We start from the raw sequence: 55940 nt of genomic DNA, 5'->3' as shown, positions 1-55940 counted from the left end.
CTGGGGCAATTAGCACCGTTGCAAAGTTATGGTGGTTATGAGGTCACCCCCATTGTTGGCTTGCTGCCTGCCAATATTCAATATCAAGCAAACCCTAGTGAAGTCGCCTCTATCTTTGAAGTTCCACTTTTTGATGCACTGTCATTGCGACAACATAAATATGTGGATATCAAACGCTCAGGCCGTGAAAATAGAATTTTTTTCTATTGGTATAACGGCCATCTCGTTTGGGGTTTAACTGCATCCATTCTTCATCAATTAGCATTGCAACTAGATTAACTCTTGCAATATAAACCACTGAATAAAATTAATTTTTCAAACAAAAATTTTACATTGACTTTTATCTGCTTCCCTATCATTCCTAATTTTTTTAATGTGGCTGTATAAATTTAAAGCAAAACACAAGCAGATTGTGCTATTTACAATCAATTATTCCTAAGCAACTACCTTATTTCAAAAAATACTTTAAACTTACTGGTTAACACTACTAAATAACAGTAAAGTAGCGCCTTTTAAAATAAAGCACTCTATTTTCAACTTTTTTTAAGGAGTCCTGCGTGATAAGCGTTTTCGACATGTTTAAAGTGGGCATTGGCCCGTCAAGCTCTCATACCGTTGGTCCAATGAAAGCTGGTAAAGAATTTGTCGATGATTTAGTGAGCAAGAATCTATTACCTAACGTCACCCGTATCTCTGTTGACGTCTATGGGTCATTATCGCTTACTGGTAAAGGGCACCATACTGATATCGCCATTATTATGGGGCTGGCAGGTAACTTACCTGCCACCGTTGACATTGAATCTATCCCAACTTTTATCAAAACGGTAGAAGACACCGAAAAACTGCCTTTAGCGAATGGAGCTAAATCAGTTGATTTCCCACGTGAAGGTGGCATGAATTTCCGTCAGGATAACCTAGAGCTACACGAAAATGGCATGACTATTCATGCATTTGCAGGAAATGACGAAATTTATACTAAAACCTATTATTCAATTGGTGGCGGCTTTATCGTTGATGAAGAACACTTCGGTGAATCAACGGTTGATAGCAAGCCAGTATCCTATCCATTTAATTCAGCAAATGAATTGTTGCTAAATTGCAAAAAATCAGGTTTATCAATTTCCAGCCTGATGATGAAAAATGAACTCGACCTTCACTCAAAAGAAGAGATTGACGACTATTTCGCAGATGTATGGCATACCATGCAAGCATGTATTGAACGGGGCTTAAATACAGAAGGTGTGTTACCTGGCCCATTACGCGTACCGCGTCGTGCGCCTGCATTAAACCGTGTGGTCACATCATCAAGCAAGTTATCGAATGACCCAATGAATGTCATTGACCTCATTAATATGTATGCCCTCGCAGTAAATGAGGAAAATGCGGCGGGTGGACGTGTCGTTACTGCCCCAACTAACGGAGCATGTGGGATTGTTCCTGCTGTTTTGGCTTACTACAACCACTGTATTGAGCCAGTTACACCTGAACTTTATCTACGTTATTTCTTAGCGTCTGGCGCTATTGGTATTCTCTATAAAATGAATGCGTCTATTTCAGGTGCAGAAGTGGGTTGCCAAGGTGAAGTTGGTGTTGCTTGTTCGATGGCCGCTGCTGGCCTAGCAGAATTACTCGGCGGTAGCCCAGAGCAAGTGTGTATCGCCGCTGAAATTGGCATGGAACACAACTTAGGTCTTACTTGTGATCCTGTTGCAGGTCAAGTTCAAGTCCCTTGCATCGAACGCAATGCAATAGCCTCCGTTAAAGCAGTCAATGCAGCAAGAATGGCTATCCGTAGAACCAGTGAGCCTCGAGTCTCATTGGATAAAGTGATTGAAACCATGTATGAAACAGGCAAGGACATGAACGCAAAATACCGTGAAACCTCTCGCGGTGGTTTAGCTATCAAAGTGCAATGTGACTGATTAAGCCTGTTTATTCCTACAAAGCGCCCTTTTTTTCATTCGAAGGGCGTTTTTTCTTCCTCTCCCATACAATATTATTCACTTTTATTCACTAAGCCCCCGCATTATCAACAAATTTTTTTAATCAATTCACCATACTAGCCCAACGATTTTCACCTTATTCCATTCAATTTCGACTATGTGTTCAATCTCAAATCAAGACTATTTTATTCTAAAAACCAATTTTGTTAGTTCTCTCTGATTAATATTTATCATACAAAACAGTCTATTTTTTACTCAAAAAATCAATACCAAACACTTTTATATTCGCCTTTTGTTACCGATAACAATAATTTACTCTGAAAAATAATTATTACTCAGAGCCAATACATAACAAAAAACAAATAAAAAGATAATAATCGCAAATTATTAAGTGCTTTTAGGTATATTCTTATTTTTCTGACGCGAAACAAGTTTTTAGGTTAAAACAAAATGATATGCTACAAATGTACTTCATACTAATAATTCAAATAGCTGACTCGTGACCGCCATAAGTAAATTGTCATTATTCAGCTAATATTATGATACAGGGGAAATTGATAAAAAGGAGTCTAACTTTAGTGTCCGATTTATCTACAGATAATATTTCGTTTTTATCTATCAATGAGGGAAAAATAGTGAGTATAGCTATTATGATTGGTACCCACGGAGTCGCCGCTGAGCAGCTTCTCCGAACCACCGAAATGTTAATTGGCGAGCAAGACAATGTCTCGTTTATTGACTTTATCCCTGGGGAAAACGCAGACACCCTGTTTGAAAAGTACACTCAAAAGTTAACGGATTTAGATACCTCAAAAGGGGTGCTATTCCTTGTCGATACTTGGGGAGGTAGCCCATTCAACGCTGCTAGCCGTATTGTGAATGAAGATGATAATTACGATATTATCACAGGTGTGAATGTCCCAATGCTGGTTGAAACCTTCATGTGCCGCGATGATGACCCATCTTTGGATGAGCTTATCACTGTTGCATTAGAAACAGGTCGTGGCGGAGTTCGTTCATTCAAATTTAAAGAAGTTGAAGCACAACCTGCACCTGCTGCTGCAAGTACCCCACCTCCGGCTCCTGCCAGAAAAGCGGGACCTGGCGAACATATGGTGATCGCCCTTGCTCGCGTCGATGACCGTTTAATTCATGGCCAAGTTGCAACGCGCTGGACAAAAGAGACCCAAGTCAAACGTATTATCGTCGTTAGTGATGAAGTCGCCAAAGACCAAGTCCGTTCAACACTGTTAAAACAAGTTGCGCCTCCAGGTGTCACTGCTCACGTTGTTGACGTTGCAAAATGTGTCCGCGTCTATAACAACCCGAAATATGCGGGTGAGCGTGTAATGTTATTATTTACTAACCCGACTGACGTAAAACGTATTGTTGAGGAAGGCGTAGAAGTTAAATCCGTCAATATTGGTGGTATGGCCTATCATGAAGGTAAAACCATGGTAACCAATGCCGTTTCTATCAACCAAACTGACATTGATGCCTTTAATTATTTGAATGACAAAAATATTGAGTTAGAAGTTCGTAAAGTTTCATCTGACAGTAAAGTCTTCATGATGGACTTAATCAATAAGCTCAAAAAATAATGTGTTATCAAACTTTTAATTTTGCTTTTTAAACCATTACTCAAACAGATTTTAAAACTTGTTGGTTACAGGAGATTAAACAATGGAACTTACCGTTGTTCAAATAGTACTGGTTTTCATCGTAGCATGTATCGCTGGTATGGGGTCAATTCTCGATGAATTCCAGTTTCACCGCCCTCTCGTTGCCTGTACGCTTATCGGTATCGTTCTGGGAGATATGAAAACGGGTATCATCATCGGTGGTACGCTAGAGATGATCGCGTTAGGTTGGATGAATATCGGTGCGGCTGTTGCCCCTGATGCGGCTTTAGCCTCCATCATCTCAACTATCTTAGTTATCGCAGGTGGTCAAAGCATTGGTGCAGGTATTGCCTTAGCAATTCCACTGGCCGCTGCGGGACAAGTATTAACTATCATCGTTCGTACTATCACCGTTGCTTTCCAGCACGCGGCTGACCGCGCTGCAATCAGTGGCAACCTAACATCACTAAGCATTATCCACGTCAGCGCATTAGTGCTGCAAGCGATGCGTGTTGCAATCCCTGCGCTGATTGTTGCTGTTTCCGTTGGTACGTCTGAGGTTCAACACTTATTAAGCTCCATTCCTGAAGTTGTGACCAGCGGTTTGAACATTGCAGGTGGTATGATCGTCGTGGTCGGTTATGCAATGGTTATCAATATGATGCGTGCTGGCTACTTAATGCCATTCTTCTATTTAGGCTTTGTCACTGCCGCATTTACAAACTTCAACCTTGTTGCCCTTGGGGTTATCGGTGTGGTTATGGCTGTTCTGTATATCCAGCTCAGTCCAAAATACAACAAATCGCAAGTTGTTGTCACACAAGGCAATAGCAACAATAACCTTGATAACGAATTAGACTAGGAGGAGCACAAACATGGTTGATACAACTCAGTCTACAGAGAAGAAACTGACACAGAGCGATATTCGCGGCGTGTTCCTGCGTTCCAACTTATTCCAAGGTTCTTGGAACTTTGAACGGATGCAAGCCCTTGGTTTTTGTTTCTCAATGGTGCCTGTTATCCGTCGTCTTTATCCAGAAAATAATGACGATAGAAAACAAGCGATTAAACGTCACCTTGAGTTCTTTAATACCCACCCATATGTTGCTGCTCCTGTTCTTGGTGTGACCATGGCGATGGAAGAGCAACGTGCCAATGGTGCTGATATTGATGATGGTGCAATAAACGGTATCAAAGTTGGTTTGATGGGGCCTTTAGCGGGTGTTGGTGACCCTATATTCTGGGGAACTGTTCGCCCTGTGTTCGCAGCATTAGGTGCGGGTATCGCGATGACAGGTAGCTTACTTGGCCCTGTCCTATTCTTCGTTTTGTTTAACCTAGTTCGTTTATTAACTCGTTACTATGGTGTTGCATACGGATATAAGAAAGGGATTGATATCGTTCAAGATATGGGTGGTGGCTTCCTGCAAAAACTGACGGAGGGAGCATCGATACTCGGTTTATTCGTTATGGGGGCCCTTGTGAACAAATGGACCCATGTGAATATCCCGCTCGAGGTTTCGCGCATTAAAAACCAAACCACGGGTGTTGAAGATATTACAACCGTCCAGATGATCCTTGACCAATTAATGCCAGGCTTAGTCCCTCTTCTGCTTACATTTGGGTGTATGTGGTTATTACGCCGTAAAGTCAATGCGCTGTGGATTATTATTGGCTTCTTCGGTTTGGGTATTTTAGGTGCTTGGCTGAAATTCTTGGCGCCATAATTTTCTCATAATATTTTACTCGGGAGGTTGCGGCCTCCCTTTTTTAATTTTAAGCTTTGCCATATGTTTACTTAGTCAAGGGCGCACCAATGACTTTAAATGATGTTATTCTCGCCATTATCATTTTGATCATGCTTGTATATGCTATTTATGATGAATTTATTCAGCATTTGCTAAAAGGGAAAACGCTATTAAAAATTAACTTAAAACGAAAACATCGCGTTGATGCCATTATTTTTATTGTCTTAATCTGTATTGTAATTTATACAAATATTGTTCGACATGGTAATTTATTAACCACTTATTTATTAATGATTACTATATTTATGTCAATCTACTTGGCGTTTATTAGAACACCTAAGCTATTCTTTAAACAAACTGGTTTTTATTTTGCCAATACCTTTATTTCCTACGATAGAATAAAAGCAATGAACTTATCTGAAGATGGTATTCTTATAATAGGTTTAGAGCAAAAGAAAATTCACATTCAAGTTTCACATCTTGATGATTTACAAAGAATTTATGAATTCCTTATAAATCATAAGTAATCATTATATATATTCATAAGAATACTAAGGTTAATTAAAAATATAATTAACCTTTTTTTTCTTATTAACTCAATTGATAATAATTCTCACTACCGTTTAATATCCACAATTAATTAAGTGTTGCCTTTAAAATAAAATGTGGTATCTTTCTTTCCACGTCATTGGGGAGTAGCCTGTTCTGGATATATATATTCCAGAAAGTCCGTATCAACATACTCGTTTGATTTCAAACGTGGTGCGGACACCATAATCTGGTTGGCAAGACCATAGACACATAAATACACCTTAGGTTGGGGGTAGTTTATGTGTATATGGAAACACCCAACCGAGGTTATGTTATGAGTTTTTACGCTACCCTTGTCTTAGCCCTCGCGCTATCAATGGACGCATTTGCAGTTGCTATTTGCAAAGGTGCCGTCCTGCATAAACCCCGTTTTAGAGAGATCCTCCGTACTGGTTTCATTTTTGGCTTCATAGAAGCTATCACTCCTATCATTGGTTGGGGAATTGGTATTCTTGCTAGCCAGTACGTTATCCGCTGGGATCACTGGATTGCATTCGCGTTATTATTTGTTTTAGGTGCTCGCATGATTTGGCAGAGTCTTAAAATAAAAGATGAAGAATGCTGTTCAAAACCTTCAAGCCACAGCTCTACTAGCCTTATTTTTTCAGCGATTGCAACGAGCTTAGATGCCATGGCAATCGGCTTAGGCTTAGCTTTCTTGCAGGTAGATATTGTCCACACTGCGATGACCATTGGCTTAATGACCATGATTATGGCAACTATCGGTATGATGATTGGCCGTTATGTAGGTCCATTATTAGGAAAAAAAGCAGAGATTATCGGCGGGTTAGTGTTAATTGGGATCGGGTTCAATATCTTATTTGAACACCTCGAATTATTTATGTACGCACCATAATAATTTATTGCCCCCTACACTTCTCTTAGGGGGCTTTACCAACATTAGTTCGCTTGGTATTGATACACTCGAATTAAAAAGTCTGCTGTATAATCTTTCAATTTCGCTTGCTTCAGATGTTGCTTCACTTCTTCAGATGCTCGCCACGCAAACGGTGTCATCGCTAACAGCTCATAAGCTTCGCTACCAGTCAGCACCATTTTATAATTTAATTGGCTCTCATCCAGTAATTTAAAATTCGGCAAATTTTCGTCTTTAGCGGGGTGCAATTTAACTTCATCGTAGATAAGGGCTTTTAATTCTTGCAGATGTTCCGCTGCTGGCGTGACAGTGACTAAAATACCATTATCGATTAATACTCGACTTAATTCTTCCGCTTTACAAGGCGCATAAATACGGACAACCGCTCCTAAGCTTGACTCAGGAAAAGGTAAACGGTGGCTAGTGCCTACACAGAAATTAACTAATTTATAGCGTTTGGCCGCATAACGAATTGCTACCTTTGATACATCCAACCCAAAAACTTGGGTGCTCCCAAATTTATTTTGCAGTATTTGCCCAAAATAGTCAGTGTAATACCCTTCACCACAGCCGATATCCAATACCGATAAATGACTTGAAGGTAAATATTGGACCAGTTTCTTAGCCACTTGATCTCGCATTGGCTGATAATGCCCTGCATCAAGGAATTGACGCCGCGCTTGCATCATTTCTGCGCTATCACCTGGATCTTTCGAGCGCTTATGTTGCACAGGTAGTAAATTAACATACCCTTCTTTAGCACAATCAAATTGGTGATTGGCTTCGCAACGATAACTATTGTGAGTTTGTAAGAGAGGCGTAAAACAAAGTGGGCATTGATAATTCATAAAGGTCACTGATCGCAAAATAATAGCCAGTATACCATATAAGCAACGATGCAGCGCCATGGAAAATATCCCATGGCACCGTGACGTTAGCGAATTTTATAACTGATTATTTCGCTGATTTGCTTTTTTCAGCACGCTTTTCTTTAACAACTTGCTTCTCAGCTTTCGCGTTCAAATGAGACGATTTAGCCACTTGATGTGATTGCGCAATAGGTGAAACAGGCTCAGATTTGACGGTTGTGTTTGCTAATGCTGCACCAGAAATAGCAAATGATAATCCAGTTGCGATTGCGACTAATTTTTTCATTTTTTCTACCTTTAAATTTGATCTAGGACTTACGTTAAAATACAAAGATATTTGTCACAGCTTATTGGTTCTATATTGCTTTGCTGGTTTCTTCAGTTTTACTTTTATCCTCTTTTTTCTCGGCTTTTAATTTATTAGCATGGTGGGTTTTCGCAGTATGCTGAACTTTAGCAGCATGAGTAACAGGCTCAGTTTTTACTGCCGTATTCGTATTCGCCAGTGCGGCACCAGAAACAGCAATAGACATAACCGTTGCAATTGCTAATAACGTTTTCATTTTTGTACCTTAGAATTTTAAAGCAAGGATGTTCTTGCAACACTAATAAATCACAAATGAACATTCCCCCACAATAGGACAAATTTAAAGATTTATAAATTTTTTATAGGTTATTTTGGTAAGTAAATATTTTCAGTTTGTTGATTGTTTATTTACTTTATTTTTAGCTGATTACCATTATTTAAAATAAAAAACACAAATAAAAACAATCAATTAAAAAAACCTCTTATTTGATTTCAATTTTTTTATTTAAATAATCCATTTAAAATCAATTAATTTGTTGTCCTCTTTTTTTATTTTTTAGCTTAATTTTAACTGTTAATACTTTATAACTTGCTTTCCCCCTTTTTTTTTGGTTTTAATCAAATGATGTGTAATGACATTATTTAGGTAAAAAAATGCAAATTCGATTAGCAACACCAAAAGAAGCCAAACGGTTATGGTTTATTCATAATCAAGCCATTCGCCATGGCTGTAAAACAAGCTATGAAACACAAACGATTTACAATTGGACACCTGATGAAATGCCACTAAGCTACATAAAAATGGTTGAGAACAATCCCTTTTTTGTTGCTGTAAATGAACACGATGACGCTGTATCAACTGGCTTTTTAAATTTAGAATCAAATAGTATTGATGCGATATTCACGCTGCCAGAGTATATGGGATATGGTGCAGCAGGCTTAATATTGGATGCAATAAAGGCCGAAGCGAAAAAACGAAAAATAAAAACCCTAACCTTAGACTCATCACCGAATGCAGAGCGTTTTTACCAAAAACACGGTTTTACGTCTATTTGCCATGATAATTATTATTCTGCACTCGCTCAGGTTAATTTAGCCTGTATACGAATGAAAATAGAGTTATAAGATAAAAGAAAAAGCCGTTAGCGTGTTAACGGCTTTATTCATTGCAAGTTATCTGATTAGTTCACTAAAAATCTGCAAATTCAGGGATTGGCTTACGTCCATGGGATTCAAGAAAATCCAACACTCGACGGGGAGTCACATTTAAAATTTGTGATTGAGGGAAATCAATCGATTCCAACATTTCCACTACGCGATCAAAACGCCCTAAATAGCCTGCAAAATGGGAATCAGAACCCAATGCAACCCACCCCCCTGCTTCTTTCACTGCTTTTGCAATCTCGAGACAATTTTGTTGACTGCCCGCTCTCGAGTGCAAAAAAGATGAATTATTCATTTCTAGCGCAACATTACACTCTTTAGCTGCTTGGGCAACGGCTTTGATATCAATAGGATATTTGGGATTACCGGGATGTGTAATAATGTGTACTTTTCCACTGCGAATAGTGGCAATCATTGCTTCGGTATTATCTGCAAGACTTTGTGGTTCAAGAACAGGTTCATGAAAACCTGCTAAAATAATGTCTAAGTGGCGAGCAATTTTTTCATTACAGTCTGTTTCACCTAGCTTATTTTTAATATTGGCCTCAATGCCATACAGTAAGCCAACGCCATCAACAATCCGCGGTAAAATGGGCATATTACCAAAATGCCATTCGTGCGGTGCATCCTGCATTTCAGGGCCATGATCGGTGATTGCAAATAGCTTTACACCACGGCTCGCCGCCTCAGCAAAATATTCATTAACGGTACTGTATGCGTGGGTGCTGGCAATGGTATGGGCGTGTAAATCAACTTGATACATAAATAATATCCTTCTCATTCTACTATTCGCCTTCTGAGTCTATCCGCTCAGAAAAGGTTCAACCAAGCTAACATATCAACGTAAAGGTTTCGATAGTCATTCACTTAAACAGCACTTTATCAACACATTGTAATATATTGCATATAATCCGAAATTATTTTTAGGATAAAAAACCCGCAATCAATGCGGGTTAAAATATGTTGAATAAAAAATTAATTTAATCCACTAAGACGCGTTTATTGGTAGCCCCCCAAAGGATGGACATTTCTGTAAATAGTGCACCGCTGATGTCTTCAACTTCTTCAGCCGTAACTTCTTCATTACCTTGTTTACCAAAGAAAACCACTTCATCACCTGGGCGGACTTGTTTTATATCAGTCACATCTACCATCACAGTATTCATTGAAGTTTTTCCTAATACGGGTACTTTCTGGCCATTGATAAGCACATGCCCTGTATTACTAAATACACGACGATAACCATCTGCATAACCAACAGGAATATTCGCTAAAATAGAATCACGTTTCAGTGTAAAGGTACGGTCATATCCAACCGTATTGCCTTTCGGATAATGATTTACTGAAGCAATGTTTGATTTCAATGTCATCACACGTTTGTAGTCGTTGGTTGCAACGGTATCACCATAAAAAATACCACCAACACGCACCATATCTAACCATGATTCAGGCACAGTAATTGTTGCATAAGTATTCGCAACATGCAGTGTGACATCTTCGCGTTTTAACCCCGTTATATTCAATACTTGCTGAGATTCTTTATTAAATTTAGCGAGATCTTTACGAATTTGTGCCTCATCTTCTTCTGGGTAATGGGACATAATGCCGACAATTTTTAAATTTGGTAATTGTGAAATTAGCTTCGCTTCATTAAGGCCCGAGGGTGTACTCACCTCTAACCCGTTACGCGACATACCTGCAGAGTTTAACGCAAGATGGATGGGGATGACTTTATTTTGGTGTTTCGCAATAGCATTTAAGCGCTGCGCCATTTCTAAATTACCGACCAACTCTTCCGTTTGATACTGTGTTGCTTGCTCCATTTCTTTTTCAGTTGCGCTTCTAACGCGCATTAAACGGCCTTTGAAACCAAGGTCTCTCACGGTTTTTAATTCTTGGTTATTAGTCACGCCAATACATTGCACATTATTGGCAATCATCACTGGCGTCACTAATGATAAATCATGGCCATAAGCATCCCCTTTGAGAACGGCGCACATGGCGGATTTATCCCCTAATAACGCTTGAACTTTTTTGATATTAAAATCCAATGCACTTTGTGAAATTTCAATCCATGAATTATTTACAACAACAGGCTGCACATGCGCAGCTGGCATTGCAATAGACGTGTTATTTGGATTAGTAGGCTGCTGACAAGCGGTTGCTGCAACAAAAAGAGGGAGTAATGCCAGATATTTTAAACGAAATGCCACAAGATTTTCCTTAACTGTTGTCATGTTACCCCAACTCATTATTTTGATGATTGTGGGATATAAAAATATACATGAAATGTATAACTTCTTTGGATGATAGCAATTTAAGGAAATTGAACAAGTAATAATTCACTTTAATTGCATAAAAAACCAAATTATCTTGCGGGATCATTTCGTATTGATAATATAAAGGCATCCATTAAATATCAGATGCCTAAACACTGTTATTCCCTGATTAATCCCTATTTAGGCATTAATCCCCTTCATACCCTCAACAGAATATCGGGATCCCACTGGTTGAAAATGCTCAAGGACTTGTTTAATTTGATGTAAATCCTCTGAGGTTAAACAAATATCAACTGCGCCAAAGTTGTCTTCAAGATGTTTTACTTTATTAGTCCCCGGTATTGGCACAATGTTATCTCCTTGAGCCAGTAACCACGCCAGTGAAATCTGTGCAGGAGAACATGATTTTTGCTCCGCCATCTGAATAATAAAATCAGATAATGTGCTGTTAGCTTTGAGGTTTTCAGATGTAAAACGTGGTAATCCCTTTCGAAAATCGCCACTTTCAAACGAACTCTGATCATTAAAACGACCCGTTAAGAAACCACGCCCTAAAGGGGAATACGGCACAAAACCAATACCCAGTTCTTTGCAAGTTGGCAAAATTTCAGCTTCAACATCACGCGTCCAAAGGGAATATTCTGTTTGGACTGCGCTAACGGGAAACACAGCATGAGCCTGTTTAAGCGTAGCCGCGCTCACTTCTGATAACCCTATATGGGCTATTTTCCCCTCAGCAACCAATTCAGCCAATGTTTCCATTGTCGTTTCTATTGATGCCTTTGGATCTAAGCGATGAATATAATACAAATCAATACAATCGACACCTAATCGGCGTAGTGAACTTTCACAAGCACTACGAATATATTGGGCACTATTATCGATTCTACGCTCATATTCCCCTGAGCGGCGTACGATGCCACACTTTGTTGCAACCTTGATATCTACATCCGTCTGTTTAAGAAAATCCCCAATCAATTCTTCGTTATGAAAATTGCCATATGTATCGGCAGTATCTAGCATTGTGCAACCAAGTTCAGCCGCCTTATGTAGTACATCCATCGCCGCTTGGTCATCTTGAGGTCCATAGAACTCACTCATTCCCATGCAACCTAGCCCAATTGCCGAAACTTCGAGCCCATTTCCTAAAATACGTTTATTCATCATCTGCCCCTTGGTTTATTTAGCGTATTTCAGTATATTTTCCTAAAATAACGATTCATATGAGCAATATTAACAATCAATTTTCCAAAAATGGAAAATGGATGAGAAAAAATAGATGAACTGGGATGATGCCAAAATATTTTTAGCTATTGCACGAGAAGGCACACTAAGTGCTGCATCCAAGGTATTAAAACTGGGTATTGCAACGACATCACGGCGCTTAGAACGACTCGAAGAAGCATTAGGCGTTCGATTATTCACCCGCGATCAGCTTGGTTATAAGCTTACGGATGAAGGAAGTGCGTTAATTCCACAGGCAGAGGCTTTAGAGCAAGCAGGCTTCGCGTTTAGCTATGCTGCGCACAAAAAGAGTGAAAGCGTTATGGGGCATGTTTGCTTAGCAACCGCACAAGGCTTAGCTGACCACCTTATTATCCCTGCTCTACCATCGCTAACTGACGTTAACCCTAATCTAACCCTCGAAATTGTCACAAGCGTTTCAACCGTTAATTTGCATAGACGAGATGCCGATATTGCTCTACGTATGGTTAGACCTGAGAGTGGAAATTTGCGGATCCGCAAATTAGGTATCCTTGGCTTCGGTCTTTATGCCTCAGAAAGCTATTTACAACGCAGGCAAAACCCAGATAGGTCTAACACCTTAGAACATGATGATTTTATAGGTTGGTCTGAAACACAACAGCACCTTAATTCCGCGCAGTGGCTAGAAAGAACGCTCAGAGGAAGACCTTGCCGGTTGACTACGACCACAATGTCAGCTCAATTTAGTGCTGTAAAAACTGGTCTCGGACTTGCGGTTTTACCGCATTTTATTGCAAGAAAAATGGGTTTAATTTGCCTACAGGATGATATTGGCTGCGACCAATCAATTTGGTTAGCCATTCATTCTGACCTCGCCCATTCACGACGAGTACGTGTTGTCGCCGATTTCTTGACCGCATTAGTTTCTGATAATCAAGAAAAATTGATGTCATAAAAAAGCCCACTTTTACATGGGCTTAAGTCGTTATTTTGCTAGTCAGTGCCAGCTGATTCTTATTGGGGGATTATTCCCACTCAATTATTTACACAGAGCACAACTTATTGATTTATATAAAACAGAATTAACCTTGTAGGTTATGATACCGTCATCAATACCGTCACAATGAAAAGTGAACAATATTTGTACAATAATCTATCGGTACGATTCGAGTAATTTTTCTTTTGCTGCTAAGTCGGTAATGCATAAATTAAGAGCCCTTGTGTTTTCATCGGCACGATTAGACTCACGCCCATAGACTTCAAGTGTGATTCGTAGTTGTCGAGAAAGTTCACTGGCCTTTGCTCTCTCAGCTCTGCAGGTATTGGCGTTATCGGTACCATCAGTTTTTGTTTCCGTGGAACTGGTTTCGAGCTGCACGCTGTCAAAGTGATTAAGAACACGCTTAAGCAAATCGTCTGTGCGCATCGTAGCACGTTCTTTCTGTTCATTGTATATCACCACCCTATTTTGTTGTTCTGCATCTGCCTGTTTGCGTTGATCGATGTTAAACGCTAGGTCTTTCTCATCTTCCTGTTTACCAGCAATTTGTTTTGTCATCTGCTGGTTATCAGAAAAAATGCCGCTAGTCATAAAACCAGCGGCAAATGAGACAGCCAGCGCAAATAATGCAATGGCTATTTTTTTCATTAGCGAACTCCGTTGTGTTCCAATGAGTAGTGGTTACCATCATTAAAGCGACCGCCCCAGCTGCCACCAATCGACTCCCAGTATTCACCAAGCGGCTTATGATCACTGGAATCGGTTAGGTATTTACCATCTTTAAATAAATTAAAATCAACCGCTAGGCGCTCTGTATGCAGGCTTTTACTAATACCTTTACCTGCCTTTTCATTTAATGCCGCCTGCTCTTTCGTGCGGAATGCTTCACCAAAAGTTAACTGGTAGCCATTCGCCTGAGCAAAGATAATTAACTTAGCCACCATTCCAGTAAATCTATTTTGTTTATCTACCATGGACATTAAGATCACCCCACTTTTTTAATTAACTGCATGACATTGCCGCGCTTAGCAAACAGCGCAGCACAAAGAAATAAATTAGGAATTAAGTTTTGAATACCTGCTTGATAGCTAGGATCGAGATAGGAATAGACAGGTACAGATATTGAGTACCCTAGAAATGCATAAGCTAGCCAACCACCAAGCTTGCTATAGCCTTTGCCATCTCTCACAAAATAAAGGCCACGTAAGAACATAACTAAACAAACAAAGGCATTAGTGATAAGCATTAATTTATCGTACGTCATGGCCGTTACCTCCTTTCGGAATATCAGCTTTCTTGTACAGTTTGATACTTAGTTTTACAGATAATAACGAGGCTACGAACGCCCCGAGAGCATCCAAGCTATCGATGTTATATGCATCAGGTTTGACGCCGATTAGGCCAGTCATTGAAACAAAGATGGTGGCGAAAGGACTGAAAAATAATAAGCCAGCCGCTAAGCTGAGTAATGCTAATACTGAACGAGTTGCTAAAGAAAATTCTGTTGCTGCTGTAGTGAAATAAATAGCGCCAAGGATAGCCCCCATTACAACCTCTGGGGGCAAACCTGAAAAGTAACTTAGAAATGACGTAAGTCCTAAGCCTGTAACTGCCGCCTCATTTTCATTCATGTGTAGCACCATGGTTGAGAAATAACCATGATACTACAGCATAAAAAGATAAACAAAAAACCATATAAAGTTATGCACTGTTATTTCACCACTATATTACCAAGCCAAGTTTTAGCTAAACCAAATACCTTTTAGTAACACTATCATCTATTGTCACTGACGGCTGAGCTGGGCTCATAGAGATGTTAACGTATTGACCAAATGAACTAGATTCATTATTGAATATAATATCTTCAGTCGTAGATGAGCTAGCCCTGACCATGTGCAACTTGAACCTTGTAATCTTGTTTCTTACTAAGTTGAATGTGTTAGGAACTGGAATTCCTATTACTTCAACTCCGTCGACAAAAACTGAATTATCATAGAATTTTGAATAACCAATGTATTTATTTAGGTTATTTCCAAACTCAGCAATAGTGTTCTCAGTAAAGTGCATTTTGTTTCTATGCCAATCCACAGATCCTGTGTTTGTTAGTCGCATAATATCGCTGCTCTTTGTAGCGTACACATCACATTCACTGATGCTAACATTGCGATTCAAATTCCAATCACTCATAAATCCTTCAAGCTTAACTATGCTTGAGTTCGTTACGTTATAGTTGCCCCTCGCTTGTAACGCCAAGGAAACACCTTCGTTGACATTAGATCTTGCACTGTCAATTACTGACTCAACTTGAACTGACGAAGTTGCACGTATGTAAAGCTCGCTAAATATACATTGCTTTAAGTTCACTGCGATTTTAGACTCGGTTGTTACTTCCATAGCAAGAAGCGACAATCGACTATCCGTGGATGCATCTGTTAAATTAAATACTTTTGGTGGGGTAAGGCTTGGGTTACTGAATGCACTCCATAGCCTAAAGTCTTTGTCTTTGTAACCATCAGCTATTGTTAAGTTTGTTATATTAACTTCATTAAACATACTTAAACTTAAAGGCGACCCAGCTGGCAATTCTTTAACGTTGTTTGTGCTGCTTGAACTAATAAGCCCTCTGTTTGCAGCATTAGAATAATAAAAACCCTCCACAGTGACATTTTTTGCGTATAAATTACCGTCACAAAACCCACCCGCATCATCTCTTCCACGAATAAACCCTGAGTTGTTATACGCATCTCTCTGTATAAACTTAACATTATCTAAATAAACATCACCCATGCAGCTTAATAGCAAACCCCAGTTACCAATGTTTGTATTGCTTATTTTTAAATATTCCATGGACGGATTGTGAAAATCTATTCTTGATAACGAGCTATTATTGAATGATGAGCGCCTTACTTCGTTTGCTCCAACCGCCCCCCATCCATAGCCCTCTGATGTCACTTTATTTACATTAATATCAAGCGATTCACCCATATAGATTGTGTAAGTTGACCCTGCGGGGGATGCAATACTTACATCAGAACACAAGACACCATCAATAAATACATAAGCGCATCGACTTACACTAATCCTTTCAGAAGGGTTGCTCTTGTACTCGCCGCGACTATGAAATGATATTTTATTTAGATTTATTTTTGAGCTGTTTGCTATTTTAACAAATGCGACCCCTGTATTTTGCTTGCTTTCATCTATGCTTAAGCCACTAACATCAATAAAGGTCTTTTCTAACTTTAATGATAAAACACTGGTTATTGTGTTTGTATCAAGAGAGTAATACATCGGGCATAATAACTGGCCGCCATACAACACTTGATTTAGCTCTTTTCTGTACCTGATGTTATTTCGGTAGTAGTACATAGGCTGGCTTGAATTTATCATGATAAAGCTGTCATTGAGTAAATCTTCATTGACCAGTGAGGGGATGAAGTTACCGCCTTTAGTGATCACCCCTGATTCTTTTATTTTTTTCACAATCAACGAGCTAGCGTCATGAGTTTCCCAGTTATTTTTCCTTTTTATCGAAAATGACCCATTCCAGTTTTCAGGGCGAAAAATAGCACCGTTGAAATCAGTATTAGTGTTAATTGTTATATCTCCGTCACCACTAATACTAAATACTCCACTATTCTGAATTACTGAAAATCCATGTTCATTAGCAAACTCAAACGCATCTTGAATTTGAGTTAATGAGTTATTAATACCTGTAGGGTCTGCGCCAAACTGCTCTAAAGTCACCCAGTTAACAATGTCCTTTAATGTTCCTACTCCAACACCAATTAATGAGCCATCGCCATTAGCAAGCTGATTCAATACGTCTACCGCACTACCACTAGCAGGCGCAACAACAATGGGTTTACCGTCTTTATCAAACGTAAGCACATTACCAGCGCGATCGCTAGCCTTTGGTAATGCCGCAATATCCATATCATCAACACGCAACAAACGTTTTTCACGCTTTAATATCGTGCTGTTAACACCGCTTATTTCATCCTTCAATGTCCCCAAATCAACCGCATCGCTATCACGCTTCGGCTTTCCAAGGTTAGCAATACGATAGCCTTTAGCGTCAAACCAGTTAGCCAGAATGTTGGGGCGCTTTAGGTATAACGATCCAAGGCTTCCCCATATGCGCTGAATAATCATAGTGAGGTAATCAAATGCATCTTCATGTGTTTCAGCAAAGAACTTACTTTGATTGCGGAATGAGGTTTCTTGTGTGATTGGAATATCGCGGGCAATGCTAATTCTGTGCCCGTTGGCAAGCGGCTTAGTTAAGATTACCTTTCCACCAGCCGACTTGTTAGCACCTGTTACGGTGTAGTCCGTGCCTAATCGTAGCGTTACAACATTATCCCCGTCAGCATCTGACGTGATAATACTTAATTGATTCGCCTTAAAAATCCTGAACTTATAATCAAAATCGGTTGTTACACCGTTTCCTGTATATTCATTACTGCTGATTTCAGTTGAAACAGTCATGGCTATTCTCCACTCGGTTACGTTGGTGTATGATAGCCATTAAATTCCACCAACGGAATATTGTTTACTTTTAAATATAAAAAGATAAACATTGATAATGATTTTTCAGTTACTGTATAAGCTCCTTAAATCACATAGGTAGTTAATATGAAAGATGTAATTAATTTCCCAGCACCCGATAACTATGCAGAAAAAGTTAATACCGAAACTGGAATAAAGGAGTTGATGAGTAAATCGAATGTAGAAGAACTACTAAGAAAACTGGATAGTGAAGGATGTGACGTGAGCGCGGCACTCATTGAAATTACAGCAATGATGAATTACATAAATCTGAGTTTGAAGGTTAAAGAGAATATTAAGACGCATATTGAATACATACGGGAAGAGTTAAATAAATAACCATATATGAATAATTTAAGCACCTATGCGGAGGTGCTTTTCTTTTAATAGGAGATATTTCTCTCATAAAGTTAACATAAAGTTTAGCTATTTGATAAATATGTGTATACTTAACTTACTTAACCCGACAGGTTAATTACTTTGCGCCGCCGAGATAACACTTTTACGCTACAGTCATAATAATGTTAAGGAGGAGAGCATGAATATCTTTAGCAATATTTTTAACAGGCGAGATACTGATGCAGAAAAAACCTCTTTATTTGGTGATGAAATGAGAAATAAAACAAATCCATCAGCTCGCTCAAAATCAGTTAATGTAAAAGGTTTTCTTCGTCGTAAATCCAAGACTGAAGATGAATCAAAAAACAATGCTTACATTCGAGTAGGTAGACAAGGTTCTGTGCATATTCCATCAAGTGAGATTGCTGAACTACCAGAAGTTAAAGCAATGCAACGCATGGCTATGCGCATTGTTGCAGGGAAATAATAAACAAGGATAGATTTTGTTAGCCCTTCTACTTATTCCAATTTTGGTTAGCGGTTATATTTTAGTAATCGCTAACCCTTATCACTACTACCGTTTACATACTCATGATGGACAACTTTTATATTTAAAAGTTGCTTCTCTCGGAACCCTAAGCCTGATTGTATCTGTTGCGATCGCAGTGCTAGTTAAGTTTACAATCCCTCAGTTTCATTTGGTTGATTTACTAGTTAAAAATTTTTCAATAACAGGCGTTCCGAAAAATGACCGTGTATATGCCTGGCTGATACTACTTTCCTTTTCTTCAATATTAATTTCTCTATGTTACGTTTTAATCGTATGGGTTAAAAATTTAATCCGTGGATGTGAATACCAAAGAAAACATAAAAATGTTTATGGGAAAGTCAGGCAAGCGAAAAATGCTAGGATTTTGAAGAAAACCATACCAACTGGAACCATGGATTCAATGCTATTAGAAGCCTTAGAATCAAACCCTAAACGTTCTATACTGATAAACCTTTCATCTAGAAAAGTTTATGTTGGTATTATTAACGGGCTATCTGACCCTAACGAAAAAGAGGGGCCAAATAAATACATTTCGTTCTTCCCTCTTATGTCTGGATATCGAGACAAGGACACTCTTTTAGTTGATTTCACTAACGCATACCCCACAGAAAGAGTTGTTAAACTAGCCCCAACAGTCAAAGGAACAAAAACCATATCAACCACAGATCTGGATATAATAGTTTCTTCTGATGAAATATCTCATATATCTTGGTTTGATTTTGAAATTTTCAATAGTACAAATAACTCAGTAAAATCAAAGAGTGATAAAAATAGCAACAGCAAAAAAGTAAACAAAAAGTTTATTTAGCTTTCAATTGAATAAACAATTTGGTAATTTACATCTTCTAAATTTTGCGCCATAGTGAATATACACCAGCAAATTCTGGTGTCGGGATTGACCTCCTGAACCTATTCTAAGTGGCGGCACATACCGCGAAAGCGGTTTTTTAATGTGCAAAGTATAGCTACACCTTCTCAATGGTGGGCTGTACGGGGGCGTCGAAAGATGCGCCAGTGTCCACTTAGGCTGGTAAGGTCAACCCTGTACAGTTCACCACCCAACGATTGACCTCGTAAGTGGTGATATTCCAAACTTAAGTGGAGTATCCATTATGGCTAATCAACTAAAACCCCTGTCCTTTAATTTCGACTCTTCTATTGCAATTAGAGCTATTTCCGTAAATGGCGAACCTTGGTTTATTGCTTCTGATGTATGTAAAGCATTACAACTAACAAACCCTACTATCTCACTGAAAGCATTAGATAAAGATGAACGATCTAAGTTGAACTTAGGGCGTCAAGGTGAAGCGAATATTATTTCTGAATCTGGTTTATATACTTTAATACTTCGTTGTCGTGATGCTGTGATTAAGGGATCGCTACCTTATCGCTTTAGAAGATGGGTTACCAGTGAAGTCCTCCCCTCCATCCGCAAAACAGGTAAGTATGACCCTAAGCGCGATAATGGCACACTGGCTGATTTAGTAGGCACTGGCTTAGAAACAACACTAGGCGCAAGGGATGCGATACGCAGCAAAAAAAATGCCGAGACAAACGCTGCTAATGAAATTGCTGAGAAGTGCATACCAATGATCATGAGTGCAATGAGGAAGCATCAGTACCATTACACAAATGAAAACGTTATGCCTTCAGACATGCTGCCAATATTAACAAGTGACTCCTACAATAACGTATCTAAGAAGCTGCAGATATATGCGTTACTAATCGAACTTGCTGAAAATGGCCACGCTGTTTCTGGCGCGTTTCGTGAAGTTGAGGTAATGGCTCACACTATTCGTGAATGTCAAAAGCGACTGGCCAGTATTGAGGCTCACGCTGACTATATTTTAACTCAGTCAAAACCAGTATTTTAATATAATGAAGCCCCTTGCGAGGGGCTTTCTAGCACTCAGAAAAAACGTGAAAAAAATGATTTAATTGCAGATATTGTTTTATGAGGATCTTTTGATGCAATAATAAAAGCAATTATTGATGTTCCTGTACCTAACGCTATACATAGCAAAACCATGCCTTCCGAATGTTCTGTGTAATAAACAAACGCTGCAAAAAAGAATACTAAAGGCCATAAAAAACAATACAAATATTTTAGATATATTCTCAATCCACTTTCAAACCTTGGGTGATTTTCACAGAACCTAAATAACCACCACATAAAAAGCCCAAACAATATATATGATATTGGGTTTGCCATTCCTCCTCCTTAAAAAACTCACCTCAATCTGGCATTTCTTCTACTCTCAAGAACCCATTGAATTATTTCTGATTTTTGTTTATCTCTTAAGTAAGTATCATGATTTTTACGCAGTGAATTAAACTCTATCGCCCTAATTTTTTCATCTTGTATATTTTTCTCGTTAACTACAGTACATATTATTGCATCAGAAAAAACCGACAATTCATCTTCACACTTCACAAGTACGGCTTCAGCTATGTCTGACGCTGTTGATATATTATCGTCAAATTTAGTAATATTTATACTTGAGCACATGATCATGTCAATTTTTACTTTTGCTCTATTTTTTTCTGATGAACACCATTCAATATTCCTAGCCGCTAAAATAGGAGCTGGCTTACTCGCTAACATTAACTCATTCCAAATATCTTCATAGTCTATTTGGCTAGGGTCATTCACATAGCTTTCATACGGAGACTTCCCCCACTCAGGAATTAAATCTAATTTGACATTATATTTTATCAGGAGGTTTTTCCATTGTTCGTTAATTGTCTTATTCTCGTGCGGCCACTTACCTGAAATCACAATAGGTAACGCAGAGTTCCAACCCCCAAATGATGGAGTAGCTCCACTATCAAGCAATTTTTTTGCCACGCCTTGGCAATTTCTAACATAAGACGCATACAACCCATTCCATAATGCCCCTCTATAATAATCCCCCCTATCAGGATCTGAAAGCACAATGGCTTTATCAAGTTGTTCACATGTTTTACACTGATCGAAGTTATTACTATCACATTTTGAATATGCGATACCACTTATTGAAAGTAACGCCACCGTTAGTACATATTTCATAACTTATCTCTTAATGTTAATTTCACTATTTCAGTTGTTCTTCAACTTGATTCAGCAATGGTGCTACATACGGTAAGTTCTGTAATGGGAACAAACGCCTTATTGAACGCGCCCTATTCTCATCGAATTCACCATTTAAGACACCTGACACAATATTTTTTATATCCCCACCCATATCAAAAGTAGGTCCCAATAAAGCACCAATACTATTACGACTTTGGTAACGTGAGGATGGCGGCCCACCAAACAATGCGCTCATCCCATAAGTACCACCGCTTAAGTTTTCAATCATATTATTTGGCTCGCCTAGCCAGCCCATAATCCCAGACCAGTCTATACCTTCTTTAATTAAATTTGCAGGTGAGGTATCAATATCCCTACCAGCTAGTTTAGCTTTAAGTATATATACAAGTGAACCTAATGATATTTGTAACAATGCACCATAATAGAATGATAGATCCCCAGCCTGAATACCAGACACTAAAGACCTATTATGTGCAGCAAAGAAGAAAGTTTTAAACTGCATCACAATCTTTCCTACCTCACTACTCATAAATAGAGGTGTATCACCAATACCAGGAGTTGTAACGGTTGTCCTTACATCTTTTAATATCGCACCATTGAAAGCCTCACGAACTACGCGATCATCCCACATGCTACTATTACCAATATGTAGCCCATCAATATTTTCACCATGTTTAGCAAACTGCTGTTGAATACGGCCTAACATACTTTCATCAATACCAATATGAGCTAGCTTAGTTAATTCCTTTTTGCTTAACGTTTTACCATTAGCAACATCTTGCGCAGCCCTGAGTATCTTTGACTGAGTCACAGTGCCTGACCACATTTTCATATAATCAGTCCATTGGTTCATTAGCGTGAAATTACCAAATTTTTGAGACAATAACTTCAAGCCATTTTCTAGGGCGCTACGACGATTAACAGGATCATTTAAATCAGCCATAACTTTTGTACGGCTAGATAGAACAGTGTCAAGACCAATACCCATTTCACGTAAATCAGCTTTGGCAATCTTCATTGCGTTGATATCTGTCATCATTTTACCAAGTGGCTTTAACGCACTACGTAAGCCATGCTGCATGATAGGCCTAACTAAATCGGGCAATGATGATAAAGTCATACCACCAAGTAAACGGACAAAGTTAAGATCCCTAGCAACCCTTCCAGCTCGAATAAAAAATGAATTAGGGTCTGATGGTGCTTTGTAAGTGCCACGTAAGCGATCACGCATAGCAACTAAATTTCTGATATCCTTTACCCTTCTATTTTCTAATCTGGCTCTTTCTTTAGCGGTTTTAGCATTAGAAATTAATGCTGCATAATCCTCATCTAAAGCCTGAAACTGAGCTTTCATATCCACACTACCAAATTTAGATGTAAGCTCTATTTCAGGTGCCACTTGCCGTATATAATTTTCCATCACATAGTTTACGTCTGATTCTAAGTAATCCTTGATTCGATGATCGGGTATGTTTAATGTTCTTTTCTTTGTGAATCCAGCCCTAGACACCAAACCATCAGGAATTAAGTCTGACGAAACAATGCCGCCAGGCGAGCCTATAATTTTATTGATGATATCATCTGCTGCTGCATCTGCTTCCTCTCTCGCCATTGGTTCCATTCTCTTTAAAGCCGCCTGTCTGCGCCGATCAAACCTAACGAGAGAATTAGCATGACGAGTCAGTGTTCTATGCTGGTTTCTAAACTGACGCGGCTTATCTAAAATATCTACACTTCTTTGTAATGTCGGCAACTTTTTCTCAGCTTCATCGATACGACTTAGTTTTCTTTCTAATTGTGCCTGCTTTTTAGCTTGCGTCTTATTTTGCTTATCTAAGTTTTTTAATTTGTTTAACTCTGATGTGACGGTATTTTTTTCAGCTAGCAACTTTCTGTTTTTCTCTACCTCATCCATTAAAATCAGTTTTTTACCTGACCAGCGTTCTGCCTCTTTAATTTCAGCATTCAATTTTTCTGCCTGTGGTGCGGATGCTCTTGCTCTTTCTATACCAGCCTCAGCCTTAGCCAAACTTGCCTCGGCTTTGTTCACTGCAGCCTGATTGACCTCCATAAGCCAGTTAGATATTTCTGAACGGAATCCAAGCCTATCACTCATTATCTTGTCGAACTTATAAATGCGTGGAAAGTAGCTTTCCGCAGTAGATACCTTTACATCTTTATCTAAGATACCTAATTCAATCATTCTATCTTTTGTTGCTTCCACTATTGGTCTTACTGCTCTTGCCGCTTCTGCTATTTCAGGTACAGCATGGCGATCACCATTACGCATAGCATCACCGACTTGCTCACTAAATTCGATAAGGCTAAGTTTTTTATCATTAAATGTCCCACCAGCTTTTTTAAACTTAATAAAGCTATCATTCGTTGATTCAACTTGTTTATAGATTAACGCCTCATATCCACGTACTTTTGTTTCAACGGCAACTGGTGTTGCAATCCCATCATCATTCTTTTTGAACCTAAAATTGCTCTCTGTAAGTTGTTGGTTTATTTCCCTAGCAACTTTAGATGGAGATTGCGCCACACTACCAACTGGACTGACACTAGTAGTTTTATTGATAAAAGAGGGGCCTTTCATTGCCTCTTGCTCTAATGTGGTTGTAGGAACCTCCATAGCTCCGACACTAGCATTATCTGGAATATTATTTGGAATATTTTGTGGTTCAACTTGTGGCTCGCCAAGTATGTCATTTTTGACCTTGCTGACTAACTGGCCTCTATTTTTTACTAACTGAGCAGCCGAACCAAGAAGACCACCGACTAAGGCATCCGCACCAATATTAAACATACTTTCTTCAAATGTTCGTGTTGTTTGTGTTGCCGATAGAGCCACTTCCGTAATTGTTCCAGCTGCCGCATTTGCAGTGGCAAACTTACCTGCAGTTTGTAGAAGAGACCCACCCTTAACCACTGTTCCAAAAGATGTTGCCATAGTCGCCCAGTTTACAGGATCTAATATATTCATTATTCCACTAGTTATTGTTCCTGCAGCGCCTACCTCATCCCTGGCTCGTCTATCGTTTGCCTCCCTATTAATGCGTTCTTTAATAGCTATGGTTTCCTGTGGTGAACCTGAATAAATAAAGCGATCTACATAATTTTCATAGCCTGCTAATTCCGCTTCATTTTCAAATGGATTGTATCCCTCAACTTCTTCAAAGTGATTAAATGGTGTAAATGCCAGAAGGCTACCAACAGAGTTATCTACGCGAAAAGAAGCTCCCCTCGCCTCTGATAACAATTTATTATCACTAAATGGATTGAATGCTTCATACCAATCAGGCAATTTTTCATCACCAAATTTAGGCTCAGGCTGTGGGATATTGTTAGTTTCAGCAGAGAAAAAAGAATCATCATTATCACTGTATTCATAAATTGGCATAAGAGACCTCACTTATTATTTTTTAACATATCGTTTACAGTTTTCTCAATTGAAGAGAACGCAGGATTATTTTTTCTCTCATCTTCCACTTGCTGATTGAGCTTAATTCGTCTTTGTTTCGCTTCTTCCTCTCGGCGCTTTTTGTCTGCTTTACTTTGTTCAATGTTTTTAGCTGTTCTTTCAGCTATTTCTTTTTGAGTTGCATCATTATCTGGAATATTCTGATCCATCAACTCATTAGCCCAACCTTCATAATATTTTCTATCGGACTGATATTTTGAACGCTTATCATTTGCCTTAGAGATATTTGATTTGTTTTCTGCAATTAAATCTAAATACATAGATGAGCTTTGCTGATCAGGCTTAAATCGCATAGGCAAACCGTTAGCACCATGCATTAGTTCAAGTTGTGGAATTCCTTCCTTAGATACCCGTTTAACAACAATAGCGTAGTCTGAATCCCTAGCTGTAATGGCATCAGATACCAGTATGAAATCATCACCATCAGCTATGCCCCCCTTCACTAAAGGCTTTAATGTTTCTTTTTCATCCTGCCACTGAGATAGAACCCAGTTACCAGCATTGCTAGAATTAATGCCATACACCGCCTCTGGAGCATATCTCATCAATTCTTCTTTACCGTTTAGTTCTGTAACTCCCCATTTTTTCTTTATTTGCACGTCAGTGATTGATTTTGCTACTTCTTCATTTCCACCAACATTAATAAAGTTTGCTTGATATGCAGTTCTATAATCCGCTATATAGCCCCACATTGGGTTATTGGTATCTGTAGTGCTTGGTATGCCAAAATACCAAGATGGAGACATTGCATTAATTGTCTTTTGTGCGTACTTATCAACTTTGGAACCATAGTCCTTTGTTGTGGTTATATCCCTAATTAATTTTTTCTTTTCCTCTGATTGTTCATATATTTGAGAATAAGCAAAGCTTACCGCTTCATCCTCTTTCATACCTGCAGTGGTTAAATCATAAATAGTCTTGAAATATCCTCCAGATTTGCTGTCCATACTCGCTAAAGCCGCTGGGTTGGAATCAAAAACTTGTCCATACATTTTAGCCATTGGAGCTACAATAGATGGGTCTTTAGACATTGAAGCGGCAGAAAAATAGGAGCCAACACGATCAGGTATCATTCCTGTATCACTCATAAACTTGGCTGTTTCATTTAAACTATCTGGGTTTGTAATACTAAATGACGGAAATATCTCACGGTCAAAAGCAGCATTAACAGCCTCTTGGATATTTTTATTATTAGGGTCTAATGGGAATTTATTACGTCTAGCTGATGCGACTTCATTAGTAGCTCTGATTTTATCTTGCTCAATGATATTGGCATTTACCCATTTATTAAATTTATCCCAGCGCTGGATTTTAAGCTTATAATCAGGGTCATCGACGCTAGGTTTACTTTTCTGAACTAAGTCATACTGGGCATCTGGTGAAATACCTTTAGCGAAAGCCATGAGTTCCGAATACCTTTTAGCATCTTGTAACTCTACATATTTCTTTTGCCCCTCATATTCGCCATTAGCATCAACTAAACGATCACGACTCGGAGCATTAGGCGCATCCTCTCCGCGCTCATATGCTGCAATAGCGTTATCAAAATCATCATCTGTGATTGCCTTACGCTCTCTCTGTTGCTCTTTTTGCGCGGCATTACCTTGCTTAATAAGCTGGTATTGCTGAACAGGTGTAAGCATAGGCCACCAAGGGAAACCACCGCCTTGAGCCTTGCGTATTTCAGGTTGATACAATGATTTATCTACATCAGGTAATCTAGTTAAGCCAAGCGCTGCTTGAAGACCAGTATTAACCTGATCATCAGTAACGCTGTGTTTGCCTTCTTGCGCCATGATTGCAGTTGTGATGCTTTTTAACGTATCAATATTGGTTACATCGATAGGAATATTAGGATCAACACCCATGCGCTGAGCAACGAAGGCTATATACCCCTCTGTGTCATTACCATCTTTCTTTGGTGCCCAACGGTTAATAATCTGATTTACAGTTACGAAACCTTTTTTTCTATAAGTAATCAGGTTCTTACCAAGTGCTCTAACGCCGTGTTCAGGTGATGCGAACTGAACAAACTCACCATCATCACCCGTCTGACCTTCCCAAACGTTATCCGATATTCTTAGGTTGCCAGGGTTATTATTTCGACCACCGCGATTATCTTTTATGTTGCCGGGCACACGCATAGAGCCACCAACATCGGAGGGTTCACCTATAGCACTAAGAGCCTGAACAGGTGCGCTGACCATATAGTTTTGAGCAGCCCCCCATGCGGCCTCATTCCTTAGTTTTTCAACATTGGCAACTATTTCCTCTTCACTAACGCCACGCGAACGGCTGTACTCAACATAATTGTGTTCAAGTAATGCAACATAGCTATTAAAGGCCTGAGGATTACCATAGCTCTCATGCGCTTTTTTAAGGTTGCTTTCTTGCATGCCTTTATTGGTACTTGATTCAAATGATTGAATTTCTCTGAGTTCAAACATTTTCGCCTGATTGTGATACTGGCGACCAAGTACATTACTTTGTTTTAGGAAATCTTCTCTGGCCTTACCTTCAGGCAACGTTGCATATATTTCATTAGCCCTGATATTTATGTTATTAAGCGTTTCATCAGACTGCCCCATAGCATTACGACCAAGCTTTGTGTACAAGCCGGTTTTAGGGTTATTCATTAAATCGTCTGAATATTCCTGCAGTTGTAATAAACCGTCTTGCGATAGGGCTACATCAGCACGTTGCTTCATTTCGGCAAACACACCAGCGTATTGCTCCGCAGCTTGACCTAAACCAGCACCAAAGTGTTCAGGGCTAGATTGAACGTTAAGGCCATTATTTGGCAGAGGTGAAGAGCTAACTTGTTGTTCTTTATATGTTGGTACTATTGGCATACGTCACTCCTTTAAAATAAAATGCCTTTTCTCTTGGCGATATCAAACATGTTATTAGTTGAACTTCCACCTGCAGTAGTTGCGCTTGTACCACCAGAGAACGGATCCCATGTACCACCAGCCAATTGATATGCACCATAGGCTTTGATTGGCGCTGTTAATAGCGTTGTCATTGCACCAAAATTACCTTCTCTGCGTGACATTTTCGCATTCAGCCTATCGCTGGCGGCTTGCATACGCAGACCATAAGCCTCACGTTGGGAGTTGTTAACTAACGTCAGGGAATCCAGAGTACCCATTGCCGCAGTATCGCCGAACATATCAAGCGCACCAGCCGAACTTAAATCAAGGCCACTCGCTGACATTGCCGCAGCCTGTGAGCCAGCTAATTGCCGCGTACGTGAGCGCTGTTTCTCTGCCTCAGCATTGCCACGATTGATTGAATCATTCGCTGCTTGCTCGTTCTGTCGTGCATTTTGGTTGGCTACATCAGCGTTAAACTTGCCTGATTGATACTGTCCATAAGCTTGCATACCTGCAGAGGCTAAAACACCAACCGCTAAAATCTCTGGTGAGCACATTATTTCGCCCTCGCATTCATCGTAAATTTATGAAATGGATAGTTAAGCGCCCCAACTGGCTGCGCATCTTCTAGTTTGAACCCTAGCCAATGCAGCCACGCCTTTGCAATGTAATTGCGCTCATCAACGTAATTAAGCAGCTCTGGGTAGATTTGTAGCATTAGGCCAACGAATGGCTTACAGCGGCGTAGAAAGGCTTTCTGGTGCTTCTCTAAAATATCTGATCCAACTAACCAAGGAATACCAACGCCACCAATAATTGACGCAGGAGACACACCAAAGATAGCCGCAACTTCACCATTGAAAATAGCGGTCCATGATTTTGTAGATAGGTTAATGCCCGAGGCTAAAACCTCCTCAGGCGTTGATAGATTCAATGCATAGAACTCATCGATATCAGCTTGTCTGACATGCGGTAACAATGCCTGCGCATGCTCTAATGTTGCAGGTACGATTTGAACAATACTCTTTGCCATATTAGAAGCCCCCCACATCTAAACGCGGTATTGCTGCGAGGATAGATAAAGGTAATGGATCAGACTGTCTGACATACACACGGCCGTTTTTGCTCCATTGTGCATCAAGGTTAATTTCTACTACGCCAGTAGCATCATCAACTGGGTTATCGTAGAACTCAAATTCACGCTGAGCATATTCATATAACCGGTCTTTTTCGGTACCAGCCCATATACCACGACTTGAATTAACAATAAGGCTTGCCACCTTAACCAGTTTCTTTTTGTCGAGTAACGTTTCTTGCCCGTTGATATGAATATCTAAGGTTTCCATATCGCTAACGTACGGTAGACCAATGTGAACCACTACGGCTGGCTCTTCTAATGACACTGCGCCCCCAGATACCTTTTGCTGAGGCAATACATTTGCATCGGCTAGAATGCTGGTGGTTTTACCTTCGATATGCTGTAGCCCTTCAAAACGGAAACGCGCAAAGCCCCATTTGCTTAATGGCTTATCCTGTAGTAATTCAGGTACATCACGATTAGGCGTTACCCGCACCGCATGAGTGTTAATAAATTCAGTAATTTCACAACGTAACGTTTTGTTTTCTTCATCTTCAAAATAAGGCAAGTGAATAGCGTTACCGATATCACTATCTTTAAAAATGGCATTGCTGGCGGTTAAGGCAATATCCCCTTCATACGTCCAGTTATCGACTGTGGTTAGGTGTACGGTGCTAGACTCATCTTTATTTCTGCCGTCATAGCTTAGGCCTGAATCAACAAAGAAAGCGTCCTCTGTCTTGGTAAATAAGCGACTACTTAAACGCTCTATATAACGCACAGTACCGCCACCAATTTTACGGCACACAATAAAGTAAACCGCATCTTCATTACCTTCACTGACGCTGCAGGTTGATTCAAATTGCCCGTCCGTCTCTTGTGGTGCCCAAGCAAATACTTGCTGCTCTCTAAGGTACGTCAATGAAAGTAACTTACCATCATCCCGAATACACCAAGCGATTGAGTAAGGAACGATAGAAAACGCCCAATCAATAATCTGGTGGCGCTGAAATAGGTGATTAGCCATGATGGTTAAATCGGTGCCTTGGTACCCGTCAACGTCGAATGAATACGCTAGGTCACGCACTGCGCTACCTTTTTCTTGGATGTACAAAGCGATATTAGCAACGGCAATTGGTGGAACGTCACTACAGCCATTGGCACCTTGCGAGGAAAAAGAGAAACTACTCGGCGTTAATACTTTGTTCTGATCCCCAGTGATTTGATACTCACCGCCAGACGTTAAGGCCACCAGCGAACCCACATCAATTAAGTGACGAATTTCATTAACTTGGCGTCCTGCATAGGTGTAGATGATACGGTCATCATCTTGTATCGGGTTATTCTTGCCAAAATCTTTGTAGTCCCCACTACGACTAGCCCAAATCGTTTGGGGATAAGCACGAGAGCCAGCAAAAAATAATCGCTGCTGGTAATACATAACGGTGCTTGGATAGCCGTCAACGTCATTCCAGACCGACTGAGCCCACTTGTACGTAGCGTTTTCTTCACCTACAGCATTTGATGGAATGTATGAAACAACTTTACCCGTTGCCGTTAAGCCGTCGGTACTGACTGAATTGATTTTAACGATACCGAAACCACTGTGAAGGTACTCCCACTGGATCCCAGCATCACCGCCCCAACCATCCCAACTCATACCCTCTGTGTGTGAGGGTCTTAATGTTCCGCTTTTACCTGCAGTATTAGCGCGGTAGTAATTAGCACCAGCACGGCGTTGATCATTAATGTTAGTCGTCTTGTCTGTTTCCCATACTGGCACAGCATCAATCGCTTGCTGTTCAATATAAATTTGCTTACCGACTAATTCAGCACCAAAGATATTATGCGTTGCAGTCAGCGTTACATCACCTGTACTGGCGCTAACATATAACTTACGCTCTTTATCAGTGTTGATATCTTCGAATGGACCATTGCGCGTTTCAACAGGAACTAGTTTCCAATCGTCATGATCATAACGCTGTAGTTCCATCGGTGGATAATCAGCATGAACAATGGTCATTACATCTGCTGACTGTGTGAATTTTAAATTGAATAGGTCAGTTTCTTTGTATGGCGTTGCCAGTTCGAATATTTCGCCTTTGTGCTCACCGTCTGCATAAAGTACTTGCCCACCATCTTTAATCACACGCATGTACTTATCACCCATTTCAAGCGCGTAAGTTTGCACTGTACTGAACTGAAACGGGATTAAGCGGCATTTCTTATTAGGGTATTTTGCAGCCGCAATAAACTTGGTGCCCGGTCTATTTTCAATGCCGCCATATTGTCGCACAAGAAAGTTTTCACACTTACGCAAAGCGGTGGAGTATTTTGCTAGGTCAATACGCCCATAAAGGCTAGGTGCGATTTCACCGCCAGAAAAACTCGGTTGAATAATGCTATAGGCCATTACGATAACCTCGCTTCGGTGAATGGATCCATGTAATCGTTAGGCTCTGATGATTCATCAAGAGAGTGAGCACCAGCGTTAGCAATAGACATTGTGTACATCTGAAATGCTTCACTACCGATACCAGCGTTAGATGCCAATGGGCGTGCTAGTTCGCCAGCTAAACGCCATGCCAGCGCATCAATAAATAATGAGTCGAACATATTCACATCAGTAACTGACGCAGTGTATTGAAGCCACGCTTGCGGTTGGTCGCAGTAAATCAGTTTTCCAGTGCCGTCAGCATCCGAACCCACCAGAAAATTAATCGCATTGTGCGGTTGAGGATATTTCTGGCCAGATTGAATAATCGCTATTGCTTTTAAACAGTCGGTTGGGTAGCTGTAAGCAAACTTCCAGTCTGGTGGCGGGTTATTGGTATCAGCCAAAGCAACGCGCTTACTGGCAAAGTTCCACGGAAAATCAGAGAGCGTAGTATCGCGGCAATGATTGAAGTGTAGATTGCATTGCTCGGCTTCTTTGCTCTTTTCGCTGAGACTATTAATGAATCGGCTGTTACCGATGCGACTAAGTGCCAAGTTACAGATTTCGATTTCTGAGGCCATTAGAGTTACTCCAAAAGAAAAAGGGGCTTTCGCCCCCTTTAGCATCGGGGGTTACACCCCAAGTTCTTTACGCTTTTCATCTATCGCGGTACGCATCTTATCTGCGCCCATGTTGTGATGAGGTGCTTTACCAAACAGTTGTGTGTACTGTTCGCGCAAAGCTTCAAGGCTAGAATCAACCGTATCGCCTGATCCACTGATAACAGTATTGGTTACAACCTCACTACTATCACCACTAGCCCCATCAACCAAAGCGTCAGTATCAGGCTTAGCATCATCACCACCAATCAACTTTAAGTTGCTGCCAGCAATACCGCTGTATTCAACCTCCTCACCAACTTCAAGCAGACGACCAGCGATAAATGATTTTTTCAAAACTTTATATCGTGACATGTCACACCTTAATTAGTTACGGCGTTGTAGATAGGATGAGCATCAGTGTTAAGTACGATACCCGCTGTAAATTTACCTGCAGTTAATGGACCATCTGTTACAACGTAACGCAGACGCAGATACTTAATAACACCATGCGGAACGGTACCAACAATGCGCTTACCTGCATTCAGGTCTGCAATAGGCATTTCAACGGATTGAAACAAAGCAACAGGCGTTGTAAACGCTTTGTCTTTTGATGTTTCCAGTACGATTTGTACTTTTGCGTCACCTGCAGCTGTAGCCTGCTCAGTAACCTGTGCAAACAGTTGCAGCGGCTCACCGATACCGATATCACGGAAATCACCTTTAACTGGCGTTAGGTCAATGATACTGGTCGCAGTCGCTGATGCGGTTACTGCTTGGTCGAGAGAAAATAAAGTTTCTTTATCTAAAATCATGTTGCGAACTCCCAACAAAATTAAGTTAGCGGTACCTATTCAGGCACCGCACAATAGGCCTGCCTTACTTAGCGACCACCTGATCCTCAGTTGTGAGAATTGCATCTGTACGGCGCACAGGGATTTCATCAAAAGAAACAACCTTCTTCCCTGCAACTTCTTGCATAGAAATATTGACGTTCTTTGAGTTTTTAATCTGGCGGCGCATCCAGCTACGAACTTGCTGATTGCAATAGAAAACAGGTTTACCCATAGACAGATTAGGGATTTTCTCAATCGCCTGAATCAGTAAATCAGGCAAGTCGATAGCGCCTGCAGCTTCTGGGTCTTTGGTTAACTTAGAAAGGTCAACGTTAGCGATACGAACCACATAACGCCAATCGCGCATAGTTAGACCATTTTTCCATTGAAAATGAGTGCGGTAACCTTGATACTTGCCACCGTCTTTATCTTCCAATGTAACTTCGCCTAAGTGTTTCTGTTCAAGGCCAGCCTTAGAACCTTTAGGATAGATGCCATGAACGGTATTCTGCCCCCACACTACTAACCAAATAGAGGTTAAATTGCTGCCAGTGCCACCAGCATCAATGATGTTTACACCATTCTTAGCGCTTAAATCATTGAAGCGCGCAGATAAACCAGTGAAGCGCTGTGCATGTACAGTAGTGTCACCATAAAACAATGTTTCAGCCATTTGCTGGTTCATGGATTCAATGAAGGCCTGTGCTTCTGACAATAAAAACTCACTTGTATTACCATTAATATCAGCAAGTTCTTTATCAACTTCTGAGTAAGTTTCCAGCATACCTGTAGAGTCTGTAACCTGAGCAGTAGTTGATTTGCTTGGTGGTACACCGTAGTTCAACAAACGCCAAGTTGCAGATGGTAAACCTGTGCGGACAGTTGTACGGTGGCCTGTAGGCAAGTTACCTTCGACAAACACCATATCATCAAGAATTTCGTTAGACTGATTGAGCAGTTCAACGATCTTCGCTTGCTTGCTGTTTGGGTCTTGACGCTTAGCCCAGTCAGCCAATGTTAGAGCTTGAGGCATAATTTTCTCCTATACCTTATTTGCTATCACCAAAAAGAACATCCGCAGCACTGCGAGCGTTTTCACTGCTGCCACTAACAAAACCGTCCTCAGACATGGCCTTGCCAATTTTTGAAAAAACACGGACAAGCTCGGGATGATTGCCTAAGCCTGTTTCAACCAGATAACTTTTAAGTTCAGGTGAACCGAATTGATCCAACGCCTTTTGTGCATTACCAATCGATTCGGTAGAGCCAAGTCCTTCCTTATCTGCGTTGACTGTTTCAGCCCAACCAGTTACTTGCTTCTGCCATTCATCGGCTTGCTGCTTAACCAGTTGCGGCATGATCGTAGAGCCGTACACGTCAACAATCTTTTGCGCCTGCTCGTTGCTTAATCCAAGCTCACGGGCGATAGGTTCAAACGCTGCTACCGCTTCTTTGTCCAGTTCCTGACCTTCGCCAGCCGTAAACTCATACTTTTCAGGCGCAGCGCTTACAGGCCTCTTGTCATCACCTTTTGGCTCAGGATTGGCCTTATCATCAGTCTTACTAGGCTCTGTACCTGCAGGCGCTGGATTATCACCATTTGCTGGCGCATCTTGTTTTGCTGGTGCAGGCTCTTGCGCTGGCGCACCACCGCCACCCTCGCCGCCATCAACTGAAACCTCATTACAAAGGCGACGAAACACCAAGCGTTGAAATAAATTCATTGATTGTTCTCCTGTTCTTTGGCTTCTTCTGCCATGACCAGATAGAGATCAGGGCAAACACTCATTACATCGTTAAACAGCTCCAATCCCTTATTACGTCTACCTTCATTGAATGAAGTGATATAGGGATCAGGCGTAAATGAAACTTCAAAAACACCACTTAATGAGAGTGTTTTCCAGATAAAACGACGACCACTTTCAGTACTCATAACCTGTTTTAAATCATCGTCTTCACGCTCTTTTCTAAGCTTGTCTTTAAGCTCTAAATCAGCCTGAATCTCTGCCTTTTCCTCTTCGGTGTAATCATTAAACTGTGTCATTGACCACCACCAGCAAGCGCAGCTAAGGCGCTGTTATCGTCCATAGGTGTATTGCCAAGAGCCTGAGCGCCAGCCACAGCCTCCTGTGCCATTTGCATTTGTTGCATCTGCTGTTGTTGCTCTGCGCGTTGCTGACGAATAGCTGCTACTTGGTCATTGGATGAAACGATAGTCGGGGAAACACCGATTGATTCAGCGTAGTTATCAATCATTTCGTCAGTGTTCAGCTTGTCTAGTGCTTCTGGTTTCATCTGTGCAAGACCACCAACGAAACCAACAAAACGCTCAATGCTGCTAACACCAACTGATTTTTGCGCCTGTGCCATAACAGAAATGTATTCAACCTTAAGCTGCATACCCTGCATTTCTTCTGGTGGCACAGGTAATAGGTTTTTACGCGCCATGATTGCAAACGTACGATTAATTAACTTATCGAGCAGTTCAGAATCTAAACGCTGCAAGACAGGCCCTAGCATGAGTAGCTTTTCTTCCTTCATCTCAATAACTGCTTCCACTGGCATTGAGCGAGTGTTGATGTTCTGTAGCATCATGAATAGGTCAGAGAAATAGGCTTCTTTGATTTGATTGCGAGTATCGCCAATGTCAGCAATCAAGCCGTTAATGTCGGCTTGTACTTGGAATATCGGTTTAATCATCTGATCAGCACCAGCCATTGGAAGGTAAGTTATTCCACCCGGTACAAGTGAAATACGCTGATTCTTAATTGAGGCAGGCGCTTGCATAGGTGGATTGGTAACTTTATCAATCTGCTGCGCTTTACGGCGCTGTAATAGCTGCAATGCTTTAACGCTACCTAACGCAATCATACCGGGGCACGATGAGCCGTAGACGTCCTCGCCGTTAACTTCCCAACGTGGTGCCATAATAGGGAATTCATCAAAGCCAGATTCACGTAGAACACGGTCACTATCTCCACCCATTTCAAAGTAAACGGATTTAAACAGTTTGTTCTTAGCGTCCAGCTTGCCGCTGATGCGGTTTAAATTTGGGTAGACCGAATGAATAACAGTAATCCATTGGCTATAGTTGCCAGAATCCCATAAGCTTTTAACCTGCTCACTCACATTGTCTAGTCCGAACTCCATAACCAACTGGCGCACTGTCATGCTGAATTCACGGAAACAAGTGTCTACGGTTAAGTCAGGTCCATTAGCAATGTAATAACTACCAACTGGAAAAGGTACAGTGCGAATAACTCGCTCGTTATCTTCCAGCACAGCTAATGCGCTGGTGGCAAAGGTGCCGATATCTGAATAGGTTTGCGGTAGTGATTGATAAATATTTGAACGGTTGAACACTTCATTCATGCGCTGCTCAACGACTTCAAGCCACATTTTGACAGGGCTGTAGTTCATCATGTCAGGGTCTGGCGTAGCCAAACGAAACCATTTACGAGCAGGACTAGTTATCCCTGACATCATGCCACTTGATAAAGTACGCTCTGATTTAGCCGCTTCTTGGTCGATGATTTTCGTATTACGTCTATCACCACGATTAACTTCTGACGTGTTAAAACGAGTGCTACGAGGGCGCGTATACTCTGCAAGCTCTTTCCAGTGCGGCTCAAATGATTGGCGCTCATTCTTAAGCTGTGAGAGTTGTTTTAATAAATCCTGCTTTAAACTCATACCGCCCCCGTTAGGTTACTGACCAAGTAGCGTTTTACCGCTGGTTGATGCTGCATTGGTTGTACCCTGCGCACCTGTTAGCAATGTTGACTTACGACCAGCGGCAGCACGGCGGCGGCGTAGCTCTTCATCACGCGAACCTACTACAGCCTCATCCTGTTCTTGTGGTGCTGCCTGAACTGGTGGAGGGGTTTTAATCTTGGGAGTGCCACCTAGGATATTTCCACACATATAACACCTCGATAAAATAAACAATAATATACTTTATGATTTATTGTATATCTTATTTGACAAATATAAAACCAAGATATACATTTTGGTTATCGGTTGTTATTCAGATATTCCTTTGCCCGTTATCAAGTGACTTTCCTTTGCTTACATTTGCCCTCGCTGTGAGGGCTTTTTTTTGCCTGTTAGTTAGGCATATGGATCGTAATCAGCATCACTAACAACGTGACTTCCCTGACTAGATATAGAAATGTTATTGCGTTCTTTTTTGGTGACTGGGTAAGCAAATGTTAGCGCTAGCGCATCACCTTTACCAGGTGAGCGTCCAATACGCTTTTTGATATCATCCTTTGATTCTAATAGTATTTTACCGCTTAATTCTACCTTGTACTCTGGGGTTGATAAATCTTCAGCTACTTCTTGATCATCAATAGCCCCACCTATTTTGAGCCATGACTTAACATTATTGTACATCTCACCACGTTTATTCCGCATTTGCGGGTCAGTCGATGCGCCATTGAATTGCACGAGCTGCCAATTTCGCCCCCAATTCATACCAACAGATTGAATTCCAGTACCGTAACCAAAGTCGATATGAACAGCATCAGCACCGTACTGATCCTCAAAGTCAGCAATACGCTTAGCCATAATCACATCATCAATAGTTTTACTACCGGTCCATAGGCATTTACTGTGTAACCCTTGGCGCAAATAAATAACCGCATCATCATCACCTGAATATGCGGGGTCAACGCCGATGATAATTGGTGCATGTGATACTTCGGCCTGTGTTACTGTGCGCTTCATAGCGGCATCAGTTAATCCAGTAGGTATGAATTGTTTTTCAGATGTAGATGGGAAAATACCGCGAACACGCACCTTAACAAAGTCATCATCAACCCCGTAGTCTTGAATCCACTTTTCAATCTGTTCTTTGTTGGTACCTTCAACCGTACGGCTATCAATCTGTTTAGTTTTCCAGCGGTGCTTAAACTTACGGAAACACTCACGGAAACGCCCTGTATTACGTGTCGGGTTACCAAATGCTATCCAGATAATTTCTGTGTTTTCATCCGTCAAAGCACCCTCTGCTACTTCCCACACCAGATCCGCTATGTTAGAAGCTTCATCGAAAATTAGAATGATGCGCTTACCTTGGTTATGTAGTCCTGCGAATGCCTCTGTGTTGTTCTCTGACCATGGCACAGCATCAGCACGCCACGCGTTAGCGTGATTAGGGTCGTTGGAATAAATAGCGGTTTTGGTGCAGGTAAACCAATCCTTTGTGATAGATAGACGCTGCCACTTCGCAATCTCAGGCCATGTTTTAGTGCGTAGCTGGTTTTCTGTATTGGCAGTGACAACTACCTTGCAATCCTCGCAGGTGTCCATGCCCCATTTGATAATCATCGATATGAAAGCAGATTTACCGATGCCGTGACCTGATGCCCTAGCAAGCTGTAGCGGCTGGTGACGTGTCTCAGGATTACGCAAATGCTCACCTATTTCGTTCAGCGCTTCCGCTTGCCACTGACGAGGCCCACTAGCATTTTCAAGTTCGGTACCAGCTTCACCCCATGAAAATGCGTATAGCGCATAGCTCAATGGGTCATGCGTAAACATACCGATATCGTTAATTAGCTGCTCTTCTGGCGACATGGTATCAATCATTGCTCACCACCAGCGGCACGCTTACGGGCTGCTGCCAACTTATCAGCAAGGGAAATAGTTACATCGACCTGATAGCGCTCACGGAATGCGTTAACGTCTACATGCTTACCGACAAGCTCTAATATCTTCACCTTGTCGAGTAGTTTAACTTTCTTGATTCGCGTGTCGCCGTCAATGTCAATGATATCGAACGCTGCAACGCTCTTACGCCAAATAGGTGACCATTCGCTGATAGGCTTGATATCACCCGTATTAGTGAGAATATCTGCAATATCAGCATCAAGCATATTAACTAATCGCTCTAACACACTATCAGCGTCAAGCTTCTTGCGCTTATTACGTTGCTGCATGAGCTGTGCGATACGGTCAATGACGCGAGGATCTTTCATGAGTTGGGATGCACGCTTACAGGCGCTAACTTCGGCATAGCCTGCCGCTAGCGCTGCATTGGTTTGATTATCAGGGGCTTTGATATACTCCTGACAGAAGCGCTCCATTTGAGCGTTAAGCGGTGTAGGTTTTCTGGCTGGTGGCTTACGTGGTTTCTTTGTGGTCATAATCATCACCTCTACGGTTATTATGACCAACTAAAAGATAACATTCAAACCATAAAGTTATTTCAGTGCAATTTGCTTTTCAAGCAAATCTATTGTGTGCATTACTTTATTGAAATCATTTTTTATAATGTTAACTCGACTAATTAAAGTATCTATCGTCGAAAGGTATAACTTATTACACATAAATAGAATTGAATTATTCGCTGACTCAATTAGCAAATTTAAGTCAAGTATCAAATCAACGACTTCAACATTATGTTTCGCAACAACTAACATTTCTTTTTCTAAGCTTGAGTGTAACAAATAAAATCTTAAGCTAGTCTTCCAATAATACTTTTTCGTTTTTTCTGTGTATCCATCCTTGAAATTAATATAGAAGGTTTTTCCCGCTTGCTTTGCTTCAATTCCTGCATAGCTTTTTGATTCTATTTTATTTAATATTTTATTATTTTCTTCTATAAGCTTTCTCAATTTCTGGCAATTAGATAAGATAATTTTCCTTAAAGCCAGTAACTCATTGTTTCTATCATTATTTCTTCTAGTAATATCTTCATTTCTCTGAACGGTAAACACAGTAAAACTAACAACAATCGCAATGGCAGACGCCACACTACCAATAATAGAAAACTTCTCCGCTAACGTCATAATTTATTCCTTTGCTTTATCTTATTTAATCATTCTACCTCCAATTTAATCTCATGCCACCCTTTAGTATTCCAGCACTCAGCGGCACCAGACAAGCAACAATTAGCTACTGGCAGCCGCTCCCCACACTTACCACAGCAACGCTTTGATAACTCCGCAATCTCACGCTTGAGCCGCGCATCATCGTTACGTATGAGCATTTGAATGTATTCCGATTCGTCGTACGGTTCGCGCCCCGGTCTACGCAGCGCACAATTACGCTTAATCATTTCGTGCTCTTCAGCTTCCACCTGCCACTGCGGAGTGACAAGGCCAGCATCACGCTGGCGTTTACGTTGCGCTGCTTTGCGCTCTGCTGGTGATTTAGCCATTGAATAACATCCCTGCAGCTAAAGCGAATACACACCAGAACATGCACCAGAGCGCAGCAAATACCAAGTAACGTTTAATCATGGTTATCCACCTCTGGCATTGGTGGGAGTGGCAGGTCGCACCAGTAGCTAACATCTGAATAATCAAACCACTTTGATATTTTTATGCTGTAAAAACCACAATCTTCAGCAAGTAACCATCCAACATGAGTTTCACCGCTTGCATAAAACAAGATGAACTCACCCCTCTTTGGAGATTGCTCACTCACCTTAACCCAATTAGCTCCCTGCATTAGATGCCTCCCTTCTACTTTTCACTGTTCCTGAATTACCAAATGTAAAAATATATGTAGGTAAACCAGCTTGCTCCCTATTGTTTTTGATTAGGTCAGACATGAAGCATATTTCGGATAATCGATAAGCTACTTTTTCCGCGTAAATACAATCTTTTCTGTTTCGGTATTTACGCATCAATCGTGATGCATTTATGCTTGTAAACCTCTGACGATTCGGGCGACCTGCAGCTGTATACATTTTCTTGAGGACTAACTTCTCTTCCTTGCCCCAAGTATCTAACAATGTATCTAAATCTGTTCCTTTCATACTCACCTCGCGTGACATGTCACGATTGTTTGTTTAATAAAACAGCCCTAATTCCCAATTCAGGTTGTTCAAACACTCACGGTCAGACTCAAAGCAATAATCCCATTCCTCTTGGTCTTTGTGTTCTTTTACCAACTGCCAATGCCAGCCTGTTTTTGATTTAACCCTGCGAACTTTTCTTATCACAGTTTCGTCACAATCAAATATGACGCCATAGCCACTACCAAGCCCACTACGCAAAACATCAAGCTCTACGCTTACCACTCGGAATAGTTTAGGCATTGGCTTAATGCCATTATGGAAATCATCAATTTTTGGATGCTTTATTGAGATATCTACCATGGTTATTTACCCCTAGCTTTCAGCATTGCATCAGCCATGCGGTAGTACATCTCAGCACTCTTACTAAACGTTGCTTCGCCAGAGTTTTCATCAAAATAACCTGAACGCTCATCCTGTGCCGCCCAATCCCCCTGCATAGCAGCCATAGCGAACTGGTCACGCAAATTACCTGTAGCTGGCACTGGACTACCGCATTGAGCCATTTCATGCGGTTTTTTATACATCATTTCTTTAAACTCTTTATCGCTCATAACCTTACCCTCAAAATAACGAAACTTGTTTAACTACTGTTTTCCCACGGCGCTTAGGCTTAGCCTTTGTGTTACCGCCGTACTTATCCATCCAAACTTTTGCTACGTGAAAGCAATCATCAAACATGGCGCCGCGCTTACTTGCTTGTGAGCATCTACGGTAATGTGCGATACCTTCATCAGCGGCAAGCTGTAACGCCCCCCCCTGATAATCAAGCTCTTGAAGCTTCTGAATGATGTTCTTTCTGATAAAATCTTCTGGACTCATAAGGACTTACCTCATTCATTCAACGATTCGTTAATCCGCTCACAAACTTACCCATTGGTAATAAGTTCATGAATTGTCGATTTTTCTGGTAACCTTACCGTTATCATTCCTGTGGTTCCCCACACCTTGGAAACTCGCCCATCCCAGATACGTGAATCATCGTCAAAGATGGCGTCCAGTAAGGCTTTCTCTAAGTTGTCCTTGTCTGGTTTTTGCTGGTGGGGCTTACCGTCCATTTCAGCCTGTTTTTTCTTGCTCCATGACTTCGGCATAGGCATAACAAAAATCACGTGGTAATCGCTCTCAGGCAGGTTAATGCCTCTTGCTCTCACCTCGTCACAGAACGCCCTATAACGCATTACCGCTGGTCGCTTCTGCCATTTGTCACGCTGCGTCATGCGCGGCTTAGGTACGGGTACAATTGGATATTCAAGGGTTTTCATACAGCTAAGCCTCGCTTAATGCGCTTAGCTCTTGGTTTTGCTAGTAATTCATTCAACCAAACCTGCTGCCTTGCTGGCTCTCCAACTTGCTTGAAGCCTTGACGTGCAATTTGTGACTTTTTACGGATGCCTTTATCCCCTTTGAAATCCAGTCGGCTCAATTGCCCTACTTGACGTCTACGCGCATCCTTTTGCTCATCTAATCCAGTTTCATAGTCCGGCTTTAATTTGAATGAAATCATACTGCTATCTTCACTTTTTTGATTATGCTTTGAGACAACGAAGAAACGCTCCAATTGCTTTACCGCAAAATAAACGGTGTTGTATGGGGCCTTAACGCCTTTACTCTCAATTGCGCTCATGATTTCCTTAATCGTCATGCATTTACCACTTTTAAGTACTTCAACGACATGATCCTGAAATAACATAACCATTACCTCGAATTCGATTAACCCATACGGTTAATATAAACAATTTGTTTATCTTTTCAACCATAAAAAATCAGTAAGAATTGATTTTCTTACCACCCTTTAAAACGCTCTGTAACGCTCTACATTTGATTTTCACATTCAACCTATGGGATTTATCATCCTGCACATCAAAAACGCCTGTATGTTAATCCTGCTAACGATTTTGATAACCTTTGAATCTTATTGTGTCCGTTGTTTACCTTTTTCAATTATATCCATCCAGGCAGGACGAGGTTTTGATTTATCAGCAAGCCTTAGAGTTGGCTTTGGTATTTTTCCACCAGCGGCTACCTTCTCAGACCATTCAAGCAATGATTTCTTCAAGGTCTTTTCAACTTCTGGCTCGGTCATGCGGAGATCAATCATCTTTCTGCGCGTATCTGTAAATATCCAATACTGAACATGATGGCGGTATGGGTACATTTCAGCGCTGTCATACATGCCACGATCACGACAATAGCGTTTCCAGTCAGTAAGCATCACATCAAACGGAATACCAAAAGGGTTTTGCTTAACAGAGTCATCAGATAACGCGACAATCACGTCTGATAGTTCCGGTGGCCATGGATTGCCATTCATGCAGCGGTCGATACAGAATTTAAATAGTCCGTCCAGTTGCTGGTCACTCAATGCGCTTAGCGCTTGTTTCCACATCAATGACGGTTCCGCTCCATTCTTGTTGGTCCATTTGTCCCCATACAGCTCCGTCAGTTTGAGCCAAAGAGTCGAGATATTCCTGTCCGTGCTTTGCCCTGATTGCGTGTTCGACTTTCTGAACTGCTCTCGATTTCCCCGCAGCTGGATCAAATTTGAATTCGCTTGTCCCATAATCATCACCTTTTAATGCAAATAAGCCCTGCCAGCCATTTGATATTGACTGGAATACAATTCTTGCTTGTGTGTCTTTGTTCCCACCAGATAGGTTTAACAACTTTGTGATTGCCGCCTTTAGGCTCCTTTCTGATTTATCGTATGCTGTTAGTTTTAACTCCTTGCGGTACTGCATCCATTCTTCCCATGCTTCTAGGTTCAATTCATTTGGATATTCAAAATCATTAACCTTAACTTTTTTAACTTTGGGGGGTATGGGGGGTTTTACTTTCTGTTCCTGTTCTTGCTCCTGTTCCTGCTCTTGGCTTCCAAGGGTCTTTGAAGCCCCTCCGAAGCCCCTTTCATTTTTTACTGATGATTCACGCTTTTCCGTCAGGTTAAAACTTGATTCATATTTATCGTAAAACTCTGATAAAAATAGATTTTTAGGCTGACTTTCATACTCTCTTTGTATGCCTATGCATCGGTTATCTGATGGTTTTAATGACGTGGCTATTTGATACTTTGCCATTTCGACAACCCAAACAACTTCCGCAGTTTCGTCATAGTGGCAAAAACCCGATTCAACACACCTTTGAAGCCCCTTTGAAGCCCCTTCTAAGCCCAATCCTGTTTCATGCGCAATATAGATAATTGGTAGGTAATACATACCGATCATGTTTGCGTGCGGGTTCGTAAGCAGGTACATCGACACAATAAGAGCCTCATGCCCTTTCTCTCGGATCTCCTTACCCGTTTTTCCAATCCAAAATTGCGGAGAAACCTTTCCGTAATCACGCATACAAACACCACTCACTTAGCATTGATAATTAATTGCTTTAATGTTGACCTATACTCCATGGAGCTTTCGTAGTTACATGTAACGCAAGCACCATTAGCAACATAACGCTCAGCAATATGACCGTTTTTACATTTCTTACCTGTGAAATAGCGCAGCTTGCCTTGAGAAGCAGCTTCCATTCTTGACGTAACTTTCACGTTTTGACCTCATTATGTTGTGTGACTTGGTATGAGATTACACAGCAATAAAAAATAAATCAACCATAAAAGATCTATTGTTTATCACGCCAATCAAAAAAAGACCGCTTTCGCGGCCTAGTGAGATTTACTTCATAAATTTGTCTGCTATTTGGTCTAACGTTAGCTCTATACCGAATGAGTTAAGCGCTTTCTGTAACCGCTTAGCTGTCTGTAATGACACGCTACGGCTGCAATAGCGTAGATGAATGGAAATATACTGAACGGTCAGGTTTGCGCTGTCTGCAAATTGCTGGCGCTCACGTTTAGATAGACCATTCCAGAATGTTTTGAAGTCTGTAAATGCCATATTAACCACCTAAAAAGATAAACATCAATCAAGATTTGAAATAATGATAAACAAATTGGGAATTTACCTCAAAGGTTAATTTGATATTTAATAGATAAACAGAATAAACAATATCGAACAAAATAAACGCAAGGGAAAAATACAGTGAAAAGCATTCAGGATATCAGAAGAGACAATCTTGTCTTTGTGATAGAAAAGCATTACGAAGGGAAACAGAAGAGCCTAGCGGCAGCGCTTGGTTGTGCTCCTAATGTTATTTCTCGTTATTTAATGTCCTCTGACATGAAAAGCCATCGTTCGCTTAGCGATCCTATTGCTAGAAAGATTGAGCACCTTACCAAGCTACCTAAGTATTACATGGACAAGGATCACTTGAATGTGCCTGCTGAACAGATTGCAGATGAGTTAGCACGCCAGCCTACCGACATTGGGCGCATACTTGGGGATAACATCACAACATTTATGCTAATTGATGGCTTTAAATCACAGGCCCAGTTGTCAGTTAAATCCGGTTTAGGCCAAGCCACTGTAAACCGCATTATTAAGAATGAGTCCAGTGCTACTGTTGATAGCGTTGCTGCTATTGCGGAAGCCTTAGGTCGTAAGCCATACGAATTACTCATGTCTAAAGATGATTCAGATGTCCTTCATTACGATCATAAAAAATTTGCGGCATTGCCATTATGTGAGAAAGAAAAGATACAAGACTTTATTGAGTTTATTATTAGTAAAAACGAAAAGTAAAACAAAGCATTACATTTATAGCCAGCCTCGAGCTGGCTTTTTTATTTACAGAAAAGATAAACACTCTGGTTATTTATTTGTTTTTAACAGTTGACAACTGTCTTTTATGGTTTATTCTTTATCCCATATTAACCCACAAGGTTAATGCTCTTTAACAATACAGAATGGCTATCACACTCCTAAATTCTGTGAGCCGCAGAATGTCTTAGCTAACCCGTAGATTCGGAATGCAAGATTTGGACAGTGACAATATTAATCAATCTAGCTGTTTTAGCTGGATTTTTTTCACGCCACAAACATAAACAATTTGTTTATCTAAGGTGATTGAAATGATGTTTTTTATCGAAAATGGTTTTCATGTATTTATCGTACGTGGAAAAAGACAAGAATTCATAAACTTTAAAGATGGTATCGAGTGGGCTTTCGTCACTTGGATAGCAATTCAAACCGACAAGGAATTATCTAATGAGCAATCAAGAACAAGAGCAATTTGACCAACGCAAATTAAGCAACATTGTTAGCGCAATCTTAATGGCCAATGACATTAACACGCCTGAAAATATTGATAAGCTAACTAATCACTTAAACAAAACAGCCACTAGCGAAGAATTTGAACCGTTCGAAAAGGTAGCTTTTGAGTTAAGCATAACCACCACATCAACGCCAAAGCTGATGTTTCTGCATGATAACGACATTATCAACGCTTACATTCATGTCATTAAGAACCCTGAAAAATTCCGCTCTAATGTTGACCGTAAAAAATACTTCCAGTCTTTGGTTTCACCTAATAAAGAAGAAGTTACCGAACCTACTAAACCTGATGTGATTACTCACGCGAGTGAAGATAAACAACCCGGTAATGCAGAACCAGAAATTATTGAAGAATGCCCCGTAAATGAACCACCTTACTTTGAACCTGGGCGTTACCCTGATATCCCTAATGATGTTTATCACAGCTCAAACGGTATCAGTAGTTCAATGCTGAAAGATGCTCGTATAAGCCTGATGTATTACAACCTCAGACATGTAAGCAAAATCATTCTTCGTGAAAATAAACGCTGTTTTGATTTAGGTAGTGCGTTTCATACATTAACAATGGAGCCTGAAAAATTCGGTTCTGAATTTAGTGTTCGCCCTTCTATTCCAGAGGGAGCATTTACAAACACTGAATCAATGACGAAATGGATTGATGAATATAATGCTGGTTTACCTCAACCACGCAGCACTGACGAGCTAAAAGCAATAATTGAAGCTCATAACGCAACACTACCAGCACCATTACCGTTATCTGGCTCAGTTGAGGAAATTGGCGGGCTATATGCTGATTTACCTGATGAATTTAGAAAAATACCTGAATCAGATAAACACACCGCAGCCGCAATGAAAGCATGTATTAAAGAGTTTAACGCAACACTACCAGAGCCATTAAAAACATCTGGAAGTCGTGATTTTTTACTCAATCAAGTTTACGCAATTAATCCTGATTTATGGGGCGAGGAAATTAGTAAACCTGAACCTCTCAAAAAATCAGGCAAGAAAGAAGAAATTGCAGCATCAATTAAAGCGATTAAACCAGATGCAATATTTGAAGATGATTTAATCAGCGCTTGGAGAGGTGACGAAACTAAAATTCAAGTTGAAACAATTGATTTTCAAACTGCTAAAGACATGCGTGATGCTGTAATAAATCATCCTGAGGCTAGCGCGTTAATCAACCATCCAAACCGAGTTTCAGAAGTTAGTTATTACGGTGTTGATGATGATACAGGGCTTGAAACAAGAGTTAGGCCAGATATTGAAATTCAACTGAATGATAATCATCGAATTGGCTTTGATTTGAAATCCGTCTCTCTTGGTCGATTTAAACAAGATGCAATTACATCGATGATCCGTAGGGAAATACTTAATCGCGATTATCACATTAGTGCAGGTATGTATTCAGATATCGCGCAACTTGACCAGTTTTATTGGATATTCGTTAATTCTGATCCTCATTACCACTGGGTTGCCATCGTAGAAGCCTCACCAGAGTTATTAGAGCTCGGTCGTTTGGAGTACAAAAAGACGCTGCGCGATATCAATAATTCAATGAATACTGGCATATGGCCTGCTCCAGTCACCGAAACACTCACCATTAATCTTACTGACTTTGAAACACGTAAGTTAGAAGAACTTCAATTAGAAGAAGCTTAATCCATTCTAGCGCCCTGCTTACTGCGTGGCGCTTATCAATTTAGAGGTAATCATCATGTCAGAAGTGGCAACTATCAATCAAAGTAATAATTTAGTCATGTTTAGCCCTGACAAACTGCAAAGCTTAGTTGAGTTTTCTAAGTTAATGGCTGAGGGAACAGTTACCGTACCAGACCATTTAAGGGGTAAATCATCTGACTGCTTAGCAATTGTCATGCAGGCAATACAATGGGATATGAACCCGTTTGTTGTTGCACAAAAAACCTATACCGTTAACGGCGTCCTTGGTTATGAAGCCCAGTTAATTAACTCCCTAGTTTCTACTTCAACCGCTATTCATGGTCGTTTTCATTATGAATATAGCGAAGGCGGCTGGGAAAAACTCACCAAGAGCAAAGAGCTTACCAAAAATCGAAACGGTAAAGATTATTCGTTTCGTGTCCGTGATTGGACTGATGCCGACGAACACGGATTGTGGATACGTGTAGGTGCTATTTTACGAGGCGATAGCGAAATCACATGGGGGGAACGCATTTATCTATCTAGTGTCGTTACTCGCAATTCACCTTTATGGTCAACAAATCCAAAGCAACAACTTGCTTACCTAGCTGTTAAATATTGGGCGCGACTATATTGCCCGGAAGTGATTCTAGGTGTTTATACCCACGATGAGCTACCAGATGCACCAATCAAAGATGTTACCCCACAAAAAGAGCGTGTAAGCCTTAATGAAATCACTCAGCAAAATGAGCCTGAACAGCATCATGAAGCCACCAGCGGCGATAGCAATGTAATCACAGGTGAGATTGTTGATGATGGTTTTAACCCTGATGAAATACGGCTAGTAATCAACAATGCGATAACACTTGATGAATGCAAAGCTGTTCGTGTACGGATTGAAGACCTGAAAGGCGTGATGGGTACAGCTTTATATACCGAGCTAAAAAACAAATGCGTTCAAGCACATCACCGCATCGATGCAAATAACAACCTTGAGGCACAAATTAACAGCCTGCCTGCTGGTGGTTCACCAGAAGCTAAAGCAGCTTTCGAAAAGGTTTTTCAATTCCTTAACGCCAACAAACGCAAGCTTGGCGATGAGCTGTTCGATTCATTCAGCCTGACACTGAACGACATGAAAGACGAATACCAGTAATAAACTTGATGGTGGGGTCCGCCCCACCTTAGGGGAAATTATGAATTTAGAATCATTAAAATTAGAAATTATTGGCATAGAAGAAATCGGTACCTTTGGCAAAGTTATCTCTTCTGACTTAGTTAAAAAAGTAACTGGTTTAGGAAGAACGGCATTAGATAGCCGTGATAAAGAAGGCATTCTAAGGAAAATCTATCTAGCCCCGCGCAAGCATGTTTATTTGTTGGATGAAGTGAATGCTTATTTAGATAGCTGCATCACCAATCCAACCATGTACAAAGAAGACGAAGAAAACATAAAACAAGCCAGACAAGCACCCGGTGCAAAAAAGGCTAAGCAATAGCCCTTCCCTATGTGATTTAACCAAAGGATATAACCATGAGTACGCCAAATAAACTGCAAAATTTTATTTATTACCTAACGAAAGACGCTGCCAGAGATTCATTTGAAGAATGGCTAGAAGAAAATGAAATTAGTGATGACGAATACGACGAAATAAAAGAATGGTTTAAACAATTCGATATTAAGCCATACGTTTAATCCAAGGATATATTTGCAAGGATGCAAACAGGAGATAGATATGAAAACAGAATACATTTACATCTGCGCTCAAGCTTGGTGTAACGACCAAGGCAGCGGCATTAATTACTACACCGACTATCAAAGGTTCGATAACCGTAACGATGCCATTAAAAATGGATGGCAACAGCGTGAATCTGATGATTTTAATATCGGAGTTTTAGTTAATGGGCGTTTGGTATCAGTTGATTGGATGGCTAAGCCTGTCACTACCAACCCTGAATCATTGCTCAAAATTGAAGATGAATTAGGAATAATTTAACTCGCAGGGATGCAATAAGAGGAATGAATATGAGTAAGCAGATGGTTTTAGTTGTAAGGACAAATAAGGTTGGCTCTGATTCTGAAACAGGTTTAGGAATGACCGAAGATGAATGGAACCAATTAACTGAATCTGAGCAAGGTGTAATTGTTAGTGATGCAATAGAGTCACTTATTGATTACTGGGTGCAGCCAGAGGATTAAAGGTGGAGTGATGGATAAGTCAATTATTAATTTCCTGCAAGAAGATGATTTGAATAATTTAAAACGATTCAATGAAACTTGCGAAGATAGCCAGCCATATGATGTACCAAAAGATAAAATGCAACGCTTAGCTGAATTAGGCGTCGTTCGTCGCCATAGTAAAAATTATTACAGCATTACTAGTTTTGGTATGTATTTATTAAACCAGAATGACGAGTTATATAAATTACCACTTAAAACTGAATCAGATTATAACGCTGACTTTACATTTAGTTTAGCTAATAAAATTAGAGGGTCATCATGATGGATAAATCAAGGCAGCAATTTGAAGAAGAGTTTAAGAAACGAGTCGAGTTACCTACAAGTGACATATTTAAAATAAATGATGACACTGGTGAATATTATTATATGACTCCTCGTCAAGCGTGGTATTGGTGGCAAGCATCACGCGAGAGTTTAATTAATAGCTTGGAGCCTGTTGGTTACGCTGCCGAAATTGATATTAATGAAATTGAAATATACGGTCAGCTATTTTTAAATGAAGACCCTACAGAAGAAACTAATATCCCACTCTACCGCCTAGATAAATAACAATGCAAATAATCGGATATGTATTACTCATGCTAATACAGGGTTCTGCTGTGCCTGTATCTGAGCAATATACACACAGCAAGAATGCGAGAGCCGTGCTATGCAGATAATGCAGGTGCGGGATGTTGAGATTAAGTGTGGCGAGGTATGGAATGAAAGGTAAATATTATGCTGGATTAGAAAATTATAGAGATTGCATTGAAATAGAACCTACAATAAAGGATTGCTTTGTTTTAAATGTTCCGTCTTGGAATATGGATGTAACAAAACAAGACTTAATTGATATCAGAGATACGATTAATAAAATATTAGAGGATGATAATGAAATTTAAAGTCGGCGATAAAGTTAAAATTAAACCGTGGGATATCAAAGCAACCATTTATACCATTGACGATAAAGATGCCGTATTACCTTATTTAGTTGAAGATGAAGATGGTCAAACGTCATGGTGGCTTGAAGAAGAGTTGGAGTTAATCAATGAATAAATACACCGAACTATCTGACTTCGAGATTAATAAAAAGGTTGCTGAGAGGTTATTCCTTAAATTTAGCGACTGTTATTCAGTAATACTTGTTGATGGTGAGTCATTCGACCCATGCAACAACCCCGCCGATGCAATGGTGATTATTATTGATTATGGGATATCCCTAATTTTTGACACCGGGTGTAAGGCATGGGTGGCGGGTATTGCTTATTGGGTGGATGGTTGCGAGTGGCAAATAAGTTACGAGGTGGAAAGAATGAATCAATACCGCGCTGCCATGGAATTATTCCTATTAATGAAGGATGCGGAGAATAACAATGAAACAAGTTCAAGCAATGACGACGCTAGTATTAATTGATGGCGTTACTTATCAAGTAGCATTACCAAAACAATATGTTTCTCTTCAGGCTAAGCAAGCATTGATGTTTGCTCAAGAGTTCGGCGGTGTAATTATCCCATGTACGTTTACTCACATAAAGCCAATGGAAGCTGATGGATTGCCATTTAATATAAGTGATAGTGGAGCGGAGAATGAAAAAATATGACCTTATTTATTGCGACCCACCTTGGCAATACAGCAATAAAGTTTCCAACGGTGCCGCAAATAATCACTACCAAACCACCAGCCTATTCGATTTAAAACACCTACCCGTTCATACCATCGCCGCAGATAATGCAGTACTTGCTATGTGGTACACAGGAAATTTTGTGCAAGAAGCATTTGAGTTAGCCAAAGCATGGGGCTTCACCGTACGCACGTCAAAAGCATTTACATGGGTTAAATTCAACTCACTGGCTCATGAACGTTTTGATAAAGCCCTGCAAAATGGAACCTTATTTGATTTTAATGACATGCTGGATCTACTCAATGCTGAAACCAAAATGAATGGTGGCAACTATACCAGAGCCAATAGCGAGGATGTATTAATCGCTACTCGCGGCAATGGATTAGAACGCATGAGCGCCAGCGTTAAACAGGTTGTGTTTAGCTGCTTAGGTGAACATAGCCAAAAGCCGTGGGAGGTTAAAAATAGGCTTGAGCAGTTATACGGCGATGTTAGTCGCATTGAGTTATTTGCGCGTGACATGTCACAGGGTTGGGATGCTTGGGGCAACGAATGCCCGAATAACAGCATTGAACTTACTGGGCCACAATTTATAACCAAGGAGGCTACCGTTGATTGAGCTCATTTTGATAGCGTACGCATGGATTGCAGGATATATCTTCTCTGTAATTGGTGCAGAAAACGATAGCCGCCCAGTAATTATTGAGCGGCTTTTTTATTCCATATTCTGGCTGGTGGTTGGTGCATCGATGCTATCGACTTTACTGTCCACAAAAGTTTTAGGCTCAGAAAAATAAACCTATTAAATTTTACCCTTCTCTTTCTCTATCCAACCATCCACCATATTAGCCCACTGCTGTAACATATCGCGGCGCTGCTCTGCATATTCTGCTTTGTTATAAACAGCACGTACGCCTTTTTGTTCGTGGGCTAAACACTTCTCTATCCAGTCAGAATTAAAGCCAGCTTCATGCAACAGTGTGCTGGCTGTTCTTCTCAAATCATGCACCGTCAACGGCTCAAAATTAATCCCTTTATCATTAAGGCGCTTAATGACACCAGTGATCACATTGTTTAATGACGCATTAGACATATGCTTGCTAATATCATGTCTTCCCGGTATCAAATATTCACTTCCCATAGCGCAGGCCTTTAACCCAATGAGGATATCGTAGGCTTGCTCAGATAAATAAATTACGTGTGCCCTTCTTCCTTTCATCCTCGCCTTAGGTATGACCCAAGCCCTTTCCTCAAAATCTATTTCACTCCATGTCGCCTTTATAAACTCGCTTTTTCTAACCAACGTTAATATCACAAACTTAACCGCTAATTTAAGTGTTGGGTAACAGCTATAATTTTCTAACTCATTAAAAAATATCCCGACCTCTTTAGCTGTCATTGCCCTATCGCGCGCCTCAAATGTAGCGATGGATGAAGCTTTAATACTGCTAACAGGATTTTCTATCTCATAGCCACGATCGATAACGTAGTCGAACACAGAGCCAACAATTTCACGTATCTGCAAAGCCGTTGACTTGCCGCCACGCTCTTTAATTTTTTCACATAAGGCCCTAACCTTTTGTGTCGTGATTTCTTCTAGCTGTAGTTTACCCAGTGTTGGGTATAAATCCCTTTCGACAATGGCAGTCTTCATATCTAGCGTGCTGTCTGCGAAACGGGTTTCTGATAGGTATTTGACGGTATAGTCTTTCAGGGTTAACCCTACTTTACGCTTTGTAATACCGTCTCGCTTCTGTGAAGCTGGTGATACGCCTGCGTTCAGCGTCTTTTTGGCATCGATTAGCATTTCTCTTGCTTCTGCAAGGGTAATACCGTCATCGCTGTAACGTCCAAACGTTATCGTTTCTCTACGCCCGTTAAAGCGGTAGTCATATCTAAATGATATGGAACCAGTTTTTGTAACAGCGACATACAAACCATCACGATCAGCTACTTTATAAAGCTTATCTTCTGGCTTTAAGCTCTTTAATTTTTTATCGGTTAACACGTCGGTATTCCTTTGCGTGATACCGTCATTTTTATATTTTTAGCGACGGTATTAAGTTATTAATTTAGTCATTATTATTTCTGATACCGTCATATATACCGTCAAAATTATCGGCAATTGTCAACTACTAAAGACTGTTAAAAACAAAAAGGCACCAGTAACTAACTGATGCCTTTGGATTTATCAATAACTAAAAACTGTTATCAACAATAACTATATTATTCCCACTCAATCGTCGCAGGTGGCTTGCCGCTGATATCATAAACCACGCGGGAAATACCATTAACCTCATTGATGATGCGGTTAGAAACGCGGCCTAAGAAATCATATGGTAAGTGTGCCCAATGAGCAGTCATAAAGTCGATGGTTTCAACTGCACGCAGTGAAACAACCCAGTCATATTTACGGCCATCGCCCATAACGCCAACAGAGCGAACAGGTAAGAACACAGTGAATGCTTGGCTAACTTTATGATATAAGTCAGCTTTATGCAGCTCTTCGATAAAGATAGCATCTGCACGGCGCAGTAAGTCACAGTACTCTTTCTTCACTTCACCTAATACACGAACCCCTAAACCTGGGCCTGGGAATGGGTGACGATATAACATGTCATAAGGTAGGCCTAACTCTAAGCCAATTTTACGCACTTCGTCTTTGAACAGCTCTTTTAACGGCTCCACTAAGCCAAGTTTCATGTCATCTGGCAATCCACCCACATTGTGGTGAGATTTAATGACGTGTGCTTTACCAGTTGCAGATGCTGCTGACTCAATAACGTCTGGGTAGATAGTCCCTTGTGCTAACCACTTGATATTTGGTAATTTAGATGACTCTTCATCGAAAACTTCAATAAACACATGACCAATTTTCTTACGTTTCGCTTCAGGATCGCTGATCCCCGCTAAGGCGTTTAAGAAACGATCTTCCGCTTTAGCATGGATAATGTTCAGGTCAAATTTACCTGCAAACATTTCCATCACTTGGTCTGCTTCGTTTAAACGTAATAAGCCGTTATCAACAAACACGCACGTTAAGCGTTTACCAATAGCGCGGTTTAACAGTAAAGCGGTAACTGAAGAATCAACACCACCTGACAATGCCAGCAATACGTGGTCATCACCGATTTGCTCTTTCAAGCGCGCAACAGTGTCTTCGATAATTGCAGCAGGTGTCCATAATGCTTCACATTGACAAATATCTTTGACGAAACGGGATAAAATATTTAAACCTTGATGAGTGTGAGTTACTTCTGGGTGGAACTGTACACCGTAGAATTTTTTCTCTTCGTTTGCCATGATGGCATACGGGCAGCTTGGTGTGCTTGCAATCGTTTTGAAGTCCGCAGGGATAGCCGTTACTTTGTCGCCATGGCTCATCCACACGTCTAAAACAGGTTTGCCCGCTTCATTGAGAGAGTCTTTGATATCGCGGAATAATTCACATTGTTCAGTGATTTCAACGTTTGCGTAACCAAACTCACGTTCACCTGAAACTTCAACAGCACCACCCAGTTGCATTGACATGGTTTGCATGCCATAGCAAATTCCTAATACAGGTACGCCTGCGTTGAAGACGTAGTCGGGTGCTCGTGGGCTATCATTCTCAGTCGTACTTTCTGGGCCACCAGAAAGAATAATACCATTTGGATTAAATTCTCGAATTTGCTCTTCTGTAACGTCCCACGCCCAGAGTTCACAATAAACGCCAATTTCACGGATACGGCGGGCAATCAGCTGTGTATATTGCGAACCGAAGTCAAGGATAAGGATGCGATGCTTATGGATATTTGTTGTCATTTGAGGAGAATTCCAAAAATTCAAGTCAAAAATAAAAATTGGTGATGTGCAATACATCAACACACCACCCTGTAAAGTTATCGGTTATTGTCCCAAACGATAGTTTGGTGATTCTTTGGTGATAGTCACATCATGTACGTGGCTCTCTTGAATACCCGCGCCACTGATGCGGACAAATTCCGCTTTTGTTCTCAGTGCGTCAATGGTACCACAACCCGTCAGCCCCA

General features: G+C 40.6%; 73 protein-coding genes and 1 riboswitch (2 of these 74 only partly in view). Of the genes, 29 read left to right on the top strand and 44 right to left on the bottom strand.

What is annotated here, in order from left to right; genetic code table 11:
• From AABS66_RS05525 to mntP, 7 genes are all read left to right on the top strand, one after another.
• Positions 1-279 carry the 3' end of a CoA pyrophosphatase gene (locus tag AABS66_RS05525; protein WP_206086178.1) on the top strand. 282 nt of this gene lie to the left of the window's left edge, so 279 of the gene's 561 nt are visible here — the last part of the coding sequence; its start codon lies beyond the left edge, outside the window; it ends in the stop codon at positions 277-279.
• A 278-nt stretch (positions 280-557) separates the two neighbouring features.
• Positions 558-1922, top strand: coding sequence for an L-serine ammonia-lyase (locus tag AABS66_RS05520; RefSeq protein ID WP_206086179.1), 1365 nt, complete (start codon positions 558-560; stop codon positions 1920-1922).
• 656 nt (positions 1923-2578) lie between these two features.
• The gene (gene manX, locus AABS66_RS05515; RefSeq protein ID WP_272539390.1) at positions 2579-3544 is read left to right on the top strand and encodes a PTS mannose transporter subunit IIAB; all 966 of its coding nucleotides are present in this window, start codon (positions 2579-2581) and stop codon (positions 3542-3544) included.
• Between the two features lie 82 nt (positions 3545-3626).
• The gene (locus AABS66_RS05510) at positions 3627-4427 is read left to right on the top strand and encodes a PTS mannose/fructose/sorbose transporter subunit IIC (protein ID WP_206086181.1); all 801 of its coding nucleotides are present in this window, start codon (positions 3627-3629) and stop codon (positions 4425-4427) included.
• A 13-nt stretch (positions 4428-4440) separates the two neighbouring features.
• Positions 4441-5292 (top strand): PTS mannose transporter subunit IID, encoded by an 852-nt coding sequence (locus AABS66_RS05505; RefSeq protein ID WP_206086182.1) that lies wholly within the window; start codon positions 4441-4443, stop codon positions 5290-5292.
• Positions 5293-5381: 89 nt separating this feature from the next.
• Positions 5382-5840: a DUF986 family protein gene (locus AABS66_RS05500; protein ID WP_206086183.1), complete on the top strand. Its 459-nt coding sequence runs from the start codon at positions 5382-5384 to the stop codon at positions 5838-5840.
• Positions 5841-5991: 151 nt separating this feature from the next.
• A riboswitch (yybP-ykoY riboswitch) is annotated at positions 5992-6178 on the top strand.
• Positions 6179-6760: a manganese efflux pump MntP gene (gene mntP, locus AABS66_RS05495; protein ID WP_430224679.1), complete on the top strand. Its 582-nt coding sequence runs from the start codon at positions 6179-6181 to the stop codon at positions 6758-6760. It abuts the riboswitch before it with no gap.
• 44 nt (positions 6761-6804) lie between these two features.
• On the opposite strand, the gene rlmA is transcribed toward mntP, so the two are convergent.
• From rlmA to AABS66_RS05480, 3 genes are all read right to left on the bottom strand, one after another.
• Complete coding sequence (gene rlmA, locus AABS66_RS05490; RefSeq protein ID WP_430224688.1) at positions 6805-7629, bottom strand: 23S rRNA (guanine(745)-N(1))-methyltransferase; 825 nt, start codon at positions 7627-7629, stop codon at positions 6805-6807.
• 106 nt (positions 7630-7735) lie between these two features.
• Positions 7736-7936: an acid-shock protein gene (locus AABS66_RS05485; protein ID WP_206086185.1), complete on the bottom strand. Its 201-nt coding sequence runs from the start codon at positions 7934-7936 to the stop codon at positions 7736-7738.
• Positions 7937-8006: 70 nt separating this feature from the next.
• Entirely contained in the window at positions 8007-8213 is a 207-nt protein-coding gene (locus tag AABS66_RS05480) for an acid-shock protein (protein WP_206086186.1), read from the bottom strand.
• Between the two features lie 398 nt (positions 8214-8611).
• Between AABS66_RS05480 and AABS66_RS05475 the strand changes: the two genes are divergently transcribed.
• A complete protein-coding gene (locus AABS66_RS05475) occupies positions 8612-9082 on the top strand; it encodes an N-acetyltransferase family protein (RefSeq protein ID WP_430224677.1) in 471 nt (156 codons plus the stop codon).
• Positions 9083-9146: 64 nt separating this feature from the next.
• On the opposite strand, the gene AABS66_RS05470 is transcribed toward AABS66_RS05475, so the two are convergent.
• The 3 genes from AABS66_RS05470 to AABS66_RS05460 form a co-directional block, all read right to left on the bottom strand.
• A complete protein-coding gene (locus AABS66_RS05470) occupies positions 9147-9884 on the bottom strand; it encodes a phosphatase (protein WP_272539394.1) in 738 nt (245 codons plus the stop codon).
• A 217-nt stretch (positions 9885-10101) separates the two neighbouring features.
• Complete coding sequence (alr, locus tag AABS66_RS05465; protein WP_430224676.1) at positions 10102-11358, bottom strand: alanine racemase; 1257 nt, start codon at positions 11356-11358, stop codon at positions 10102-10104.
• 222 nt (positions 11359-11580) lie between these two features.
• A complete protein-coding gene (locus AABS66_RS05460; protein WP_272539396.1) occupies positions 11581-12564 on the bottom strand; it encodes an aldo/keto reductase in 984 nt (327 codons plus the stop codon).
• A 115-nt stretch (positions 12565-12679) separates the two neighbouring features.
• On the opposite strand from AABS66_RS05460, the gene AABS66_RS05455 reads away from it, so the two are divergent.
• Positions 12680-13561: a LysR family transcriptional regulator gene (locus AABS66_RS05455; RefSeq protein WP_430224675.1), complete on the top strand. Its 882-nt coding sequence runs from the start codon at positions 12680-12682 to the stop codon at positions 13559-13561.
• 198 nt (positions 13562-13759) lie between these two features.
• On the opposite strand, the gene AABS66_RS05450 is transcribed toward AABS66_RS05455, so the two are convergent.
• The 5 genes from AABS66_RS05450 to AABS66_RS05430 form a co-directional block, all read right to left on the bottom strand.
• A complete protein-coding gene (locus AABS66_RS05450) occupies positions 13760-14254 on the bottom strand; it encodes a hypothetical protein (RefSeq protein ID WP_430224674.1) in 495 nt (164 codons plus the stop codon).
• Positions 14254-14586, bottom strand: coding sequence for a M15 family metallopeptidase (locus AABS66_RS05445; RefSeq protein WP_211888073.1), 333 nt, complete (start codon positions 14584-14586; stop codon positions 14254-14256). The genes AABS66_RS05450 and AABS66_RS05445 overlap by 1 nt, the downstream gene beginning before the upstream one ends.
• A gap of 5 nt (positions 14587-14591) precedes the next feature.
• Positions 14592-14870 (bottom strand): phage holin family protein, encoded by a 279-nt coding sequence (locus AABS66_RS05440; RefSeq protein ID WP_004253796.1) that lies wholly within the window; start codon positions 14868-14870, stop codon positions 14592-14594.
• Complete coding sequence (locus AABS66_RS05435; protein ID WP_281111161.1) at positions 14857-15237, bottom strand: putative holin; 381 nt, start codon at positions 15235-15237, stop codon at positions 14857-14859. The genes AABS66_RS05440 and AABS66_RS05435 overlap by 14 nt, the downstream gene beginning before the upstream one ends.
• 115 nt (positions 15238-15352) lie before the next feature.
• Positions 15353-18097, bottom strand: a complete 2745-nt coding sequence (locus AABS66_RS05430; protein WP_430224673.1) for a hypothetical protein — start codon at positions 18095-18097, stop codon at positions 15353-15355.
• Between the two features lie 147 nt (positions 18098-18244).
• Here AABS66_RS05430 and AABS66_RS05425 point away from each other — a divergent pair, with 147 nt between their 5' ends.
• From AABS66_RS05425 to AABS66_RS05410, 4 genes are all read left to right on the top strand, one after another.
• Positions 18245-18496 carry a hypothetical protein gene (locus AABS66_RS05425; RefSeq protein WP_430224672.1) on the top strand — a complete coding sequence of 84 codons (252 nt, stop codon included), beginning with the start codon at positions 18245-18247 and terminating at the stop codon, positions 18494-18496.
• Between the two features lie 199 nt (positions 18497-18695).
• Positions 18696-18983: a hypothetical protein gene (locus AABS66_RS05420; protein ID WP_430224671.1), complete on the top strand. Its 288-nt coding sequence runs from the start codon at positions 18696-18698 to the stop codon at positions 18981-18983.
• 16 nt (positions 18984-18999) lie between these two features.
• Positions 19000-19854: a hypothetical protein gene (locus tag AABS66_RS05415; protein WP_430224670.1), complete on the top strand. Its 855-nt coding sequence runs from the start codon at positions 19000-19002 to the stop codon at positions 19852-19854.
• 304 nt (positions 19855-20158) lie between these two features.
• A complete protein-coding gene (locus tag AABS66_RS05410; protein ID WP_430224669.1) occupies positions 20159-20920 on the top strand; it encodes a BRO-N domain-containing protein in 762 nt (253 codons plus the stop codon).
• A gap of 35 nt (positions 20921-20955) precedes the next feature.
• Here the strand turns inward: AABS66_RS05410 and AABS66_RS05405 are convergent, their stop codons facing one another.
• From AABS66_RS05405 to AABS66_RS05260, 30 genes are all read right to left on the bottom strand, one after another.
• Positions 20956-21258 (bottom strand): hypothetical protein, encoded by a 303-nt coding sequence (locus AABS66_RS05405; RefSeq protein WP_430224668.1) that lies wholly within the window; start codon positions 21256-21258, stop codon positions 20956-20958.
• A gap of 18 nt (positions 21259-21276) precedes the next feature.
• Positions 21277-22095: a hypothetical protein gene (locus AABS66_RS05400; RefSeq protein ID WP_430224667.1), complete on the bottom strand. Its 819-nt coding sequence runs from the start codon at positions 22093-22095 to the stop codon at positions 21277-21279.
• Positions 22096-22120: 25 nt separating this feature from the next.
• Positions 22121-25522, bottom strand: a complete 3402-nt coding sequence (locus tag AABS66_RS05395) for a hypothetical protein (protein WP_430224666.1) — start codon at positions 25520-25522, stop codon at positions 22121-22123.
• 8 nt (positions 25523-25530) lie between these two features.
• Positions 25531-28455: a hypothetical protein gene (locus tag AABS66_RS05390; RefSeq protein ID WP_430224665.1), complete on the bottom strand. Its 2925-nt coding sequence runs from the start codon at positions 28453-28455 to the stop codon at positions 25531-25533.
• Between the two features lie 11 nt (positions 28456-28466).
• A complete protein-coding gene (locus AABS66_RS05385; RefSeq protein ID WP_272678665.1) occupies positions 28467-29036 on the bottom strand; it encodes a hypothetical protein in 570 nt (189 codons plus the stop codon).
• Positions 29036-29530, bottom strand: coding sequence for a hypothetical protein (locus AABS66_RS05380; RefSeq protein WP_430224664.1), 495 nt, complete (start codon positions 29528-29530; stop codon positions 29036-29038). Before AABS66_RS05380 ends, AABS66_RS05385 begins: the two co-directional genes overlap by 1 nt.
• On the bottom strand, positions 29514-31970 hold the full coding sequence (locus tag AABS66_RS05375; RefSeq protein ID WP_430224663.1) for a hypothetical protein: 2457 nt from the start codon (positions 31968-31970) through the stop codon (positions 29514-29516). The genes AABS66_RS05380 and AABS66_RS05375 overlap by 17 nt, the downstream gene beginning before the upstream one ends.
• Entirely contained in the window at positions 31970-32575 is a 606-nt protein-coding gene (locus AABS66_RS05370; RefSeq protein ID WP_004253743.1) for a hypothetical protein, read from the bottom strand. Before AABS66_RS05370 ends, AABS66_RS05375 begins: the two co-directional genes overlap by 1 nt.
• A gap of 51 nt (positions 32576-32626) precedes the next feature.
• Positions 32627-32968, bottom strand: a complete 342-nt coding sequence (locus AABS66_RS05365; RefSeq protein WP_036964049.1) for a hypothetical protein — start codon at positions 32966-32968, stop codon at positions 32627-32629.
• 8 nt (positions 32969-32976) lie between these two features.
• The gene (locus AABS66_RS05360) at positions 32977-33408 is read right to left on the bottom strand and encodes a Bbp16 family capsid cement protein (RefSeq protein ID WP_272568237.1); all 432 of its coding nucleotides are present in this window, start codon (positions 33406-33408) and stop codon (positions 32977-32979) included.
• 64 nt (positions 33409-33472) lie between these two features.
• A complete protein-coding gene (locus AABS66_RS05355) occupies positions 33473-34462 on the bottom strand; it encodes a major capsid protein (protein ID WP_004253737.1) in 990 nt (329 codons plus the stop codon).
• A 16-nt stretch (positions 34463-34478) separates the two neighbouring features.
• Positions 34479-35153 (bottom strand): peptidase, encoded by a 675-nt coding sequence (locus AABS66_RS05350; RefSeq protein ID WP_430224662.1) that lies wholly within the window; start codon positions 35151-35153, stop codon positions 34479-34481.
• Positions 35150-35473, bottom strand: a complete 324-nt coding sequence (locus AABS66_RS05345) for a hypothetical protein (protein ID WP_430224660.1) — start codon at positions 35471-35473, stop codon at positions 35150-35152. The genes AABS66_RS05350 and AABS66_RS05345 overlap by 4 nt, the downstream gene beginning before the upstream one ends.
• A complete protein-coding gene (locus tag AABS66_RS05340; RefSeq protein ID WP_430224658.1) occupies positions 35470-37122 on the bottom strand; it encodes a portal protein in 1653 nt (550 codons plus the stop codon). Before AABS66_RS05340 ends, AABS66_RS05345 begins: the two co-directional genes overlap by 4 nt.
• Before the next feature lie 15 nt (positions 37123-37137).
• Positions 37138-37353 carry a hypothetical protein gene (locus tag AABS66_RS05335; protein WP_004253720.1) on the bottom strand — a complete coding sequence of 72 codons (216 nt, stop codon included), beginning with the start codon at positions 37351-37353 and terminating at the stop codon, positions 37138-37140.
• A gap of 186 nt (positions 37354-37539) precedes the next feature.
• Positions 37540-39021: a terminase gene (locus AABS66_RS05330; RefSeq protein ID WP_430224657.1), complete on the bottom strand. Its 1482-nt coding sequence runs from the start codon at positions 39019-39021 to the stop codon at positions 37540-37542.
• Positions 39018-39584: a terminase small subunit gene (locus tag AABS66_RS05325; protein WP_117162262.1), complete on the bottom strand. Its 567-nt coding sequence runs from the start codon at positions 39582-39584 to the stop codon at positions 39018-39020. The genes AABS66_RS05330 and AABS66_RS05325 overlap by 4 nt, the downstream gene beginning before the upstream one ends.
• Positions 39585-39635: 51 nt before the next feature.
• Positions 39636-40223, bottom strand: coding sequence for a hypothetical protein (locus tag AABS66_RS05320; RefSeq protein ID WP_430224656.1), 588 nt, complete (start codon positions 40221-40223; stop codon positions 39636-39638).
• A gap of 29 nt (positions 40224-40252) precedes the next feature.
• Positions 40253-40594: a hypothetical protein gene (locus AABS66_RS05315; RefSeq protein ID WP_171830531.1), complete on the bottom strand. Its 342-nt coding sequence runs from the start codon at positions 40592-40594 to the stop codon at positions 40253-40255.
• A gap of 74 nt (positions 40595-40668) precedes the next feature.
• Complete coding sequence (locus AABS66_RS05310) at positions 40669-40887, bottom strand: hypothetical protein (RefSeq protein WP_430224655.1); 219 nt, start codon at positions 40885-40887, stop codon at positions 40669-40671.
• Positions 40874-41197: a hypothetical protein gene (locus AABS66_RS05305; RefSeq protein WP_430224654.1), complete on the bottom strand. Its 324-nt coding sequence runs from the start codon at positions 41195-41197 to the stop codon at positions 40874-40876. The genes AABS66_RS05310 and AABS66_RS05305 overlap by 14 nt, the downstream gene beginning before the upstream one ends.
• A gap of 33 nt (positions 41198-41230) precedes the next feature.
• Positions 41231-41539 (bottom strand): hypothetical protein, encoded by a 309-nt coding sequence (locus tag AABS66_RS05300; protein WP_430224653.1) that lies wholly within the window; start codon positions 41537-41539, stop codon positions 41231-41233.
• A gap of 2 nt (positions 41540-41541) precedes the next feature.
• Entirely contained in the window at positions 41542-41790 is a 249-nt protein-coding gene (locus tag AABS66_RS05295) for a hypothetical protein (protein WP_430224652.1), read from the bottom strand.
• Between the two features lie 10 nt (positions 41791-41800).
• Entirely contained in the window at positions 41801-42058 is a 258-nt protein-coding gene (locus AABS66_RS05290; RefSeq protein ID WP_281111140.1) for a hypothetical protein, read from the bottom strand.
• 47 nt (positions 42059-42105) lie between these two features.
• Positions 42106-42501, bottom strand: a complete 396-nt coding sequence (locus tag AABS66_RS05285) for a RusA family crossover junction endodeoxyribonuclease (RefSeq protein ID WP_272666636.1) — start codon at positions 42499-42501, stop codon at positions 42106-42108.
• The gene (locus tag AABS66_RS05280; RefSeq protein WP_181489740.1) at positions 42498-42929 is read right to left on the bottom strand and encodes a hypothetical protein; all 432 of its coding nucleotides are present in this window, start codon (positions 42927-42929) and stop codon (positions 42498-42500) included. The genes AABS66_RS05285 and AABS66_RS05280 overlap by 4 nt, the downstream gene beginning before the upstream one ends.
• 222 nt (positions 42930-43151) lie before the next feature.
• On the bottom strand, positions 43152-43625 hold the full coding sequence (locus tag AABS66_RS05275; protein WP_272518177.1) for a replication protein P: 474 nt from the start codon (positions 43623-43625) through the stop codon (positions 43152-43154).
• The gene (locus AABS66_RS05270) at positions 43594-44583 is read right to left on the bottom strand and encodes a hypothetical protein (protein ID WP_338565110.1); all 990 of its coding nucleotides are present in this window, start codon (positions 44581-44583) and stop codon (positions 43594-43596) included. Before AABS66_RS05270 ends, AABS66_RS05275 begins: the two co-directional genes overlap by 32 nt.
• Positions 44584-44594: 11 nt before the next feature.
• The gene (locus AABS66_RS05265) at positions 44595-44780 is read right to left on the bottom strand and encodes a hypothetical protein (RefSeq protein ID WP_117162272.1); all 186 of its coding nucleotides are present in this window, start codon (positions 44778-44780) and stop codon (positions 44595-44597) included.
• A gap of 127 nt (positions 44781-44907) precedes the next feature.
• Positions 44908-45129, bottom strand: coding sequence for a hypothetical protein (locus tag AABS66_RS05260; protein ID WP_061063965.1), 222 nt, complete (start codon positions 45127-45129; stop codon positions 44908-44910).
• A gap of 144 nt (positions 45130-45273) precedes the next feature.
• On the opposite strand from AABS66_RS05260, the gene AABS66_RS05255 reads away from it, so the two are divergent.
• The 16 genes from AABS66_RS05255 (at position 45274) to AABS66_RS05180 (ending at position 52706) form a co-directional block, all read left to right on the top strand.
• Positions 45274-45873, top strand: coding sequence for a helix-turn-helix domain-containing protein (locus tag AABS66_RS05255; protein ID WP_181488008.1), 600 nt, complete (start codon positions 45274-45276; stop codon positions 45871-45873).
• Between the two features lie 329 nt (positions 45874-46202).
• Positions 46203-46367, top strand: coding sequence for a hypothetical protein (locus AABS66_RS05250; RefSeq protein WP_172767124.1), 165 nt, complete (start codon positions 46203-46205; stop codon positions 46365-46367).
• Positions 46339-48066 (top strand): PD-(D/E)XK nuclease-like domain-containing protein, encoded by a 1728-nt coding sequence (locus tag AABS66_RS05245; protein WP_430224651.1) that lies wholly within the window; start codon positions 46339-46341, stop codon positions 48064-48066. Before AABS66_RS05250 ends, AABS66_RS05245 begins: the two co-directional genes overlap by 29 nt.
• Positions 48067-48121: 55 nt before the next feature.
• Complete coding sequence (locus AABS66_RS05240) at positions 48122-49222, top strand: RecT family recombinase (protein ID WP_430224650.1); 1101 nt, start codon at positions 48122-48124, stop codon at positions 49220-49222.
• 40 nt (positions 49223-49262) lie between these two features.
• A complete protein-coding gene (locus AABS66_RS05235) occupies positions 49263-49565 on the top strand; it encodes a hypothetical protein (protein WP_430224649.1) in 303 nt (100 codons plus the stop codon).
• A gap of 35 nt (positions 49566-49600) precedes the next feature.
• A complete protein-coding gene (locus AABS66_RS05230; RefSeq protein ID WP_181489734.1) occupies positions 49601-49762 on the top strand; it encodes a hypothetical protein in 162 nt (53 codons plus the stop codon).
• Between the two features lie 40 nt (positions 49763-49802).
• On the top strand, positions 49803-50063 hold the full coding sequence (locus AABS66_RS05225; RefSeq protein WP_430224648.1) for an antitoxin: 261 nt from the start codon (positions 49803-49805) through the stop codon (positions 50061-50063).
• Positions 50064-50092: 29 nt separating this feature from the next.
• Entirely contained in the window at positions 50093-50266 is a 174-nt protein-coding gene (locus AABS66_RS05220) for a DUF7167 family protein (protein ID WP_430224647.1), read from the top strand.
• 10 nt (positions 50267-50276) lie between these two features.
• Entirely contained in the window at positions 50277-50570 is a 294-nt protein-coding gene (locus AABS66_RS05215) for a hypothetical protein (RefSeq protein WP_166686746.1), read from the top strand.
• Positions 50567-50857, top strand: a complete 291-nt coding sequence (locus tag AABS66_RS05210) for a hypothetical protein (RefSeq protein WP_430224646.1) — start codon at positions 50567-50569, stop codon at positions 50855-50857. The genes AABS66_RS05215 and AABS66_RS05210 overlap by 4 nt, the downstream gene beginning before the upstream one ends.
• Positions 50858-51009: 152 nt before the next feature.
• Positions 51010-51189 carry a hypothetical protein gene (locus AABS66_RS05205; RefSeq protein ID WP_430224645.1) on the top strand — a complete coding sequence of 60 codons (180 nt, stop codon included), beginning with the start codon at positions 51010-51012 and terminating at the stop codon, positions 51187-51189.
• The gene (locus AABS66_RS05200; protein ID WP_430224644.1) at positions 51179-51343 is read left to right on the top strand and encodes a hypothetical protein; all 165 of its coding nucleotides are present in this window, start codon (positions 51179-51181) and stop codon (positions 51341-51343) included. The genes AABS66_RS05205 and AABS66_RS05200 overlap by 11 nt, the downstream gene beginning before the upstream one ends.
• Positions 51336-51701 (top strand): phage protein NinX family protein, encoded by a 366-nt coding sequence (locus tag AABS66_RS05195; protein WP_430224643.1) that lies wholly within the window; start codon positions 51336-51338, stop codon positions 51699-51701. Before AABS66_RS05200 ends, AABS66_RS05195 begins: the two co-directional genes overlap by 8 nt.
• Positions 51661-51888, top strand: a complete 228-nt coding sequence (locus tag AABS66_RS05190; RefSeq protein WP_430224642.1) for a hypothetical protein — start codon at positions 51661-51663, stop codon at positions 51886-51888. Before AABS66_RS05195 ends, AABS66_RS05190 begins: the two co-directional genes overlap by 41 nt.
• On the top strand, positions 51875-52528 hold the full coding sequence (locus tag AABS66_RS05185; RefSeq protein WP_430224641.1) for an MT-A70 family methyltransferase: 654 nt from the start codon (positions 51875-51877) through the stop codon (positions 52526-52528). Before AABS66_RS05190 ends, AABS66_RS05185 begins: the two co-directional genes overlap by 14 nt.
• Positions 52521-52706, top strand: a complete 186-nt coding sequence (locus tag AABS66_RS05180) for a hypothetical protein (protein ID WP_430224639.1) — start codon at positions 52521-52523, stop codon at positions 52704-52706. Before AABS66_RS05185 ends, AABS66_RS05180 begins: the two co-directional genes overlap by 8 nt.
• Before the next feature lie 5 nt (positions 52707-52711).
• On the opposite strand, the gene AABS66_RS05175 is transcribed toward AABS66_RS05180, so the two are convergent.
• The 3 genes from AABS66_RS05175 to guaB all read right to left on the bottom strand — a co-directional run.
• Complete coding sequence (locus AABS66_RS05175; protein ID WP_430224638.1) at positions 52712-53917, bottom strand: tyrosine-type recombinase/integrase; 1206 nt, start codon at positions 53915-53917, stop codon at positions 52712-52714.
• A gap of 218 nt (positions 53918-54135) precedes the next feature.
• Positions 54136-55713 (bottom strand): glutamine-hydrolyzing GMP synthase, encoded by a 1578-nt coding sequence (gene guaA, locus AABS66_RS05170; protein ID WP_206086582.1) that lies wholly within the window; start codon positions 55711-55713, stop codon positions 54136-54138.
• A gap of 84 nt (positions 55714-55797) precedes the next feature.
• Positions 55798-55940: the end of an IMP dehydrogenase gene (gene guaB, locus AABS66_RS05165; RefSeq protein WP_206086581.1), read on the bottom strand. It continues 1324 nt past the right edge of the window; 143 of the gene's 1467 nt are visible here — the last part of the coding sequence; the start codon falls outside the window, past its right edge; its stop codon occupies positions 55798-55800.

It is taken from the genome of Providencia sp. SP181, assembly GCF_050446505.1.
Taxonomy (GTDB): domain Bacteria; phylum Pseudomonadota; class Gammaproteobacteria; order Enterobacterales; family Enterobacteriaceae; genus Providencia; species Providencia vermicola.
This window is presented reverse-complemented; position numbering and strand designations above follow the sequence as displayed.

Bases quoted from the DNA above. Each gene is read 5' to 3' on its own strand.
- AABS66_RS05310 (WP_430224655.1), bottom strand. From the start codon at position 40,887: ATGCAGGGAGCTAATTGGGTTAAGGTGAGTGAGCAATCTCCAAAGAGG.
- AABS66_RS05305 (WP_430224654.1), bottom strand. From the start codon at position 41,197: ATGAAAGGAACAGATTTAGATACATTGTTAGATACTTGGGGCAAGGAA.
- AABS66_RS05260 (WP_061063965.1), bottom strand. From the start codon at position 45,129: ATGGCATTTACAGACTTCAAAACATTCTGGAATGGTCTATCTAAACGT.
- AABS66_RS05230 (WP_181489734.1), top strand. From the start codon at position 49,601: ATGAGTACGCCAAATAAACTGCAAAATTTTATTTATTACCTAACGAAA.
- AABS66_RS05365 (WP_036964049.1), bottom strand. From the start codon at position 32,968: ATGTCACGATATAAAGTTTTGAAAAAATCATTTATCGCTGGTCGTCTG.
- AABS66_RS05460 (WP_272539396.1), bottom strand. From the start codon at position 12,564: ATGAATAAACGTATTTTAGGAAATGGGCTCGAAGTTTCGGCAATTGGG.
- AABS66_RS05480 (WP_206086186.1), bottom strand. From the start codon at position 8,213: ATGAAAACGTTATTAGCAATTGCAACGGTTATGTCTATTGCTGTTTCT.
- AABS66_RS05370 (WP_004253743.1), bottom strand. From the start codon at position 32,575: ATGGCCTCAGAAATCGAAATCTGTAACTTGGCACTTAGTCGCATCGGT.
- AABS66_RS05225 (WP_430224648.1), top strand. From the start codon at position 49,803: ATGAAAACAGAATACATTTACATCTGCGCTCAAGCTTGGTGTAACGAC.
- AABS66_RS05430 (WP_430224673.1), bottom strand. From the start codon at position 18,097: ATGACTGTTTCAACTGAAATCAGCAGTAATGAATATACAGGAAACGGT.
- AABS66_RS05390 (WP_430224665.1), bottom strand. From the start codon at position 28,455: ATGCCAATAGTACCAACATATAAAGAACAACAAGTTAGCTCTTCACCT.
- AABS66_RS05420 (WP_430224671.1), top strand. From the start codon at position 18,696: ATGAATATCTTTAGCAATATTTTTAACAGGCGAGATACTGATGCAGAA.
- AABS66_RS05355 (WP_004253737.1), bottom strand. From the start codon at position 34,462: ATGCCTCAAGCTCTAACATTGGCTGACTGGGCTAAGCGTCAAGACCCA.
- AABS66_RS05300 (WP_430224653.1), bottom strand. From the start codon at position 41,539: ATGGTAGATATCTCAATAAAGCATCCAAAAATTGATGATTTCCATAAT.
- AABS66_RS05200 (WP_430224644.1), top strand. From the start codon at position 51,179: ATGAAATTTAAAGTCGGCGATAAAGTTAAAATTAAACCGTGGGATATC.
- AABS66_RS05505 (WP_206086182.1), top strand. From the start codon at position 4,441: ATGGTTGATACAACTCAGTCTACAGAGAAGAAACTGACACAGAGCGAT.
- AABS66_RS05455 (WP_430224675.1), top strand. From the start codon at position 12,680: ATGAACTGGGATGATGCCAAAATATTTTTAGCTATTGCACGAGAAGGC.
- AABS66_RS05185 (WP_430224641.1), top strand. From the start codon at position 51,875: ATGAAAAAATATGACCTTATTTATTGCGACCCACCTTGGCAATACAGC.
- AABS66_RS05275 (WP_272518177.1), bottom strand. From the start codon at position 43,625: ATGTGGAAACAAGCGCTAAGCGCATTGAGTGACCAGCAACTGGACGGA.
- AABS66_RS05245 (WP_430224651.1), top strand. From the start codon at position 46,339: ATGAGCAATCAAGAACAAGAGCAATTTGACCAACGCAAATTAAGCAAC.
- AABS66_RS05210 (WP_430224646.1), top strand. From the start codon at position 50,567: ATGATGGATAAATCAAGGCAGCAATTTGAAGAAGAGTTTAAGAAACGA.
- AABS66_RS05330 (WP_430224657.1), bottom strand. From the start codon at position 39,021: ATGATTGATACCATGTCGCCAGAAGAGCAGCTAATTAACGATATCGGT.
- AABS66_RS05335 (WP_004253720.1), bottom strand. From the start codon at position 37,353: ATGTGTGGAAATATCCTAGGTGGCACTCCCAAGATTAAAACCCCTCCA.
- AABS66_RS05240 (WP_430224650.1), top strand. From the start codon at position 48,122: ATGTCAGAAGTGGCAACTATCAATCAAAGTAATAATTTAGTCATGTTT.
- AABS66_RS05250 (WP_172767124.1), top strand. From the start codon at position 46,203: ATGATGTTTTTTATCGAAAATGGTTTTCATGTATTTATCGTACGTGGA.
- rlmA (WP_430224688.1), bottom strand. From the start codon at position 7,629: ATGAATTATCAATGCCCACTTTGTTTTACGCCTCTCTTACAAACTCAC.
- AABS66_RS05510 (WP_206086181.1), top strand. From the start codon at position 3,627: ATGGAACTTACCGTTGTTCAAATAGTACTGGTTTTCATCGTAGCATGT.
- AABS66_RS05270 (WP_338565110.1), bottom strand. From the start codon at position 44,583: ATGCGTGATTACGGAAAGGTTTCTCCGCAATTTTGGATTGGAAAAACG.
- AABS66_RS05220 (WP_430224647.1), top strand. From the start codon at position 50,093: ATGAGTAAGCAGATGGTTTTAGTTGTAAGGACAAATAAGGTTGGCTCT.
- guaA (WP_206086582.1), bottom strand. From the start codon at position 55,713: ATGACAACAAATATCCATAAGCATCGCATCCTTATCCTTGACTTCGGT.
- AABS66_RS05395 (WP_430224666.1), bottom strand. From the start codon at position 25,522: ATGCCAATTTATGAATACAGTGATAATGATGATTCTTTTTTCTCTGCT.
- AABS66_RS05475 (WP_430224677.1), top strand. From the start codon at position 8,612: ATGCAAATTCGATTAGCAACACCAAAAGAAGCCAAACGGTTATGGTTT.
- AABS66_RS05215 (WP_166686746.1), top strand. From the start codon at position 50,277: ATGGATAAGTCAATTATTAATTTCCTGCAAGAAGATGATTTGAATAAT.
- AABS66_RS05405 (WP_430224668.1), bottom strand. From the start codon at position 21,258: ATGGCAAACCCAATATCATATATATTGTTTGGGCTTTTTATGTGGTGG.
- AABS66_RS05280 (WP_181489740.1), bottom strand. From the start codon at position 42,929: ATGTTATTTCAGGATCATGTCGTTGAAGTACTTAAAAGTGGTAAATGC.
- AABS66_RS05285 (WP_272666636.1), bottom strand. From the start codon at position 42,501: ATGAAAACCCTTGAATATCCAATTGTACCCGTACCTAAGCCGCGCATG.
- AABS66_RS05375 (WP_430224663.1), bottom strand. From the start codon at position 31,970: ATGGCCTATAGCATTATTCAACCGAGTTTTTCTGGCGGTGAAATCGCA.
- AABS66_RS05425 (WP_430224672.1), top strand. From the start codon at position 18,245: ATGAAAGATGTAATTAATTTCCCAGCACCCGATAACTATGCAGAAAAA.
- AABS66_RS05385 (WP_272678665.1), bottom strand. From the start codon at position 29,036: ATGTGCTCACCAGAGATTTTAGCGGTTGGTGTTTTAGCCTCTGCAGGT.
- AABS66_RS05345 (WP_430224660.1), bottom strand. From the start codon at position 35,473: ATGACACAGTTTAATGATTACACCGAAGAGGAAAAGGCAGAGATTCAG.
- mntP (WP_430224679.1), top strand. From the start codon at position 6,179: ATGAGTTTTTACGCTACCCTTGTCTTAGCCCTCGCGCTATCAATGGAC.
- AABS66_RS05360 (WP_272568237.1), bottom strand. From the start codon at position 33,408: ATGATTTTAGATAAAGAAACTTTATTTTCTCTCGACCAAGCAGTAACC.
- AABS66_RS05190 (WP_430224642.1), top strand. From the start codon at position 51,661: ATGAAACAAGTTCAAGCAATGACGACGCTAGTATTAATTGATGGCGTT.
- alr (WP_430224676.1), bottom strand. From the start codon at position 11,358: ATGACAACAGTTAAGGAAAATCTTGTGGCATTTCGTTTAAAATATCTG.
- AABS66_RS05195 (WP_430224643.1), top strand. From the start codon at position 51,336: ATGAATAAATACACCGAACTATCTGACTTCGAGATTAATAAAAAGGTT.
- AABS66_RS05470 (WP_272539394.1), bottom strand. From the start codon at position 9,884: ATGTATCAAGTTGATTTACACGCCCATACCATTGCCAGCACCCACGCA.
- AABS66_RS05340 (WP_430224658.1), bottom strand. From the start codon at position 37,122: ATGAGTTTAAAGCAGGATTTATTAAAACAACTCTCACAGCTTAAGAAT.
- AABS66_RS05400 (WP_430224667.1), bottom strand. From the start codon at position 22,095: ATGAAATATGTACTAACGGTGGCGTTACTTTCAATAAGTGGTATCGCA.
- AABS66_RS05350 (WP_430224662.1), bottom strand. From the start codon at position 35,153: ATGAATTTATTTCAACGCTTGGTGTTTCGTCGCCTTTGTAATGAGGTT.
- AABS66_RS05235 (WP_430224649.1), top strand. From the start codon at position 49,263: ATGAATTTAGAATCATTAAAATTAGAAATTATTGGCATAGAAGAAATC.
- AABS66_RS05290 (WP_281111140.1), bottom strand. From the start codon at position 42,058: ATGAGTCCAGAAGATTTTATCAGAAAGAACATCATTCAGAAGCTTCAA.
- AABS66_RS05450 (WP_430224674.1), bottom strand. From the start codon at position 14,254: ATGAAAAAAATAGCCATTGCATTATTTGCGCTGGCTGTCTCATTTGCC.
- AABS66_RS05205 (WP_430224645.1), top strand. From the start codon at position 51,010: ATGAAAGGTAAATATTATGCTGGATTAGAAAATTATAGAGATTGCATT.
- AABS66_RS05410 (WP_430224669.1), top strand. From the start codon at position 20,159: ATGGCTAATCAACTAAAACCCCTGTCCTTTAATTTCGACTCTTCTATT.
- AABS66_RS05320 (WP_430224656.1), bottom strand. From the start codon at position 40,223: ATGACGTTAGCGGAGAAGTTTTCTATTATTGGTAGTGTGGCGTCTGCC.
- AABS66_RS05440 (WP_004253796.1), bottom strand. From the start codon at position 14,870: ATGACGTACGATAAATTAATGCTTATCACTAATGCCTTTGTTTGTTTA.
- AABS66_RS05325 (WP_117162262.1), bottom strand. From the start codon at position 39,584: ATGATTATGACCACAAAGAAACCACGTAAGCCACCAGCCAGAAAACCT.
- AABS66_RS05315 (WP_171830531.1), bottom strand. From the start codon at position 40,594: ATGGCTAAATCACCAGCAGAGCGCAAAGCAGCGCAACGTAAACGCCAG.
- AABS66_RS05380 (WP_430224664.1), bottom strand. From the start codon at position 29,530: ATGTGGGGGGCTTCTAATATGGCAAAGAGTATTGTTCAAATCGTACCT.
- AABS66_RS05435 (WP_281111161.1), bottom strand. From the start codon at position 15,237: ATGAATGAAAATGAGGCGGCAGTTACAGGCTTAGGACTTACGTCATTT.
- AABS66_RS05500 (WP_206086183.1), top strand. From the start codon at position 5,382: ATGACTTTAAATGATGTTATTCTCGCCATTATCATTTTGATCATGCTT.
- AABS66_RS05295 (WP_430224652.1), bottom strand. From the start codon at position 41,790: ATGAGCGATAAAGAGTTTAAAGAAATGATGTATAAAAAACCGCATGAA.
- AABS66_RS05445 (WP_211888073.1), bottom strand. From the start codon at position 14,586: ATGTCCATGGTAGATAAACAAAATAGATTTACTGGAATGGTGGCTAAG.
- AABS66_RS05485 (WP_206086185.1), bottom strand. From the start codon at position 7,936: ATGAAAAAATTAGTCGCAATCGCAACTGGATTATCATTTGCTATTTCT.